A 56304-nucleotide genomic window follows, 5' to 3' on the forward strand; every position below is an offset into this window, starting at 1 on the left:
CTCCCGGCCTCGACCTGGTTCCACAACAACGGAAGCCGGTAGCGCAGTTCGGCGACCCGGCAGATGTAGGCGCCACCACTGTCGGTGGTCATCCCGAGCACGGCGGCGAACTCCATCAGGTCGAACTCGGTGACGAACGGGGAGCCCTCCCCGGAGGTCCGCACCGCCCGGTTACACATGTGGTCCGTTTCGTGGGTCGCGGGATCGACCTCGTTGACCACGATCCACTCCACGACCGCCCGGAGCTTGTTGACCTCGAGGCCTTCGATCTCACCCTTGATCCCGAGCACCCTGTTGAGCGCCACCTCGGAGGCGTCGGGTGACTCGGACCCCGTGGGGCCCGAGTCGAGAGGTTGGTCGGTCATGAATTCATTGAATAGCAACCCACCGACAGTCCTAATGCTCTCGCTCTAGACCAGGTTCAACTCTCGTCGACGGTGCTAGTCAAATGCCACACCTTGGCGACGATGCGGAAACGATCGTCGTCGCGAACCAGACTCAGGTGGTCGAGGAACTCCGAGGCGAAGATCCGGACACGTACGGCCACGGTGGCCGCATGGTCCGACAACCACATCACGTACAGGATCTCGTCGTCGCGCTCCAGTCCTGCGGAAGCGGGGTCCGGTCGGGCGTCAACGTCGTCCCGCCAATCGCTGTAGGGGTCGACGGTGACGGTTCCTTGGTCGACGTCGAACAGCGACGCAGCTGGGTGAAAGACCTCGTCGAGGAGCTGGACATCGGTGCGGTGGAGTGCATCGAGGTAGGCGTGAACCGCCGCACGCAAAAGGTCTTCGTTGCGCGTCGCGGTCGAGGGCTCTGAGGTCATGGGTCAACTGTGACGGTCCGCAAACCGGTTCGGAACCGGCACACTTGCCAGGTATCCGGGAGAATCTGCCACGTGACCGGTTCCCTTTTGTCCCATGTCGTGGCTCTCGTGGCCGCTCCGGTGGCTGCCTTCGAGCTCGGCGTGCTCGCCGAGGTGTTCGGGGTGGAGCGCCCAGGCTCCGACCTGCCGCACCACACCTTCACCGTCGCGGCGCTCCACTCGGGATTGGTGCCCACCACCTCCGGATTCTCGATCGAGGTCGAGCATGGTCTCGAACGACTCGGCTCCGCGGATCTGGTCGCCGTGCCGTCGTGGGATCCGAATCACGTTCCGGAACCTGAGCTCATCGAAGCGCTACGGACCGCATCCGGGCGTGGTACGCAACTGCTGTCGATCTGCTCGGGAGCTTTTCTGCTCGGCGCGGCCGGCCTCCTCGATGGTCGCCGTGCCGCAACGCACTGGAAGTACGCCGCGGAGCTGCAACGGCGGCATCCAGAGACCCGCGTGGACGCGGACGTGTTGTACGTCGCCGACGGATCAGTGACAACCAGTGCTGGAACCGCTGCTGGCATCGACGCTTGCCTGCACGTCATCCGGGAGTTCTACGGAGCCGACACCGCGAACCGCCTCGCCAGGCACATGGTCGTCAGCCCGTTCAGGGAGGGCGGGCAGGCCCAGCTCGCTGAGGCTCCGCTGTCGGTCCAGCCGGACCATCATGGCCTCGGCCAGGTTATGGACCACGTGTTGAGCCGCCTGGATCAGCCCTGGCCCGTGACCCGACTGGCCCAGCAGGCGCTGATGAGCAATCGAACCTTTGCCCGCCGGTTCCAAGCAGCCACGGGTACGACGCCCTCTCGCTGGGTGCTCGACGCGCGACTTCAGGCCGCCGAACGTCTTTTGGAGACCACGGACCTGACCCTGACCGCGGTGGCTTCCCGCACCGGTATCGGCAGTGCAGACACACTGAGCCATCAGTTCCGCGTTCGACGCGGAGTCGGTCCCGGCACCTACCGCCAGACGTTCCGGGGAATCGACTGACCACCCAGGGCTAGAGGTACTGACCCGTGTTCGCCACCGTGTCGATGGAGCGGCCGGGCTCGGTGCCCTGCTTGCCGGTGATGAGGGTGCGGATGAAGACGATCCGCTCCCCCTTCTTGCCGGAGATCCGCGCCCAGTCGTCGGGGTTGGTGGTGTTGGGGAGGTCCTCGTTCTCCTTGAACTCATCCACGCACGCCTGGAGCATGTGGGAGACCCGCAGGCCCCGCTGGTTGTGGTCGAGGAGGTCCTTGATCGCCATCTTCTTGGCACGGTCGACGATGTTCTGGATCATCGCGCCGGAGTTGAAGTCCTTGAAGTAGAGGACCTCCTTGTCGCCGTTGGCGTAGGTCACCTCGAGGAAGCGGTTCTCCTCGGTCTCGGTGTACATCCGCTCGACGGTGGCGCGGATCATCCCGTCGACCGTGGCCTCCGGGGAGCCTCCGAACTCAGCGAGGTCGTCGGCGTGCAGGGGCAGGTTCTTGGTGAGGTACTTGCTGAAGATGTCACGGGCCGACTCCGCATCGGGTCGTTCGATCTTGATCTTCACGTCGAGGCGGCCGGGTCGCAGGATGGCCGGGTCGATCATGTCCTCACGGTTCGAGGCACCGATGACCAGCACGTTCTCCAGGAGCTCCACGCCGTCGATCTCGCTGAGCAGCTGAGGGACGATGGTGTTCTCCACGTCGGAAGAGACGCCCGAGCCTCGGGTGCGGAACAGGGAATCCATCTCGTCGAAGAACACGATGACCGGGGTGCCCATGCTGGCCTTCTCGCGGGCCCGCTGGAAGACCAGGCGGATGTGTCGCTCGGTCTCCCCGACGTACTTGTTCAGCAGTTCGGGGCCCTTGATGTTCAGGAAGTAGGACTTGACCTCCTGGCCGTTCGCGTCGTTGCCGTGACGGGCCGCGACCTTCTTGGCCAGCGAGTTGGCGACCGCCTTGGCGATCAGCGTCTTGCCGCACCCGGGGGGCCCGTAGAGCAGCACACCCTTGGGCGGCTTGAGCTCGTGTTCGATGAACAGCTCGGGGTGGAGGTAGGGCAGCTCCACTGCGTCGCGGATCTGGTCGATCTGGGCGATCAGGCCACCGATGGAGTCGTAGTCGATGTCCGGCACCTCTTCGAGGACCAGTTCCTCGACCTCGGACTTCGGCACCCGCTCGTAGACATAGCCCGCGCGGGAGTCGAGGAGCAGGGAGTCCCCGGCACGCAGGGTGATCTGTCGCAGCGGTTCAGCCAGGCGTACGACGCGCTCCTCGTCGGCGTTCGCGATGACCAGGACCCGGTCACCGTCGGCGAGCAGCTCCTTGAACATCACGACCTCGCCGACCTGCTCGAAGGCCATCGCCTCGACGACGTTCAGTGCCTCGTTGAGCATGACCTCCTGGCCACGGCTCAACGCGTCGAGATCGACGGCGGGGCTCACGTTGACCCGCAGCTTGCGGCCGCCGGTGAACACGTCGACGGAGTCGTCCTCGTGGCGGGCCAAGAAGGTCCCGAAGCCGGCCGGGGGCTGCGCCAGCCGGTCGACCTCCTCCTTCAACTTCATGATCTGGCCGCGGGCCTCGCGCAGGGTATCCGCGAGGCGTTCGTTCTGGGAGGTGACCGCAGCGAGTGACCGCTGGGTGTCCGCCAGGCGAAGCTCCAGCCCGCGCGATTGACCCGGGTTGGAACCCAGGCGACGTCGTAGATCGCCCACCTCGGACTCGAGGAAACGAACCTGCGTCAGCAACTCTTCAGGCGTCCGGCCTGCTTCGTTGGCACCGTGGTCTGTGGAAGACATGAGCTCCACCTCCTGATCAAGATCGACCTTACCTGCGACACATTGCGAACTCGTTGCAGGACTCGCGATCGGAGGGGCTTCGGGTCAGCTCCGCCCGTGGACGTGCGCGAAGTTGCTACAGATTCGCATCGGGTGGGAGACCTCGACCGCGCGGGACAGTGCGCGCAACTCGTCGGCCTCCTCGGGGTCGAAGTAACCGAACGAGGAGTAGACGTCGATGCGCGTCAGGAGTCCGGCCAGGTCCAGCTCCGGGTGGAACTGGGTGGCGTAGACGTTGCGGCCGACCCGGAAGGCCTGGACCGGACAGTTACTCGACGTGGCCAGGTGGACCGCGTGTGAAGGCAGGGCGCTGAGTGATTCCTTGTGGCCGCCGTACGCCGCGAAGTCGGTCGGCAACCCCGCGAACAGCGGATCGCCCAGACCGTCCGGCGTCAGGGTGACCGACAGGGCACCGACCGCCTCGGGGAACTCGCGGCCCACCACTCCCCCTTGGTGGTTGCCGAGCGTGCCGATGCCGTAACAGACACCCAGGAACGGGAAGTCCTCCGCGACCACCAGGTCCAGCAGCGCGCTCAGCTCGGCCTCGGCCCGCACCTGGCCTGACGACTTGGTCTCCGCCGGATCCGAGTAGGTGAACGCCCCGCCGCCCAGCACGATCCCCGACCACTGATCGAGATCCGAGGCCGTCCGCACCGGCACCTCGTCGGCCCCGAGCTGGACCCGCACCACGTCGACGGGGTCGAGCTCCAGAAACCGGACGAACGCGGCGTACTCCTCGTCGGCAGCCGCCTGCTCGGTCCGGATCGACAGCAGCAGGAACGGTCTCACTGCGGTTCGGGCAGCTGCTCGGGGCTCTGCTCCTCAGGAGGCCGGGGCCCGGTGTAGTCGGGACCGTAGGCGCCGGGGGCGGGACGACGACGCTTGCGGGGCGGGGCCTCTCCGTCGGCCATCCGGCGGGCGGTGACCAGGAAGGCGGTGTGCCCGATCATCTTGTGGCCCGGTCGCACGGCCAGGCCCTCGACGTGCCAGTCGCGGGTGAGGGTCTCCCAGGCCTGGGGCTCGGTGAACCCGCCGTGCACGCGCACGGTCTCCATGAAGCGGGACAACTGGGTGGTGGTCGCGACGTACGCGCAGACGATGCCCCCGGGACGCAGCGCGGTGGAGGTCGCCTCGATGCAGTCCCAGGGCGCCAACATGTCGAGGATGACCCGGTCGGCCCGGGCACCCGAGGCGGGGAGCTCCTCGGCCAGGTCGCCGAGGCTCAACGTCCAGGCGGGGTGGGTCTCCCCCTCCGGGACATCGAAGAACTGGTGCACGTTCTTGCGAGCGACGTCCGCGAACTCCTCGCGGCGCTCGTAGGACAGGACCCGTCCGTAGGGGCCGACCGCACGCAGCAGGGAGCAGGTCAGCGCACCCGAACCCACTCCGGCCTCCACGACGTCCGCGCCGGGGAAGATGTCGCACATGGCGACGATCTGGGCGGAGTCCTTGGGGTAGACCACGGCCGCGCCACGGGGCATGGACACCACGAACTCCGAGAGGAGCGGGCGGAACACCAGGTACTCACCACCCGCGGACGAGGTGACCGTGAAGCCCTCGTCGCGACCGATCATCTCGTCGTGTTCGAGGTGTCCGCGGTTGGAGAAGAAGCGCTTGCCGGCTTCGAGACAGAAGTTGTTCTTGCGGCCCTTGGCGTCCACCAGGCGCACCCACTCCCCTGCGCGTAGGGGTCCGCGGTGCACCCCCGACCAGGCGCGGGGGTCGACATCTGGGTCTGGGTTCACTGGGTCGGGATTCACAGGGGACTTCTCGGGCTCAGGCACCCGCGCACCCTACCGGCGGGCCGGGGTGGGTTCAGCGGGTGGCGCGGAACGCGGCGTCGACGTCGGCCGTGGCGAGAACCCCGTAGACCGATCCTTCGGAGGTCACCAGGACGTACTCCGCGGAGGGACGCTGCGTGATCCGCTGGATCAGGGTCTCCCCGTCGATGCCGACCGGCAGCGAGAGACCGTCCTCCAGGGTGCGAGCGACGCTGGAGACCGGGACCCAGGGGCGGCGTTCCTCCGGCGTCGCGAGCACGGCGGCCTCGCTGACCACTCCCACGGGTCTGCCGTCGGTCGTGGTGGTGACGATGCTGCCGGCCTCGGCCTCCTGAGCGCGGCGTACGGCCTCGGCCAGGGGCAGGCTCTCGGGGACCGAGAGGGTCCGACGGGCCAGGTCGCGCGCCACGATCTGCGGCAGACGCGAGCGCACCTTGGCCGAGTTGATCGCGCTCGAGGCGCCGAACCACAAGAACATCCCGATCACGGCGACCAGCACGAAGTCGAAGATCGCGGGTTCGACCCCGAAGATCCGCTCCTGCAGGTAGGGCCACATCAGGACGGCGATCGCGGTGATCCGCCCGCCCCAACCGGCCGCGATCGTGCCGCGGTGCATGTCGCCGCTGGCGCCCCAGACGATCGCCTTGAGCACGCGGCCACCGTCCAGCGGCAGACCCGGGATCAGGTTGAGTACGCCGACCAGCAGGTTGGCGCCCGCAAGCGCCTGCACGGCGAGCAGCCACAAGCCGTCCGGGGTGACGAAGAATGCCCCCAGAGCAACCAGACCCACCGCGATCGAGGTCAGCGGACCGACCACGGCGATCATGAACTCCTGCCGAGGCTTGACCGTCTCGTTCTCGATGGCGGTCATCCCGCCCAAGAAGTGCAGCGTGATGGAGCGGACCCGGTAGCCGTAGTGGCGGGCCATGAAGGCGTGCGACGCCTCGTGCAGCAGCACCGAGGCGTACAGCACGACGGCGAACATCAACCCGACGGCGTACTTCCCCGAACCGAGTCCGGGCTGCACCTCCTCGACGCGAGGAGCCATGATCACCGCGATCAGGGCGGCGATGACGAACCAGGAGGACGACACCAGCACGTCCGCACCCGCGATCGACCCCAGGCGGATGGTCCCCGGGGGCCGGGTAGACCGGTCGGGGGCAGCGGATTGCTCGGTGGTGGGCACACCTTGAATCTATCCGACACCCCAGCGTCCCGACGGACTCCCTCACAGTCCCGGTGTCGGCGCTCGGCCCTAGGCTGAGGAACCACAGGAGGTTCGATGCACACCACGACAGCGCCACCACCCCACCCACCCGAGGGGGGATCCCCCGCAGAGAGGGTCTCGACCGTGGTCGACGGGGTCGATGTGCTCGGTGCCATCTCCCCCAGCCGCGCGGGAGACTTCCTGACCTGCCCGCTGCTCTACCGGTTCCGCACGATCGACCGGTTGCCCGAGCCGCCCTCGCCGGACGCCGTGCGGGGCACCCTGGTGCACAAGGTGCTGGAGGACCTCTTCGACCTCGAGGCGATCGACCGCACCCCCGCCCGGGCCCGGGACATGTTGGCGCCCACGTGGGAGACCCTCCTGGAGACCGCCCCGGAGATGGCCGAGATGTTCACCGGTGACGGCCCCGAGATCGGTGCCTGGCTGACGTCCTGCCGCGTCGTCCTCGACCGCTACTTCACCCTGGAGGATCCTCAGCGACTCGAACCGGCCGAGCGCGAGCTCTACGTCGAGAGCCTGACCGCCTCGAAGCTCCTGCTGCGGGGGTTCGTGGACCGCATCGACGTGGCTCCGGACGGGGCGATCCGGGTCGTGGACTACAAGACCGGACGGGCTCCCGGGGAGGGCTTCGAGGCCAAGGCTCTGTTCCAGATGAAGTTCTACGCCCTGGTCCTGTGGCGCACGCGCGGCGTCCTACCCGCCATGCTGCAACTGATCTACCTCGGCAGCGGCGAGATCCTGCGATACACCCCCGACGAGCACGAGCTGCTGGCCACCGAGCGCAAGGTCGAGGCCGTCTGGCGAGCGATCCAGGAGGCCCAGGCCACCGGCAACTGGCAGCCCCGTCGTAGCGGGCTCTGCTCCTGGTGCGCCCATCAGTCGATCTGTCCGGAGTTCGGTGGCACTCCTCCCCCGCTGCCGTCCTCGGAGGCCGCGCCCTCCTCCGGGTAGAGCACGCAGGCAACCTGCGCGCCGCCCACGCTGCGTAGCGTGGGGTCGGTCGCCGGATGCAGGGTCAGTTCCACCCCGGACCCGTGGTCCTCGATGGCCTGCACACCGGTCCAGAAGGGTTCGTCCGGGTCTTCGGCGCGGATCGCGTCGAGGATCTCCCGGGCCGGAGCCGACCCCGTGGTCCCGATCCGAGCCGCGGCGTCGCGGTCGTCGAGGTGGCCGAGGTCGCCCACGATCCGCCGCTCCCGGTCGTACTCCTCGGTGTCGCTGCGGGTCCAGTGATCCTCCACGAGCGTGCGCAGGTCACGGGCCTCCCACCCGCACTGGGCGACGGCCTCGGGACACCGGGGGTGGAACGAACAGCCCTGAGGCGGGTCGGCGGCGTCGGGGATCTCTCCGCGCGGCAGGTGTCGCTCGACCAATCTCTCCGGGTCCGGGTCGGGGATCGCCGCGAGCAACGCCTTCGTGTACGGGTGTCGTGGGTTGGCGAAGATCTCGGCCGTCGGCCCGATCTCGACGATCCGACCCAGATACATGATGGCGATCCGGTCGCAGAAGAACTTGGCCGACGCCAGGTCGTGGGTGATGTAGACGTAGGTGAGGCCCAGCTCGTTCTTCAGATCCAGCAACAACTGGAGGATCTTGGCCCGCACCGACATGTCCAGCATGGAGACGGGCTCGTCGGCGACCAGCACGTCGGGGTCCAGGATGATCGCCCGGGCGATCACCACCCGCTGCTTCTGCCCACCGGACAGATCGGCCGGGTACTTCGACAGGTAGTTCTCCGCCGGGGTGAGGCCGACCCGCTCCAGGGCGGACACCACTCGGCTGCGTAGGTCCTCCCCGCGGGCGATGTTGTGGATCTGCAAGGGATGTCCGACGGCGTCGGCGATGGTCATCGAGGGGTTCAGGGCCGCGCTGGGGTCCTGGAAGACCATCTGGAGGTCGGTGCGCAGCTTGCGCAGCTCCTTGCCGCGCATGGCCGAGACCGTGCGCTCACCGGCGGTCTGGGAGTGGTAGCTGATCGATCCGGCGGTCGCCGGGGCCAGTCCGAGCAGAGCCCGACCGAGGGTGGTCTTGCCGCTGCCGGATTCCCCGACCACGCCGAGCACCTCCCCCGCCCGGATGTCCACGGTGACCCCGTCGATGGCCCGCACCGATCGTCCGCGCACCCCGAAGAGGCGCGAGAAGGCGCTGCCCTGGAGGTCGTAGTGGACCGACAGGTTCTTGACCTCGAGAATCGGCGCACCTGCTGTCGCGCGGATCTGCTCAGGCTTCGTCGGCAAGATCGATCTCCTCTCGTTCCAGGGGCGCGCGCTCTTCTGGGCTCAGATTCGTTTCGCCCTCCCGCACATCCGCGGCCCAGCAGGCAGCCATCTGTTCGGTAACCGGTTCGGCGCCGGGGGTATGACTGCGCAACTCGGGTTCTCGTTGCGCGCACACGTTCATCGCATCGGGGCACCGTGGGCTGAAACGACAGCCGACGGGTGGGTCCACCAGGTCAGGGGGTGCGCCCTCGATGAAGTTCAGACCGGTGGTCCGCAACGAGATCGTAGAGCGCAGCAGCTCACGGGTGTAGGAGTGCTGGGGTCGTGAGAACACGGACTTGGCGTCCCCGATCTCCACGATCTTCCCGGCGTACATCACCGCCACTCGGTCGCACGCCTCGGCGATGATCCCGAGGTTGTGGGTGATGAGCAGCAACGAGGTGTCGAACTCACTGCGCAGGTCGTGGAGCATCCGGATGATCTGCGCCTCGACCAGCACGTCCAGCGCGGTGGTCGGCTCGTCGGCGACCACGAAGGCTGGCCGCAGGACCAGGGTCAGGGCGATCAACAACCGTTGCCGCATGCCCCCGGAGAACTCGTGGGGGTAGGCCTTGAACCGGGTGGGTGGGATGCCCACGACCCGGAGCACCGCCAAGGACCTCTTCTCGATCTCCTGCTTCGAGATCGACGGTTCGTGGGTGCGCAGGGTCTCGGCGAAGTGCTCCGACATCCGCATCAGGGGGTTGAGACGGGTCAGCGGCTCCTGAAAGATCATCCCCAGATCCACGCCCCGCATGGCGCGTTGTCGTCGCTTGCTCGCGGCAAGCAGATCCTCGCCCCTGAAGCGCAGTTCCCCGTGGCGGGCGGCGCCGGGTGGGAGCAGCCCCAGCAAGCCGCGACCCAGGGTCGACTTGCCGCACCCGGACTCGCCGACCAGGCCCAGGATCTCCCCGGGACGCAGATCGAAGCTGACCCCGTCGACGGCCCGGACGGGACCCTTGGGGCCGCCGTACCAGACCCGCAGGTCACGAGCCTCCAGCACCGGATCGGTCATCGGGTCGCCCCCTTGTCGGTGTCGTCGGAGGTGTGATCGGAGAAGCTGAAGGGGCGCAGGCGTCGACGGCGTAGGGCTGGGTTGACCGTCTCGTTGAGTCCCTCCCCCACCAGGGTCAGCGCCGTCACCAGCAAGATGATGGCCAGACCGGGGAAGAGCGCCGGCCACCAGGTGCCGGCCTGGGCGTCATCGAGCGCACGGCTCAGGTCGTAGCCCCACTCCGAGGCCTCGGTGGGTTGGATCCCCAGTCCCAGGAACCCGAGGGCCGCCAGGGTGGACAGGGCATCGGCGGCGTTCAGGGTGCCGATCACCGGAACCGACTGGACGACGTTGCCGAAGAGGTATTTGCGCATGATCGTGAACGGCTTCGCACCCAGGGCCCGGGCCGCCTCGACATAGGTGGCTTCGCGGGCCGACACGGTGGTGTTACGCACCACGCGGAAGTACTGCGGGATATAGATCACCGTCAGGGACAGCGCCGCCGCGACGATCCCGCCCCCGAGGGGACCTCGGAGCAGGAACGAGAAGACGATCGCGAGCAGCAGCGACGGGAACGAGTAGATCGCGTCCATGATGAAGACCAGGATGCGGTCGAGCCAGCCGCCGATGAATCCGGAGACCAGACCCAGCGGCACGCCCACGACGCCCGAGATGATCACCGACATCACCACGACCTGCAGCGCCGTCCGGGATCCCCACACGACCCGGGAGAAGATGTCGTAGAACTGGTCGTTGGTGCCCATCGGGTAGTCGGCACCCGGCGGAGCCAGTTTGGGCAGCTTCACCCCATCGACCCGCGTCTGGTTGAAGTCGTACGGCGCGATCCACGGCGCGAAGACCGCGAAAACGACGAAGACCGATGTCATGACCAGACCGACCAGCAGGATCCAGCGAGCCATCCCCTGGGTCTGCCAGACCGTGCTGGACAGTCGTCGCACGGTGCGTGTGCCCATCATCAGTACCTCACCCGCGGGTCCACGAACGCGTTCAGGATGTCGACCAGCACGCTGACGAAGACCACGATCACCGCGAAGAACGTGACGAGCCCCTGGACGGCGATGTAGTCGCGGGCGGTGAGGTAGTCGATCAGTTCGGTCCCCAGTCCCGGCCAGGCAAAGGTCTTCTCGGTCAGGACGGCGCCGGACAGAGTCAGGGCGATCTGTAGACCCACCACGGTGATCACCGGCACCAACGCGTTGCGGAAGGCGTGCTTGCGTACGACGCGCGACTCGGCGATGCCGCGCGCCCGGGCCGCCTCCACGTAGTCCCCGCTGAGGGCCTGGATCACGTTGATCCGGACCAGCCGGATGATCACCCCGGACAGCAGCAGTCCGAGGGTGAGGCAGGGCAGCACGTGGTGCTGCAGGACGTCGACGATTGCGGTGCTGTTCCCGGAGAGAATCACGTCGACCAGCAGGATCCGGGTGCGTGGCTCGGTTTCGAAGATCGTGTTGACGCTGGCGATGTCGAAGGTCGGCCACGACGGGAGCACCGTCACGACCACCAGGACGAACATGATGCCGGTCCAGAAGATGGGTGCGGCGTAGCTGACCACGCCGAAGAGACGGATCACGATGTCGGTGGGCGTGTCCCGGTAGCGGCCCGCCAGGCGGCCGAGCGGCAGCCCGATGACCAGGGCGAAGAGGAAGGCGCCCAGGGTGAGCGTCAGAGTCGCGCCACCCTGATCGCGGATGATGTCGACGACGTCCCGGTTGTCGCTGATCGACTGGCCGAGGTCGAAGCGAGCGACGTTCCCGAGGTACTCGAAGTACTGCGTGATCAGCGGACGGTCGAGCCCCGCCGCCGCACGGCGCGTGTCCATGGCCTCATCGCTGAGCTTGCCGCCGACCGCGGCACTGACGGGGTCGCCGGGAGCGACTCGCAGCAGGATGAACACCATGGTGAGCAGGGCCCACATCATGGGCAGGACGAGAAGGAGCCGCACCGCGATGTAGCGGGGCAGCGAGCCTGTAGACGATTTCACCGAGCACCCTTCCGAGGCTCTCGCGGGGACAGAACGAACCCGCCGGTGTCCGACGCGCGAGGGCGTCGGACACCGGACGGGATGGTGATCAGTTCTTGGAGATCATCCAGAAGCGGAAGATGTACGTCGGGTCGAGAGTCTCCTCGACACCGGACATCTGCGAGGTCGCCACCGCAACGTTCTGACCGTTCCAGGACGGGATCAGCGGCACGTCCTGGGCCACGATGTCCTGGAGCTCCCCGATCTGCTCGTCACGAGCCCCTTCGTCGGTTTCGCCGAGTTCCTGGTCCAGCAGGGCGTTGACGTCATCGTTCTGGTAGCCGTTGGCGAAGAACCCACCGTCACGGACGAACGGGCTCAGGTAGTTGTCGGCGTCCAGGAAGTCGGGGTACCAACCGAGGATGAACAGGTCGTAGGCACCCTCCTTGTAGAGGTTCTGGTACTCCTCCCACTCCGCGTCCTGGAGCTTGACGTCGAACAGACCGCTGGTGTTGAGCTGGTCGGCGAACTCGGCGGCCTCGTCCACGGCGTTGGGGCCGTAGTGGGTCGGGGTATAGCCGAGGGTGATCTTCACCGGGGTCTTGACGCCTGCATCAGCGAGGATCTTCTTGGCCGCGTCTGCGTCGGGGCCGCCGTAGGCCTCCTCGAAGGAGTCCTTCTGGCCGGCGAAGCCCGGGGGCACGATCGAGAGTGCCGGGGTCACGGTGCCGTCGTAGGCGTTGTCGGAGATGGCCTGACGGTCGATGATCTGGGCGGCCGCCTGTCGTACGGCCACGTCCTTGGCCACCGGGTTGTTCAGCTGCCAGACCCAGTAACGGAACTCGGACCCCTCACCGCGGATCACCTCGGCCTTGCCGCCCTCCTCGAGGTCGTTGAGGTCGGTCGGGCTCAGGGTGCGCCATGCGATGTCGACCTGTCCGGTCTCGATGGCGGTCTTCAGCGGAGCCGGGTCCGGGAAGTACTTGACGAACACGCGGGGGCTCTGACCCACGCGCTCCCCCTCGTAACTCTCGTTGGCCTCCAGGACCGCCTGCTCGGACGGCTTGTACTGGGCCAGGGTGTAGGGCCCGGAACCGATCACGGCGTCGTCGGCCTGGAGTGCGTCGGCGGGGAAGGTCTCCTCATCGACGATGGAGGCGGTGGCCGTGCTGAGGATCTTCATGAACGTCAGGTCGGGCTGGTTGAGGTTGAACACCACGGTCGAGTCGTCTGGCGTCTCCACTGCGCCGTCGGCCAGGCCGGGGGCCTTGTCATCACCGTTGCTGATCGCACCGAGGAGCACCGAGGACCCGTTGGGGTCGGCGATCTCGATGTTGCGCTTCAGAGAGAACAGCACGTCCGAGGAGGTCAACTCGTTGCCGTTGGAGAAGGTCAGGCCACTCTTCAACGTGCAGGTGATGGTCTGCGGGTCGTCGTAGTCGCAGGACTCGGCAGCGTCACCGACGGGTTCGTCGGCGCCCGCCGGGATGCTGAGGAGCTGCTCGAAGACGTTGTACTGGAGGTTCCAGGAGCCGAAGTCGTAGGAGCCCGCGGGGTCCATGGCGGTGACGGTCTCGGTCGTGCCGAGGATCCAGGGTTCTGAGTCACCCGTGGCGCCTGAGCCGCCTGTGCCGCCTGTGCCTGAATCGCTGCCGCAGGCGGCCAGAGCGGCGATGAGAGCAGCCGTGCCGGCCAGCGCAGTGAGTCTGGGAGAACGCTTCACGTGTCGATCCTTCCGATAGACCTCGCCGAAGTTCGAGGGTCCGATGATGCGAGAACCTACTCGCGTCGATCGTCTCCCGGCTAGGGCCAAACGCCGTCCGGATATCTCAATCGCGCAACATTCTGCGGTGCTCGATCAGAGGATGTACAACATCTCCTGATAGGTCGGCAGCGCCCACAGGTCGTCCGCGACGAGGGTCTCCAATTGATCCGCTGCGGTGCGCACGTCCGCCATCGCGGGCAGCACGGTGTCGCGGCAGTACGCCGCCGCCACGAGCAGGTCCTCGTCATGCGGGTGGTCCAGGGCACGGGTCAGGGCGGCCAGACCGGTCCGCAGGTCGTTCAGCGGCGTCGAGACCCCGATCAGCGTCGTGAGGTCGGCCTCCACCCCGGCGGCCTTGAGTGCCGCGGCGTTCGAGGCCAACTCGGTCTGGTACCGCAACGCGGCCGGCAGGATCGTTGTCGTCCCCATCTCCAGGGTCAGGTTGGCCTCCACACTGATCGAGAGCACGTACTGCTCGCACCCGATCTCGTAGCGGCTGTGCATCTCGCGTTCGTTGAAGACGGCGTACTTGCCGAACAGCTCCACGGCCTCCGGGGAGATCAACTCGGGGAGCGCGTCGACGGTGGTACGGAGGTTCTTCAGGCCACGCTGTTCGGCCTCGATCGGCCACTCCTCGGAGTAGCCGTTGCCGTTGAAGATCACCCGTCCGTGGTCGACGATGATCGAGGTGAGCAGGGTCTGGACGGCCTCGTTGAAGTCGGTTCCGGCCGCGACCGCCGCCTCCAACTCGGTGGCGCAGTGATCCAGGGCCTCGGCCATGATCGTGTTCAGGATGACCATCGGGCCCGCCACGGTCTGGTTCGATCCCGGCGCACGGAACTCGAACCGGTTGCCGGTGAACGCGAAGGGACTGGTCCGGTTCCGGTCACCGGGGTCCTTGGTCAGGTTCGGGAGAGTGTCGACCCCGACCGTCAGGGTGCCCTTCTCCTTCGAGCGGGTGGCTCCGCCCTTGGCGATCTGGTCGAAGACATCGGCCAGTTGGTCGCCGAGGAAGATCGAGATGATGGCCGGTGGGGCCTCGTTGGCGCCCAAGCGGTGGTCGTTGGACGCGGAGGCCACCGAGGCCCGCAACAGGCCGCCGTACAGGTCAACCGCACGGATCACCGCCGCACAGAAGACGAGGAACTGGGCGTTGTCGTGGGGGGTGTCGCCGGGCACCAGCAGGCTGCCGAGGTCAGCGTTACCCAGGGAGAAGTTCACGTGCTTGCCGGACCCGTTGACGCCGTCGAAGGGCTTCTCGTGGAACAGGCACTCCATCCCGTGTCGGCGGGCAACCGACTTGAAAGTGGTCATCAGCAACTGTTGGTGGTCGGAGGCTTCGTTGGCGCGTTCGAACATCGGCGCCACCTCGAACTGACCGGGAGCGACCTCGTTGTGGCGGGTCTTCGCCGGAATCCCGAGCTTGAACAGTTCCCGTTCGGTGTCCATCATGTAGCCGAGCACCCGCTCGGGGATGGCGCCGAAGTAGTGGTCGTCGAACTCCTGACCCTTCGGCGGCTTCGCACCGAAGAGGGTGCGCCCGGCGTTGAGCAGATCCGGACGAGCCAGGTAGAAGTGGCTGTCGACGAGGAAGTACTCCTGCTCCGGTCCGCAATAGGCCACCACCGTGTCCGGGGTCTCGTGGCCGAAGAGAGACAGGACGCGGCGGGCGTGGATCGACATGGCCTGCTGGGATCGCAGCACCGGCGTCTTGTGATCCAGGGCCTCCCCGGTCATGGAGATGAAGATGGTGGGGATGCACAGGGTGTTCCCGTGCGGGTTCTCCAGCACGTACGCCGGGCTCATCACGTCCCAGCCGGTGTAGCCGCGGGCCTCGAAGGTGTTGCGCAGCCCGCCGTTGGGGAAACTCGAGGCGTCCGGCTCCCCCTGCATGAGCGTCTTGCCCGAGAACGAGGCGAGGGCGGTGCCGTCGCCGACCGGGTCCAGGAAGCTGTCGTGCTTCTCGGCCGTCAGTCCGGTCAGGGGGTAGAACACGTGGGCGTAGTGGGTGGCGCCCTTCTCCAGCGCCCAGTCCTTCATCGCCGACGCCACCGCGTCGGCGACCTCCATGTCCAGCGGCATCGACTTCTCGATCGTCGAGACCACTGACTTGTAGATGTTCTTGGGCAGACGCTTCTGCATCGCCATCAGGCTGAACACGTTCGCACCGAAGATCTCACCGGGCTCCTCGCCCGGGTCGAAGCTGTGCGGTGGCGGGACATTCGCCTCGACGGCGGCAATGGCCTGCAAACGGACGTGGTTGGCGCTCATGCGGACTCCTCGCGGTACGGCGCCCGGCTCCCCCAAGCGTCTCACCCGGACGTTAGAGGGACCGTGTGTCGGGGAGGTTTCCCCGACGTGTCAGGCAAACGCGCGTCATCCTGGTGGGGTCAGGGACTCCAGATCGGCGCGGGTCATCTCTGTCAATGACGTGCGCCGGATCCGTCGGGGACCGACCGATACCGGCACGTGGTGCGGCACCACCAGCACCAGACATCCTGCTGCCTCCGCCGACGTTGCGCCGGGACCGGAGTCCTCGATGGCCAGGCACTGCGCGGGGTCGACGCCCAGCTCCGCGGCCGCTTTCAGGTAGGGCTCGGGGTGGGGTTTTCCGTGGGCCACCTGGTCGCCGGTCACCACGACCTGGAAGGTGCCGGCGGGCAACTGCTCGAGGATGGGGTCCACGAATCGCTTCCACGACATCGTCACCAGGGCACAGGGAGTCCGAGCCGCCCCGAGTTCGCTGAGCAGTTCGCGCGCCCCGGGTCGCCACGGGATGTGGCGGCGTACCCGCTCCACGACTCCGTCCAGCAGGAAGTCGACGATCTCCTCGGGCGTTAGATCCAGATCCATCTGCTCCTTGATGAAGCGCCCCGAATCCAGCAGGTCGTTGCCGACGAGCTGCAACGCGAGTTCCTGGCTCCAGGTCGCACCGTGCGCCTCGGCGAGGGCGTACTCGGTCTCGATCCAGTACGGCTCGGTGTCGACCAGCGTGCCGTCCATGTCCCACAGCACCGCCTGGAACGGCAGCGTGTCAGGAGTTGGGGTCTCAGTCATCGGGGTCGTAGCCCAGGTTCGGCGAGAGCCACTTCTCGGCCTCGATCATCGACCAGCCCTTGCGCTCGGCGTAGTCGGCGACCTGGTCGCGGCCGATCCGTCCGACCACGAAGTACTGCGAGTCGGGGTGGGAGAAGTACCACCCGGACACCGAGGCACCGGGCCACATGGCCATCGACTCCGTGAGCGTGATCCCGGCGGATTTCTCGACGTCGAGGAGATCCCACAGGGTGCGCTTCTCGGTGTGGTCCGGGCACGCGGGGTAACCGGGGGCCGGTCGGATCCCGGAGTACTTCTCCTTGATGAGGTCCTCGTTCGAGAGTTGCTCATCGCTGATGTGGCCCCAGAACTCGGTCCGCACGCGCTGGTGCAGCCGTTCGGCGAAGGCTTCGGCCAATCGGTCGGCCAGCGACTCGAGCAGGATGGCGTTGTAGTCGTCGTTGTCGGCCTGGAACGCCTTGATGCGCTCGCCGAGTCCTAGTCCCGCCGTGACCGCGAACCCACCGACGTAGTCGTTCAGACCACTGTCCTGAGGGGCCACGAAGTCGGTCAGCGACCGATGCGGGACACCTTCACGGTGCTCCCCCTGCTGGCGCAGGTGGTGCAGCGTGGTCAGGACCTCGCTGCGGTCCTCGTCGGCGTAGAGGACCGTGTCGTCACCGTGTCCGGCGGCGGGGAAGAAACCGTAGACGCCGGTGGCGGTCAGCCACTTGTCGGCCACGACCGTGTCCAGCATCTCCTGGGCGTCGTCGTAGAGCTTGCGCGCCACCTCGCCGGTCGTGGGGTTGTTGAGGATGTCGGGGAACTTGCCCTTCATCTCCCAGGCGTTGAAGAACGGCTGCCAGTCGATGTATTCGCGCAACTCACCGAGGTCGTAGCCCTCCAGGACGTGGATCCCTGGTTGTTCCGGCACCGACGGGGTGTAGCTCTCCCAGTCGATCGCGGTTGCGTTGGCGCGGGCCGCGTCGTAGGTCAGCAGCTTGCGCTGACCCTTGGCCGCGTGCCGGGTGCGCAGGGAGTCGTAGTCCTCCTTCACATCGGCCAACAACTTCACGCGCCGATCCTCGTGCAGCAAAGCCGCCGCTGTGGGGACCGAACGGGAGGCGTCCTTGACCCACACGACGGGGCCGTCGTACTTCGGGTCGACCTTGACCGCAGTGTGGGCGCGTGAGGTGGTCGCGCCCCCGATCAGCAGCGGGATCGTGAAGCCCTGGCGCTGCATCTCGGTGGCCAGATTGACCATCTCGTCCAGCGACGGGGTGATCAGACCGGAGAGCCCGATGATGTCGGCGTCGATCTCGATGGCCTTGTCGAGGATCTTCTGGGCGGGCACCATCACGCCCATGTCGATGACCTCGTAGTTGTTGCACTGGAGCACCACGCCGACGATGTTCTTGCCGATGTCGTGGACGTCGCCCTTGACGGTGGCCATCACGATGGTCCCGTTGGTCTCCTTGGCGGTGGCGTACTCCGGGTTGTCGAGCTTCTCCTGCTCGATGAAGGGGATCAGGTGGGCGACGGCCTTCTTCATCACCCGAGCCGACTTCACGACCTGCGGCAGGAACATCTTCCCGGCACCGAACAGGTCGCCCACGACGTCCATCCCGGCCATCAGGGGACCTTCGATGACCTCGATGGGACGGCCACCTCGGGCAGCGATCTCGAGGCGCAACTCCTCGGCGTCGGCCTCGGCGTGAGCGTCGATGCCCTTGACGAGGGCGTGGGTGATGCGGTCGGCGACCGGGAGCGAGCGCCACTCCTGCTCGGCGACCTCCTCCTTCTCACCCTTGCGGTTGTGCGTCTCCGCGATCTCCAGCAGCCTTTCGGCGGCGTCGGGTCGCCGGTTGAGGACGACGTCCTCGATCCGTTCGCGCAACTCCGGCTCGACCTCGTCGTAGACGACCAGGGCGCCGGCGTTGACGATGCCCATCGTGAGGCCGGCCTTGATGGCGTGGAAGAGGAACACCGCGTGGATGGCCTCGCGCACCGGGTTGTTGCCGCGGAAGGAGAAGCTCACATTCGAGATGCCGCCCGAGATCTTGGCGCCCGGCAGGTTCTGCTTGATCCAGCGGGTGGCTTCGATGAAGTCCAGGCCGTAGGAGGCGTGCTCCTCGATGCCGGTCGCCACGGCGAACGCGTTCGGGTCGAAGATGATGTCCTCCGCGGGGAAGCCGACCTCGTCGACCAGGATCCGGTAGGCCCGCTCGCAGATCTCCTTGCGTCGCTCCAGGTTGTCGGCCTGGCCGTCCTCGTCGAAGGCCATGACGACCGCGGCGGCGCCGTACTTCTTGACCAGGCGGGCCTGCTTGCGGAAGGTCTCCTCCCCCTCCTTCATGGAGATGGAGTTCACGATGGCCTTGCCCTGGACGTTCTTCAGGCCGGCCTCGATGACCTCCCACTTGGAGGAGTCGATCATGATCGGCACCCGGCTGATGTCGGGTTCGGAGGCGATCAGCTTGGTGAAGCGATCCATCGCCTCGACGCCGTCGATCATCCCCTCGTCCATGTTGACATCGATGACCTGGGCGCCGTTCTCGACCTGCTGCAGGGCGACGCTCAGTGCGGTGTCGTAGTCGCCGGCCTTGATGAGGTTGCGGAACTTGGCCGACCCGGTGATGTTCGTGCGCTCACCGACGTTGACGAAGAGGCTCTCGTCGTTGATCGTGAACGGCTCGAGGCCGGACAGACGCATCGCCGCGGGCAGTTCGACCGGTGCGCGGCCCGGCTTGTCGGCCACCGCGGCGGCGATAGCCGCGATGTGGTCCGGGGTGGTGCCGCAGCAGCCGCCGGCGAAGTTGACGAAGCCCGCCTCGGCGAACTCCCCCACCATCGCGGCGGTCTCGTCGGGCGATTCGTCGTACTCACCGAAGGCGTTGGGCAACCCCGCGTTGGGGTAGACCGAGACGAAGGTCTCCGACAGCCGTGACATCTCGGCGATGTAGGGGCGCATCTCCTTGGCCCCGAGAGCGCAGTTCAGTCCGATGGCCAGGGGGTTGGCGTGGCGGACCGAGTCCCAGAAGGCTTCAGTCACCTGCCCCGAGAGGGTGCGACCCGACGCGTCGGTGATGGTGCCGGAGATGATGACCGGCCAGGTGCGGCCCGTCTCCTCGAACAGCGTCTGCACCGCGAAGATCGCAGCCTTGGCGTTCAGGGTGTCGAAGATGGTCTCGATGAAGAAGAGGTCGGAGCCGCCGTCGACCAGACCCCTGGCGGCCTCCAGGTAGGCCTCGACCAACTGGTCGTAGGACACGTTCCGGGCCGCGGGGTCGTTGACGTCCGGGGAGATGGAGGCGGTACGGGTGGTGGGCCCCAGGGCGCCACCGACGTACCGTTTCCTGCTCGGGTCCTCGGCAGTCACCTCGTCGGCGACCTCACGGGCCAGCGCCGCTGCTGCGTAGTTGAGCTCGTAGGCAAGGTCCTCCATGCCGTAGTCGGACAGCGAGATCCGGTTGGCGTTGAAGGTGTTGGTCTCGATCACGTCGGCCCCGGCGTGGAGGTACTCCCGGTGAATGCCCGCGACGATGTCGGGTTGGGTCAGCGTCAGCAGATCGTTGTTACCGATGACGTCGCTGGGCCAGTCCTTGAAGCGCTCGCCGCGGTAGCCGGCCTCGTCGGGTCGGTCGCGTTGGATGGCGGTGCCCATGGCGCCGTCGAGCACCATGATCCGCTCGCGCAGGACCTGGGACATCTCCTCGGCGACGTCAGGCATCCAGCGAACGGGAAGATCCGTCGTGGGTGCAAGTGACTTCTTCTGCGACGACTCAAGCGACGTGTGAGACAACTGGTCGGACAACTGAACTCCTCGGGACCGCGGTATCGGTTCGTTTTCGTCAACGATCCGACCAGGCGTCCACGTCGTGGACGCTCGTATCGAATGGTGACACCGGGCAGGGAGCCCCACGAAATCCTCACCCTCCTACTAGGGTTCACAGGGTGATCGAGATCGAGGACACCCACGAGCTGATCGACCCGCTGGTGATCGCTGCCTTCGAGGGCTGGAACGACGCCGCCGACGCCGCATCGGGGGTCATCGACCACCTGATGAAGGTCTGGAACGCCCGGGTGGTCGGGGCGATCGACCCCGAGGACTTCTACGACTTCCAGGTGAATCGTCCGATGATCAGCAACGACGAGGACGGTTACCGTCGGCTGACCTGGCCCAGCACCCAGATCGCGATCGCCTCCCCTCCCGACCTCGACCGCGACGTGATCCTGATCCGGGGCATCGAGCCGAACATGCGGTGGCGACAATTCTGCGCCGAGATCCTCGCCGCGTGCGAGGCGCTCGGGGGTCAGTTGGTCGTGACCCTCGGTGCGCTGCTGGCCGACTCACCGCACACGCGCCCCATTCCCGTCACCGGCACCGCCACGGAACCCGAACTGGTCGACCGGTTGAAGTTGGAGCAGTCCTCCTACGAGGGCCCCACCGGCATCGTGGGCGTCTTCCAGGACGCGTGCGTGCGACTGGACGTTCCGGCGGTGTCCTACTGGGCGGCGGTCCCCCACTACGTGGCGCAACCGCCGTGCCCGAAGGCGACCCTGGCCCTGCTGGGTCAGCTCGAGGACCTGCTGGAGGTCTCGATCCCGCTGCTGGACCTCGGCGAGGACGCCAAGGCGTGGGAACGCGGAGTCGACGAACTGGCCGAGGATGACGAGGACGTCGCCGACTACGTGCGCTCCCTGGAGGAGAGCCGGGACACCGCCGACCTCCCCGAAGCCACCGGCGAGGCGATCGCGCGCGAGTTCGAGCGGTACCTCAAACGCCGCAGCGACGAGTGAGCAGGGGTCAGAGAGACAGACCCAGGGCGGCGTCGAGTACGGCGATCATGGCCACCGCGGCCCCGGGATCGCTGGTGTCGGCCAGACCGTCGCGGCCCAGGGTCGCACCGACCCAGGTGTCGACCGCGGCGCAGGCGCGGGGGGCGTCGAGGTCGTCGGCCAACGCGGCCAGGATCTCCTCGACCACCGGTCCGGCGGGAGCGCCGGCACCCAGTGACAACGCACGGCGCCAGTCGGTGAGGGCGTCGACCGCGGCGAACAACTGGTCGTCGGTCCACTCCCAGTCGCTGCGGTAGTGGTGGCGCATCAGGGCCAGGCGGATCGCCATGGGGTCGACGTCGGCGTTGCGCAGAGCCGAGACGAAGACCAGGTTCCCCTTCGACTTCGACATCTTCTCGCCGTCGTAGCCGACCATCCCGGCGTGGACGTAGGTCTGGGCGAAGCGGGTGTCCGGGTGGGCGACCTGGGCGTGACCCGCCCCCATCTCGTGGTGCGGGAAGACCAGGTCACTGCCTCCACCCTGGACGTCGAACGCGCCGCCGAGGTGCTCCAGCGCGATGGCGGTGCACTCGATGTGCCACCCCGGGCGGCCGGGACCGAACGGGCTCTCCCACGAGGGCTCGTCTGGTCGGGCGCCGCGCCATACGACGCAGTCCAACGGGTCGCGCTTGCCCTCACGGTCGGGGTCTCCCCCGCGCTCGCCGAAGAAGCGGAGCATCGTCTCGCGGTCGTAGTTGGAGTGATCCCCGAAGTGCGGGTCCGCGGTGACGGAGAAGTAGAGGTCGGTCTCGACCTGGTAGATCGACCCGGCGTCCTGCAGCACCTCGATGAGCTCGATGACCTGCGGGATGGACTCGACCGCGCCGATGTAGTGGGCCGGCGGGAGGACCCGCAGCGCTTCCATGTCGGTGCGGAAGAGCTCGGTCTCGCGCTCGGCCAACTCGACCCAGTCCACATTCACCTTGGTGGCTCGCTCGAGCAACGGGTCGTCGACGTCGGTGACGTTCTGCACGTAGGTCACGTCGTAGCCCGCGTTGCGCCAGGCCCGGTTCAGCAGATCGAAGCCGACGTACGTCGCCGCGTGGCCGAGGTGCGTGGCGTCGTACGGCGTGATCCCGCAGACGTAGAGACGGGCGTTCCCCTGCGGTGTGGTCGTCACGAGGGCGCCGGTGGCGCTGTCGTGGACCGCGACAGGAGGTCCGCTGACGGACAGGGAGGGTGCCCTAGGGGCGGACCAGGCGCGCATGGGTGAAGGGTAACGACCCTCCGATCAGAACGGCGGCCAGGGGATGGAGGGCCAGTCACCGTGGGAGTCCGGCATCACGGCTTCGCGCAGCAACCGCTGGCACCGGCGCTCCAGAGCGTGCAGTTCCAGATCGGTGATGCGGGTGGCCAGGTCGTCACCCAAGGCAGCCCCGAGACCCTCTACGACCCGGCGTACGCCGTCCAGTTCGTCATCGGTCAGGGGCTGACCTCGCCAGCCCCACAGCACCGTGCGCAACTTGCTCTCGTGGTGCAGCGTCAGCCCGTGGTCGACCCCGTAACGGTGGCCGGAGGCCATCTCGATGACGTGCCCACCTTTGCGGTCGGCGTTGTTCGTGATGACGTCGAAGATCGCCATCCGCCTCAGCGAGGTGGTGTCCTCGTGGATCAGCGTCACCTCACGGTCCCGGTCGTCGAGCCCCTCGAACACGCTGAGCCACGACGGGTGCGAGACGGTGACCTCGGGGGTCCGCACGATGGTCACGGCCTCCTGATCGGGATCGGCGTCCTGCCAGACCTGGACCATCCCCGGACCGTGAGGGCCTTCCCCCATCCACGTCAGCGGCACCGTGTCCCAGCCCAAGGTGACCGACACCGAGTGCGCACCCACCTCGCGGTCGGCCAGGGTGCCGGTCGGGAAGTCCCACAGCGGTCGTTCACCGGCAACCGGCTTGTAGACGACCTTGGTGCCGCCGATCTCGCCGAGGAAGGTGGCGTTCGAGGCCGGCATGATCCTGCCCTGCAGGACGATCTCGCCGTCCAACGCTGCGGTGGTCACGGGTCCCGACGACGGAAACCGTTGGCGCGCACGCACAGGTGCCCCGTCGGATCCATCGGATTGCCGCAGAACGGACACCCGGGGCGGCCGGCCTCGATGACCTGGGAGGTGCGTTGGACGAAGGCCCGCGCATGTCCCGGGTCCAGGCGCACCATGAGCACCTCGTCGGCCTCTGGCTCCTCGAAGTCCTGGTCGACCTGGTCAGGAGCCACCACCGCAGCCTCGCTGTAGGGGAAGACCTCGATCACGATCTTGCCGTCGTTCGGGTCCCACGACAGCGTCATCGTTCCGGCTCGGAACTCTTCCTCGATGGGCTGCTCGAGGGGTTGGGAGTCGACCAGACCCAAGGGGGCGACCGCTGGGATGACCCCGGTGCTGGCGTCGTTGGACATCACCTCGTCGAGCAACTCGTCGATGCGCTCGGCCAACGCGGCCACCTGCTGCTTCTCCAACGAGACGCTGACCAGGCGGCTACCGGAGCGGGCCTGGATGAAGAAGGTCCGCGCACCCGGTTCGCCGACGGTGCCGGTGACGAACCGTTCGGGCGGGTCGAAGCCGTGGACGATCGGAGGCATGTCGTTCACCTTATGACCTCACTCCTATTGGGCTCCTACTAGGCGACGCTCAGGCGGGTCCGGCGCCGCCGCCCACGGGGGCGTCCGGGCTGGCGGCGGCCTTCTTCCGCCCCGACTTCTTGGTGGGCTTGGGCACCATCCACGACAGATCGCCGGCGTGGGTGTTGCTGGAAACGACGTACGGCCGGGCCTCGGTGTAGCGGATGATCGACACCGACGCGGGGTCGACGTTGATCCGTTGGAACAGGTCCAGGTGCATGCCGAGTGCGTCGGCCAGGACGGACTTGATGATGTCGCCGTGGCTGACCGCCACCCACACCGCACCCGCTCCGTGCTCGGCCTCGAAGGCGGCGTCGAGGCGGCGGATGGCGCTCACGCTGCGCGCCTGCATGGTCGCCATCGACTCCCCGCCGGGGAAGGCGGCCGCCGAGGGCTGGGACTGCACCGTCTTCCACAGGGGTTCCTTGGCGAGGTCTTTCAGGGGACGGCCCTGCCAGTCCCCGTAGTCACACTCGCTGATCCCGCGCTCGCTCACGATCCGGGGGTACGCCGCATGGTCGGGTTGGGCGGAGGCGATGGCCTTCGCGGTCTGCTTGCAGCGCTCCAGGGGGCTGCTGACCATCCCGTGCAGCGGCACCACCGCCAGCCGTTCGGCGGTCCGGGCCGCCTGCTGGGCACCGACGTCGTCGAGTTTCACCCCTGGGGTACGGCCAGCGAGGATCCCGCTGGCGTTGGCGCTGGTACGCCCGTGACGGACGAGGATCACTGTGGCCATGCCGCGAGACTAGTCTCCCTGTCGTGATCATCGACAGCGCGCTGTATCGGGCCGGTGGGCGGGTTCCCGTGGACTGCCAGCCCCACGACTACGCCGCCCTCCGCGATGCGGCGGCCGGTGAGGACTCGTTCGTCTGGGTGGGTCTGCATCAGCCCGACGAAGAGGAGTTCGCGGCGGTGGCCGCCGCCTTCGACCTGCACCCCCTCGCTGTCGAGGATGCGGTCAAGGCCCACCAGCGCCCCAAGCTCGAGCGCTACGGCAACTCACACTTCCTGATCCTCAAGACCCTTTGGTACGTCGAGGAACACGACGCCGTCGAGACCGGGGAGATCAGCCTGTTCATCGGCAGCAACTTCGTGGTCACCGTGCGTCACGGTGAGGGTGCCGAACTCCACACCGCGCGGCTCCGCCTGGAGTCGCAGAGCGCGGTGCTGACCCACGGGCCCTCTGCGGTGGTGTACGCCGTCTGCGACACCGTGGTCGACGCCTACGTCGCGGTGGTCGAGGACCTCCAGAACGACGTCGACGAGGTCGAGGAGTCGGTGTTCTCGCCCAAACGCACCGACGACTCGGTGCGCATCTATCGCCTCAAACGGGAGATCGCGGAGGTACGCCGCGCGGTCCTGCCGCTGCGTGAGCCGATGCGGCTGTATGCCGCCGGCTCCGTGACCGAGATGGACCCCGAGTCGGCCCCGTTCTTCCGCGATGTCGCCGATCACCTGGCCCGCGTGGCCGAGCTGGTGGACAACCTCGACGTACTGCTGTCCAGTGCCTTCGAGGCGCACCTGGCGCGGATGTCGGTCCAGCAGAACGACGACATGCGCAAGATCTCCGCCGGTGCGGCCCTGGTCGTGGTGCCGACCCTGATCGCCGGCATCTACGGGATGAACTTCGACTCCATGCCGGAGCTGCACTGGGCCCTGGGCTACCCGATGGCCCTGTTGGTGATGGTCGCCGCCTCGACGGTCCTGTGGGTGATGTTCCGGCGGTCCGGCTGGTGGTGACCGACCGCTCCTGAACCCGGGTCAGGCGACCAGGACGCCGCTGGCGACCAGGATCAGCACGGTCGCGCCGAGGACGACCCTGTAGAGCACGAACGGGGTGTAGGAGTTGTTCGAGACGTAGCGCAGCAGCCAGGCGATGGCGGCGTACCCCACGGCGAAGGAGACGATGGTGGCCACGATGGTCGGGCCCCAGCCGTAGGTGTTCTCCCCGTTGGGGATCTCCTTGAGCTCGAAGAGGCCGGCGCCGATCACGGCGGGGATGGCCAGCAGGAACGCGTACCGCGTCGCGGCCTCACGTTCGAAGCCGAGGAAACGTCCCATCGAGAGCGTCGCCCCTGAGCGGGAAACCCCGGGGATGAGAGCCAGGGCCTGTGCCCCGCCCATCAGCAGGGCGTCCTTGAGTTCGATCTGCTTGATGGTCCGGTCGGTCTTCCCGGTGCGGTCGGCGATCCCGAGGATGATTCCGAACACGATCAGCGTGGTCCCGATGATCCACAGCGATCGGAAGTCCTGCTCGATGACGTCCTTCAGCGCGATGCCGAGGATCACGATCGGCAGGGAGCCCAGGATGATGAACCAGCCCATCCGGGCGTCGATGTGGCCGCGGAACTCCGGCTTGACCAGCGACTTCATCCACATCGAGGCGATCCGCCAGATGTCCTTGCGGAAGAAGATCAGGACGGCCAGTTCGGTGCCGATCTGGATGACCGCGGTGAACGCGGCGCCGGGGTCACCCCATCCGAACAACTCCGGGAAGATCCGGAGGTGCGCGCTGCTGGAGATGGGGAGGAACTCGGTGAGCCCCTGGATCGTGCCGAGCACCACGGCCTGCAGAAAGTCCCACACGGCGAGGAATCCTAGGGGCAAGGAGGTCGAACATGATGATCGGCACGCCCGTTTCGGCGCGCCCCTCCCTGTGAGGTGCGGGGGGCTTCGCTAACTTGTCGACATGCAGCGACGCTCCCTGGGCCACACCGGTCTGAAGGTCTCCCGGCTCGGACTCGGCACGATGACCTGGGGTCGGGACACCGACGAACACGAGGCCCGCGACCAACTCGTCGCGTTCACCGAGGCCGGCGGCACCCTGATCGACACCGCCGCCGGGTACGCCGACGGCGACTCCGAGAGCCTGCTGGGCTCCCTGATCGGGGACGTCGTCGCCCGGGACGACATCGTCCTGGCGACCAAGGCCGGCATCTCACGACGATCCGGTGAGCGCGTGATCAACACGGCCAGGGGGTCGCTCCTGACCACCCTGGACGCCTCCCTGAAGCGCCTGGGCGTGGACCACGTCGACCTGTGGCAGGTGCACGTGTGGAGCGACGAGACCCCGATCGAGGAGACGCTCCACGCCCTCGATCTGGCCGTCAGTAGCGGGCGGGCGTCGTACGTCGGGGTGTCGAACTACACCGGCTGGCAGACGGCCCAGGCCGCGACCTGGCAGCGCGCGGCGCCGGGACGGATTCCGCTCGCGTCCACCCAGGTCGAGTACTCCCTGCTCAACCGGCACATCGAGCACGAGGTGATCGACGCCAGCGCGGCGCTGGGTCTGGGTGTGCTGCCCTGGTCGCCGCTGGGTCGCGGGGTGCTCACCGGGAAGTACCGCACCGGGACGCCCTCGGACTCCCGGGGAGCGTCCCCGGTCTACTCAGGGTTCGTCGGGGGCTACCTGAACGATTCCTCGCGTCGGATCGTCGAATCCGTGGCACGGGCCGCCGACGGTCTGGGGTGGTCCCTGCTGGAGGTGGCCCTGGTGTGGGTTCGGGACCGTCCCGGCGTCACCGCCCCCATCGTGGGTGCCCGCACCGCCGCGCATCTCCGTGGCGCCCTCGGGATCGAGGACAAGACTCTGCCGAGCGAGATCATCAGCGCCCTCGACGACGTCTCGGAGACGGCTCGGTGACGCGCTCACCCAGCCACCCGAAGGGCCGTCCGCTCGGTCCGGGCGTCGAGTGGGAGTTCGACAAGATGACCTTCGACCGCAGTTTCTCGCGCAACATGGTGCGCAAGATGTTGGTCGAACGCGCCGAACACGGCGGCTGGGAACTCGCTCAGGTGGCGCTGAGCCCCGACGGGACCCGCCGCGTCACGCTGCGCCGCAGGATCATCCGACAGCGCGCGACGCTGTGGGCCTCCTGACCCTCGCCTCAGCTGCGCCTCAGACGTCGTCGAGGAACCGGTCGAAGACGCGCGCTCCGAACTCGAGTGCGTCGACGGGCACCCGCTCGTCGACCCCGTGGAACAGCGCGGTGAAGTCCAGGTCGGCCGGCAACCGCAGGGGCGCGAAGCCGTAGGAGCGCATCCCGAGCTTCCGGAAGTGCTTGGCGTCGGTTCCGCCGCTCATGAGGTACGGCGCCACCTTGGCCCCGGGGTCCTCGGCGAGGAGCGACCTGGTCATCGCGTCGACCAGGGCACCGTCGTACGGCGTCTCCCAGGAGGGCTGCTTGGAGACGTAGTCGATCTGGATGGTCTCGCCGCACAGCTCGGCGAGCGTGTCGAAGAACTCGTCCTCGAAGCCCGGCAAGAAGCGGCCATCCACGTGGGCGGACGCCTCGGTGGGGATGACATTCACCTTGTAGCCGGCGTTGAGCATCGTGGGGTTCGTGGTGTTGCGGATGACCGCCCCCAGCATCCGTGCCGCGCCCCCGAACTCCTGGACCAGGTCCTCCGCGTTCTCGGGGGTGGCCTCGGTCCCTGCCATCTCGGCGACACTCGCCAGGAGGGTCTTCATCGCAGGGGTCAAACGGACGGGCCATTCGTAGGCGCCGATCCGGGCGACGGCAGCGGCTAGTTCGGTGACGGCGTTGTCGCGGTTGATCATCGACCCGTGGCCGGCACGGCCGCGAGCGGTCAGGCGCATCCACGCCATCCCCTTCTCGGCGGCCTCGATGAGGTAGAGCCGTTGCCCGCGGATCGTCGTACTGAATCCCCCGACCTCGCCCACGGCCTCGGTGACCCCGTCGAACTCCTCGGTGTGGTCCTCGACGAGTACCTGGGCACCCTTGTGCCCACCGGCCTCCTCGTCGGCGGTGAAGGCCAACACGATGGGTCGCTCGGGAACACGCCCGGTGCGCTGGCGGTCACGGACCACGGAGAGCAACATCGCGTCGAAGTCCTTCATGTCCACCGCACCACGGCCCCAGACGTAACCGTCCTGGACCTCTCCGGCGAACGGGTCGACCTTCCAGTCCTCCTTCGCGGCGGGTACGACGTCGAGGTGGCCGTGCAACAGCAGGGCATCCTGGCGGCCGGACGAGTTGGACGAGCCGGACGAGGCCCCCCCGCCCCAATGGGCCACGACCGAGGTGCGGCCCTTCTCGGCCTCGTAGAGGCGCGCCTCGATGCCCACCTCCTCGAGCTTCTCCGCGACGTACTCCGCCGCGAGTCGCTCCCCCGGGCCCTCCTGGTCCCCGTAGTTGCTGGTGTCGATCCGGATGAGTTCCCGGCACAGATCGACGACCTCGGAGGCGGGGTCGGACGGCGTTCGGTGGGCGTCGTGGTCCATGTCGCCCATCGTGCCACCGATCCACGAAACGGCCACCGGACTCCCCGATGCAACCCTTCGGTCGGTGCTTTGCTAATCTCAGCCCGCACTCGTCCGGGTGGCGGAATTGGTAGACGCGCTAGCTTGAGGTGCTAGTGCCCCATTAGCGGGCGTGGGGGTTCAAGTCCCCCCTCGGACACGATAGGGCCCCGCTCACGCGGGGCCCTTCGTTCATTTGCGACGCAGTGGTCGCAAGCGACTGTCGGTGCGCCGAGGCACGCTGACTCTCATGAACCAAAACCACTCCGCCGACCAGCCCACCACCTGCGCCACGCAGTGGATGGGACCGCTCCCCGCATCCTCCGGGTGCGACTGTCACATCTGCCGTCCAGGAGACGGCTACGACGACTTCGATCGCGCCACCATCGACACCGTGTTGCGCCACGGTTGGCAGGTCGTGACGGTCTCGGAGGATGTTGCTTGTTGCGTCCAGGGCGAGGAAGGCCACATCGGACATGAGGAACTCGACCCGGGTCCGGCCTTCGCCTACACCGTCGGCCTGGGGCATCGTGCCGGACACCCAGACCTCTTGATGACCGGACTCGACCTCGGCGTGATGCACCAGGCTCTCAACGTTGTCTCCGAGCGCATCCTGGCCGGACTTCGGATAGTTCCTGGTCAGGTGTTGGAGGACGTGCTTGCCGGTGTCCCGGTCGTCGTCGAGCAGGTCACTCCGGCCGGCGCGTCCGAGGCCGTGGCCTGGTCCGGGTGGTTCCACCGACGGCCACCCGAAGGACTGATGCTGGTGTGGCCGACCAGATCAGGCGTCTTCGACTGGCAACCCGGAGCACCGAACACGCTGCGAGAGGCTCAACCAGCGCTCTGGCGCGAGCCCATCGTGCACACGGGTGGCGTGGCCAGCGACCCACCATGGTCCTTCCCGCTTCCAGCGGACCAGTTGGTCACATCCTGCACCCATGTCGTTGATCGTGGGGACTGCATCCTGTGGGCCGCCCGTGAACGCGACGAGGCTGGCGGCCGATGGACGGTTCTGTGCGAGGACGCAGGGCACGAGTCGACGGACCTGCGCCTTACCCATCTTGCTCACCTGGTGCGGTCCGCCCCTAGTTTGCGCGAGCTCGACTCGTTGCCCGAGGACTACCAGGCTTCGCGAGCCGACATTGATTCGGCCTGGGATATCAGCCCGTGGCCTGAATAGTTCGATCGGTCGGCCTCGGCCAGGTGCGACCGTCAGGTCGTCGGGTCGAACTCCTGGACGTCACCGGCGAGCACCTGCTGGGCGACCTCGGCCAGTCGGATCCCGTTGGCGCGAGCACGCGCTCGGAGCAGTTCGAAGGCCTCGTCCACAGTGATCTTCATCAGCTGCGCAACGGTCCCCTTGGCCTGCTCGATCAGGATGCGGCTGTTCAGGGCGCCCTGCAGTTGCTCGGTCAGAGCCTCGGCACGAGACACACTGCGCTCTTGGAGAATGGCGATGGTGGCCACGTCGGCGAGCGCCTGCACGAGCCGAAGGTCTCCTTCGTCGAACTCCTCCAGTTGCTCACCGAAGAGGTTCAACGCTCCGATGGTCTGGTTGCGCAGCCGCATGGGGAACGCGTGAACCGACCGAAACCCGGCCGCGAGGGCGTGGGGGGTGAACACCGGCCACAGGGCCTCGGCTGCCTCCAGATCGGCGTTGACCACCCGCACCCCGGTTCTGAAACAGTCGAGGCAGGGGCCGTCGTTGACCCGGATCTGGTGGAGCTCGACCACTCGCGCCATCTCCGTGGTGGCCGCCATGAGTTGCAGATTGCCGCGTTGATCCGCCAACAGCAGCCCCACGGCCGCAGCGCCACTGATCTCGGCGACGTACTCGGACAGCGTGTGCAGGAAGTCCACGATGTCGAATGCGTCCACGAGTGTGTCGGCGACGTCGACGAACAGGTCGGAGAGCCGGTCGCTGGAGATCATTCTTTTCCTCGTTTCAAAGTGCTGATAGTCATCATCCTCCGTCGGTCAAGCCAGCACCGGGCAGGCGCACCCTGCCGGCAACGATGTCGTCCGCGAGATCGGACAGTTCTCGGCCGCTACCGAAGGCATGGGCGCGGATTCGCAGCAGCGCCTCGGCTAGGGACACTTCGTGATCGACCATGACACGCCCCTGCGCTTGGTAGACCGAAGCCGGTAGGTCCCCCGCGACCAGTGTCGCCAGACCCTCGGAGCCCTGGTCGTCGGCAGCGCCGCCGCCCCCCTGACCCATCGACACCGTGTCGAGGAGGATCTCGATAGCGAGGTCGACGAGCACGAGCGCGCTGCCGATCTGCCGGGGGGCGTACGTCGTCGGCCGGTTGTTGTAGAACGACAGGACACCGAGGCGGATCGCTCCGAGACCGAGCGGGTAGGAGTGGACCGATACCACTCCCCTCTCCCGGGTGGTCGTTGTGTACCCCGGCCAGCGGCCGAAGCACGTGGCGAGGTCCGAGACCAGGACCGGTCGGCCCAGTCGGTGGGCCTCTCGTGCCGGGCCTTCCCCATGGGCGAAGTGCAGAGCCTCGACGGATTTTGCGGACTCGTGGGAGGCCGCAGCCACCGCCATAGGCACCGAACCGTCGGGTCCCTCGGTCATCAGGCTCACCGCCGCACCCCAGATCGCCAACTCTTCAACGGCGACGAGACAGAGCCGATCGAGGAGGGCGTGGACCCCCATGGGAGTCGAGGACCCGCGGACCAAGGGACGCAGACGCTCATGCGCGTCCCTGCCGCCCCAACTGGTCCCGTTCGACGTGATGGAGAACCCCTCGCTCGACCTCTGGAACGCGACGGACACTCCATAGCGGGCCGCCCTAAGTCCAATCGCTGGGGCAGCAACATGCACGCTACTCCTCAGACAGCGCGCCTGAGGTCGTACTGGTCAGAAGCTGCCTGCCGCGGCTAAAGTGTGACGCGCATCCCTGGCACTGCCCCGGACCCCGGCGGAGCCGACTCATCTCGGAATTGTGTGCACCTGACGATAGGGGTCCCCCATGCACAGCACTGCTCCGCTTCGCGTCTACCTGTTGGACCCGTTTGCCACCTCGAGAAGGGCTTGGCGACGCAGGTTCGCGGCCGCCGGCGACATCGAAGTGGTCGGAGAATCCGACTCGGCGGTCAAGGCCCTGGAGCCCGTGAGAACCCTGCGTCCCGACGTCGCGATCTTGAGTTCTGATCTTCCCGACGGCTCTGGGTTCTCGGCTTGTCGCATCATGCTCGCCGACACTCCCGGTCTAGCCACCCTCCTCATCGCCAGCGACGAGAACGGCCGCACCAGGGCCGATGCCTATCGCGCGGGTGCTAGCGGGTGCGTCCTGGTCAGCGCGGGAGATGACTACCTGCTGTACGCCGTCCGACGGGCCGCCGCCGGCCACTCGCTCTACGGGGATCAGGAACCCAGCCGCCCACAGGATGCGGCACCGGTCGTTGCGGTGCAGAGGTCGAGTTCCAGCATCGCTCGGCGGCCCTGGCCCCGATAACCCAGGCGCTTGTCTTGACTCATTCCAGAAACGTGTCAGAGTTGGGGTGATGCCGCCCGACAATGCGTTCGAAGATCTGCTCCGCGGAGCGGAGCTTCGCGTCACGCGCCCGCGCGTCGCCGTTCTCGAGGCCGTCTACGAGCGTCCGCACGCGGACACCGAAGCGATCATCACCTCCGTCCGGACGAACATCGGCGAGGTCTCTCACCAAGCGGTGTACGACGTCCTGCGTGCCCTCACTGCGGCCGGCCTCGTCCGGCGCATCCAGCCCTCGGGCTCCACGGCTCGCTACGAGGCGCGCGTCGGCGACAACCACCACCACGTCGTATGCCGTGACTGCGGTGCCATCGCCGACGTGGACTGCGCCGTCGCCCACACCCCGTGTCTGACCGCCTCCGACGACAACGGCTACACCATCGACGAGGCCGAGGTCATCTACTGGGGACACTGCCCCACCTGCACCACCGCGACGACCTGACCGACACGACTTGAGAGCTTTTCGTCACCCACCCACCGCACCATCCCCGAAAGGATCCACGTGACTGAGAACCACGAGACCCGCGAGAAGCGCATGAACGAGGGCAGCGACGAGTCGCAGTGCCCCGTCTCGCCTAACTACAAGCACCCCACCGGTGGTGGCGGCAACCGCGACTGGTGGCAGAACCGGCTGAATCTGAAGATCCTTCAGCACAACTCACCCCAGGCCGACCCGATGGGCGACGACTTCGACTACGCCGAGGAGTTCAAGTCCCTCGACCTGGCCGCGGTGAAGGCCGACCTCACCGCCTTGATGACCGACTCCCAGGACTGGTGGCCGGCCGACTTCGGTCACTACGGCGGCTTCTTCATCCGGATGGCCTGGCACAGCGCGGGCACCTACCGGATCCAGGACGGTCGTGGCGGTGCGGGCGCCGGCATGCAGCGCTTCGCCCCCCTCAACTCCTGGCCCGACAACGGCAACCTGGACAAGGCCCGCCGCCTGCTGTGGCCGATCAAGCAGAAGTACGGCCGCACGATCTCGTGGGCCGATCTGATCGTTCTGACCGGCAATGTGGCGCTGGAGTCGATGGGCTTCGACACCTTCGGCTTCGCCGGTGGGCGGGCCGACGTGTGGGAGGCCGACGAGGACGTCTACTGGGGTCCCGAGACCACGTGGCTCGGTGATGAGCGGTACTCCGGTGACCGCGACCTCGAGAACCCGCTGGCCGCAGTCCAGATGGGTCTGATCTACGTCAACCCCGAGGGCCCCAACGGGGAGCCCGACCCCCTCGCCGCGGCTCGCGACATCCGCGAGACGTTCAAGCGGATGGCCATGAACGACGAGGAGACCGTGGCGCTCATCGCTGGCGGACACACCTTCGGCAAGACCCACGGTGCCGCGGACCCCGAGCCGTACGTCGGCGCCGAGCCCGAGGGCGCCCCGTTGGAAGAGATGGGCCTGGGCTGGAAGCAGGGCTATCAGTCCGGCAAGGGTGAGCACGCGATCACCAGCGGCCTGGAGGTCACGTGGACCCAGGAGCCGACGAAGTGGACCAACCTCTACTTCGAGAACCTCTTCGGTTTCGAGTGGGAGCTGACCAAGAGCCCCGCCGGTGCCCACCAGTGGCAGCCCAAGGACGGTGCCGGTGCCGACCAGGTCCCCGGCCCCGCCCCGGACTCCGCCCGCCGTGTCCCCACGATGCTGACCACGGACTTGTCCCTGCGGTTCGATCCCGTTTATGAGGAGATCTCCCGGCGATTCTTGGAGAACCCCGACCAGTTCGCGGACGCCTTCGCCCGCGCCTGGTTCAAGCTGACCCACCGTGACATGGGGCCCATCGAGCTCTACCTCGGGCCCGAGGTGCCGCAGGAGACGCTGGTGTGGCAGGACCCCGTCCCCGCGGTGGACCACCCGCTGGTCGGCGAGGCGGAGATCGCCTCGATCAAGGAGCAGCTGGCCCAGTCCGGGCTGTCGGTCTCCCAGTTGGTCACCACCGCCTGGGCCTCGGCTGCCTCCTTCCGAGGCAGCGACAAGCGCGGCGGCGCCAACGGGGCCCGCCTGCGTCTCGAGCCGATGAGTGGCTGGCAGGTCAACAACCCCGACGAGCTCGCGACGGTGTTGCGCACCCTCGAGGAGGTCCGGTCCGCCGCGGCGGCCCCGATCTCCATGGCCGACCTGATCGTGCTCGGTGGCTGTGCCGGCGTCGAAATGGCCGCCAAGGCGGCCGGTCACGACGTACAGGTGCCGTTCACCCCCGGCCGCACCGACGCCACCCAGGAGCAGACCGACATCGAGTCGTTCGCCGCGCTGGAGCCTTCGGCCGAGGGCTTCCGCAACTACCTCGGTAAGGGACAGCGGCTTCCGGCCGAGTACTCCCTGGTCGACCGGGCGAACCTGCTGACCCTGACGGCTCCCGAGATGACCGTTCTGGTCGGAGGCCTGCGGGTGCTCGGCGCCAACGCCGACAATTCCGACCTGGGCGTCCTCACCTCGGCGCCCGAGACCCTGACCAACGACTTCTTCGTGAACCTGCTCGACATGGGGATCACCTGGAAGCCCACCGATGAGACCCAGGAGACGTTCGAGGCCCGCGACGACTCCGGTGCGGTGAAGTGGACCGGTTCGCGGGTGGACCTCGTGTTCGGATCCAACTCCGAACTGCGTGCCCTGGCCGAGGTCTACGCCTCGGACGACGCCCAGGCGAAGTTCGTCACCGACTTCGTGGCGGCCTGGGACAAGGTCATGATGTTGGACCGGTTCGACCTGAACTGATCCACCTGACGCAACAAACGCCCCGAAGGTGTCCGACCGACACCTTCGGGGCGTTGTGCGTTCAGAGCAGCGTGCTCCAGTAGTCCCAGAACTGCACGAGAATCGCCACCACGAAGGCGAGGTACCAGAACAGCAGCACCAGGAACCGGACCGACCACACCGCCTGCGCCACTCGGCGTACCGCGGGCACCTGTCGGGCGTACAGCAGCAGGCTCCACAGGAAGATCGGCAGCGTCACGGTCCACACGACCATGCACCAGGGACACAGCGCCCCGATCCGGTACAGGCTCTGGAAGGCGAGCCAGTGCACGAACACGACACCCAACGCCGACCCGACCGCCAGGCCACCCAGAACCCACCGCGGCATCGGCACGCGGGCAGTGATCAGCACGCCCAGGGCGATGACCACCGAGAACGCCATCACCCCCAGAAGTGGATTGGGGAACCCGAAGGCCGAGGCCTGGTCCTCGACCATCACTGATCCGCACGACAACACCGGGTTGAAGTTGCACGACGGCTGAAACGAGGGGTCCTCCAGGATGCGGTACTTGTCGACCGCCAGCGTGAAGGACGCCGCCAGCCCCGGGAGGCCCAGGACGACCAGGAACGCCCCGAACGCGCGACCCACGACGGGACTGGGGTCGTTCACGAGGCCAGGGCCTCCTCGACGGTGGCCACGAGGTCCTGCGCCTCGATCTTCTCGCCGTTCACGTAGACAGTCGGAGTGCCGGAGAAGTCTTCGTTCAGAACCTTCTGGGTCGTGGCCTGCACCCAGTCGCCATAGGTGTCGTCCTCGATACAGGTGAACATCTCGGCCTCGTCAGCCCCGGCCTCGCCTGCGATGGCCGCCAACTCGGCGTCGGTCAGGCCGGCACCACCCTCCGCAGGTTGACCGTCGAACATCAACCCGTGCCAGGTGAGCCAGGTTTCAGTGCCCTGATCCATCATGCAGGCCGAGGCGTTCAGCGCTCGGCTGGAGTAGTCGGTGGAGGACGCGTTGTCCAAGAAGGCGATCGACCGGTACTCCAACCGCACCTCGTCCCCCGCGGCGTACTCATCGAGTTGGTCGCCCACGATGGACTCGAACTGTTGACAGGCTGGGCACTGAAAGTCCTCGACGATGGTCACCGTGAGGTCCGCATCGGGGTTGCCGACCACGAACGAGCCGTCCGCTGTGGCCTGCTCGGGACCGTCGGCCGCCGAGGGGTCCGCGTCACCTCCGCGGTTGAGGAGAACCACGATCGTCACCACGATGACGACGAAGACCACCGCTACGCCGATGCCGCCCTGGATCATCGCCTTGCGCGCCTGCTTCTTCTTCTTCATCTTCAGCGCGACGGCAGCGGCCTCTTGCCGGGCGGCGGACCGCTCCGACCCGGAGCCGGGCCCGGGCGTGGACGGGGTGTGCTGCACGGGACGCTTCTTGTTGCTCTTGGCCATGGGGTGATGAACCTCGACGATCGGGGACGAGCGGGCGCTCGGAGCCTAGCGCCGAGTGCTGAATGGATGCTGAGGCCTCGTGTCAGACTGCGGAGCATGCCTGCAGCCACCGAGCCCCGAGCCCTCATCGAGGGACGCCCTGCCCTGGTCGTCATCGACATCCAGAAGTCGACGTTCGTCCAGCAGGACCATCGCGCCATCGATCACATGCCCGACTACGCCGAGCGGATGGCGGACTCCAAGCAGGCCATCGATCAGGCGCGCGCATCGGGCATCCCGGTCATCTTCGTCCAGGAGGTCCACCGTCCGGATCTCATCGACTTCGGCCGGGAACTGGACGGAAGCGAGGACGTGCACTGCCTCGAGGACAACCCGAACACCGAGGTCGCGGTCGAGCAACTCGGTTTCCGTCCCGATGACATCCTGATCCGCAAGCGCCGCTACTCGGCGTTCTTCGGCACCGACTTCGAGATCATGCTCCGGGGCCTGAAGGTCGACACGCTCCTGTTGTGCGGCGGCCTGACCGATGTCTGCGTGCACTACACGTTCGCTGACGGCCATCAGAACGACTACTTCTGCCGGGTCATCGAGGACTGCGTCGCGGGCTCCGACCTGCAGGCCCATGAAGCCTCACTACGGGCCATGGAGTACCTGCAGACCGGTGCCCGACGATCGCTGCCCGAGGTCTTGTCCGCGATGAAGGAGTACGGCGCCAGTTAGGCGTTGCTCGCGGTGGCGTCGCTCTCTGCTGGTGCCTGATCGGAGCCGCCACCGTGACCGCCACGGCCTCCCCGGCGGGGGAACTCGCCGTTCTCGGCGCGCTCGAGGATGTCGTCGGCCTCAGCCTGGGTGAGGCGACCGTCCTCGACCGCCTGGGCGAGGCGGTCGGGCAACTCAGCGAGGCGAGCGGCCTGCTGTTCGTTGCGCATGTCCTCCTGCACCTGCTCCAGGGCGGCGGCGACCTCGTCGGTGTCCAGGCCGAGTTCCTCGGCCAGCTTCTCGGCCAGCTTCTCGGCGAAAGCGGTACCCCGGTCCGTGTCCCGCTCGGGCGACTCCGTCCCGTCGTCCTCGGCCGCGAGGAGTGTGGTGGATGACCGGTTGCTGGAGTTGCTCTCCTCGGCGCCAGCCATGGACGGCACGCCGAGGGTCAGGCCGAGTCCGACGCCGGCGATTCCTGCGGCGGCGGTGGCGAGTAGCGGCTTGTTCTTCCTCATGGTGACTCCTAAGTCGGGATTCGTGGGGATCACATCGGTCTTCGATGTCCTGCGTCTTCGACAATGACCGGTGAAACTGGCCACAACCTCGCCCTAGCCTGTGAATGCCCTGTCGATCCGGTTGCGTGCTCGGGGGGTAGGTTTCCTCAAGTGACCTTTCGCGTCGGCTTCGTCACCGGGGCCACTCCCGACAAATGGGCGCGCACCTGGCGTGATCGCCTGCCCCGCGCCCGACTCGAGCTCGTCCCGGTCACCGAGGACGAGCAGGAGGCGATGGTGCGTTCGGGAGAGTTGTCGATGGCCCTGGCCAGGCTCCCCGTGGATCGCACCGACCTGCACTGCATCACGTTGTACGACGAGGTGCCGGTCGTCGTGGCCGGTCACGAACACCTCATCACGGCAGTCGACGAAGTCTCCCTGGAGGACTTGGACGATGAACAACTCGTCCGACCGCATCGTTCGGGATGGACCCCGTCGGCACCGCAGCTCGACTGGCTCCCGATGTCCGAGGCGGACGCCATCGAGACCGTCTCGGCCGGCACCGGGGTCGTTCTGGTGCCGATGTCGATCGCTCGACTGCATCAACGTCGCGATGTCGCCTCCCGCCCGGTGGTGGACCTGCCGAGCACGAGCGTGGGTCTGATCTGGTTGATCGACAACGACGATCCGTTGGTCCAGACCTTCATCGGGATCGTGCGCGGTCGCTCCGAACGCAGCTCCCGCTAGGGCTCACCAGGAGGTGGCGAGCGGCCGCCCCTCGGTGAAGCCGGCGGTGGATTGGACTCCGATGACCGCGCGCTCGTGGAACTGAGCCAGGGATGTGGCCCCGGCGTACGTACAGGAAGAGCGGACCCCGGAGCAGATCTGGTCGATGAGGTCTTCCACACCTGGTCGAGCCGGATCCAGATACATCTTCGAGGAGGAGATGCCCTCCTCGTAGAGACCCTTGCGGGCCCGGTCGAAGGCCGATTCCGACGACGTCCGGTTCGCCACCGCCCGGGCCGAAGCCATTCCGAAGGAAACCTTGAACGGTCGACCGTCGGCGTCGTGCAGCAGGTCCCCCGGCGACTCGTGGGTGCCCGCGAACCAGGATCCGACCATCACCGAGGCCGCGCCGGCCGCGAGGGCCAAGGCAACATCGCGCGGGTGACGCACTCCCCCGTCGGCCCACACATTCGCCCCCATCTCCCGAGCCGCGGCGGCGCATTCGGCGACCGCAGAGAACTGGGGACGTCCCACGCCGGTCATCATGCGAGTCGTGCACATCGCTCCTGGACCCACCCCGACCTTCACGATGTCGGCCCCGGCCTCCACCAGTGCGCGGGTGCCCTCGACAGACACGACGTTGCCCGCCACCACCGGCACACCCGGATCCAAGGCACGTACGGCGCGCAGGGCTTCGAGCATCCGGTCCTGGTGACCGTGGGCGGTGTCGATGACCAGGGCGTCCACTCCGATCTCGAGCAGCGCTGCGGCCTTGCTCGCCACATCCCCGTTGACCCCGACCGCCGCGGCGATCCGCAGTCCGCCGCTGGCGTCGACGGCAGGACGGTAGACACTCGATCGCAGGGCACCGGTGGGCGTCATCACGCCGACCATCTGCCCGGACGCGTCGACGGCGATGCCGAGGTGCGCCCTGGCCTGGGTCAAGGACTCGTAGGCGTCGCGAGGATCGATGCCCGGGTCCATCGTCGGTCCCAGGGGGCTCATGACGTCGCCGACCTGGGCGAACCGATCCACCTCGTGACAGTCGGCCTCGGTGACGATGCCGAGCGGCCGACCCTCCTGAACCACCACCGCCGCCCGATGCGCCCGCTTGGGAATCAGGGACAGCGCCTCGGCGACCGTCTGGTGCGGGGAGAGCTCGATCGGGGTGTCGAACACCAGATCCCGTGACTTCACGTGACCCACGACATCACCGACCACATCAACGGGGATGTCCTGCGGAATCACCACCAGCCCGCCCCGCCTGGCGACCGTCTCGGCCATGCGCTTGCCGGCGATGGCCGTCATGTTGGCCACCACGATGGGCAGGGTGCATCCGGTCCCGTCGTCGGTGGTGAGGTCGACGTCGTACCGGCTGGCGACCGCCGAGTGCCGAGGCACCATGAAGACGTCGTCGTAGGTCAGGTCGTGGGCAGGCGTGTGGCCGTCTAGAAAGTGCACGTGGGGACGCTATCCCGAGCCGCCTGGCGTCCCGGGGTGAGGCCTGCGCCGGCTACTTCAGCTGCGCGCTGGAGAGACCCAGGATCCGTCGGGCGATGATCAGCTGCTGGATCTGCTGGGTGCCCTCGAAGATGTCGAGGATCTTGGAGTCGCGGGCCCACTTCTCCAGCAGTTCGGTTTCGCTGTAGCCCACCGAGCCGGCCAGCTCGACACAGCTCAGGGTGATATCCGAGCCCACGCGTCCGGCCTTCGCCTTCGCCATGGAGGCCTCGAGGGAGTTGGGCACCCGGTTGTCGGCCATCCACGCCGCCTGCAGAGTCAGCAGGTGCGCGCCCTCGAAGTCGGACTCCATCTGGAGGAACTTCGCCGCCGCTGCACTCTGGGTCAGCGCCGGACGGTCGTAGTCCACGACGATGCCGCGGTCCGCCAGAAGCTCCCGCGTCAGGTCCAAAGCGGCACGGGCACATCCCAGGGCCATCGCTGCGACCAGGGGTCGGGTGTTGTCGAAGGTCGCCATCGCGCCGGCGAACCCCTGCTTGGGATCGACGTCGGCCGAACCCAGCATGTTCTCCGCCGACACGCGGCAGTTCGAGAACGTGATGGTGGCGGTGTCGGAAGCACGGATCCCGAGTTTGTGCTCCAAGCGGTCGACGGTCATCCCGGGAGTACCCTTGGCCACCACGAACGACTTGATGGCCGCGCGACCGAGGTCCTTGTCCAGGGTGGCCCACACGACGATGTGGTCCGCCCGGTCACCCGAGGTGACGTAGATCTTCTCGCCGTTGATGACGTAGTGATCACCGTCGAGCGTGGCTGTGGTCGAGATGTTCCCCGAGTCCGAGCCGACACCTGGTTCGGTGATGGCCATCCCGGCCCAGACACCCGCGAACCGCTCGAGCTGCTCGGCGTCCGCGACGGACGCGATGGCCGAGTTGCCCAAGCCCTGGCGGGGCATCGACAGCAGCAGACCCACGTCGCCCCAGGACATCTCGGTGATCGACATGACCGAGGCGAGGTTCGAACCGTTCTTGGTCCGGCCGTCGTCCTTCTCCGACCTCTTGGAGTCGTCGCCACCGACCCCGGACGCTCCCGCGCCCTGGGCCGCTCCGGACTCCGAGAGTCCGTCGATCATCGAGGCGAGCATGTCGAGTTCCTTGGGGTACTCGTGCTCCGCGAGGTCGTACTTGCGAGAGATCGGCCGCAGCATGTTCATCGCGACCTGGTGGGCCTGGCCCGCCAGGGATTGGAACTTCTTGGGATCGTCGAGGTTGATCATCAGACAAGCACGCTTCCTTCCAGGACGCCGACCGCGCGCAGATCGCGGTACCAACGTTCAACGGGGTGTTCCTTGACATAGCCGTGACCGCCGAGCAACTGAACACCGTCCAGGCCGATCCGCATGCCCTTGGCCGAGCACGCGTTCCGGGCCAGTGCGAGTTCGCGGGAGAAGTCCTTGCCTGCGGCGGCACGGGCTGCGGCCTTGTAGGTGAGCAGACGCATGGCCTGCAGCTCGATGGCTATGTCGGCGACCATGAAGGCCACCGACTGGCGGTTCGCGATCGGCTCGCCGAAGGCCTGACGCTCCTTGACGTAGGGGATGACGTAGTCGAGAACGGCCTGGCCGGTGCCGACCGCGAGGGCGCACCAGGCAAGGCGCGAGAGCCGCACGCACTCGGCGTACGTCGATCCGTCGGCCTCCCCGAGCAGGGCGACGTCCTCGACCCGGACGTCCTTGAGGGTCAGCTTCGTCATCGAGGCCGCCCGCACGCCCATCGCGGGGTCGCCCTCGATCGACAGTCCATCGGCCGAGGACTCGACCAGGAAGAGCGCCGGGGCACCATCGAGCATCGCTCCCACGACGAAGAGCTCGGCCTCGGCACCCCGGGCGACCAGGGTCTTGACCCCGTCGAGGACGAAGCCTCCGCTCTGGCGGACGGCGGTGGTCGACGGGGTGAGCACGTCGAAGAGCGTCTGCGCCTCGGTCAGGGCCAGAGCAGCCGCGGGTACGTCCTGGCCGGTGAAGGCGGGGAGGTAGGTCTGCTGCTGCTGATCGGTACCCCACAAACCGATGGCAGTAGCGACCGAACCCGGCGCCAGGCTGGCCACCGCCAGGCCCATGTCCCCACGGGCCAGCGCCTCAGCGACCAACACTCCGGCCATGGCCGAGCGTTCTTCACTGATACCACCCAACGCCTCGGGCACACCGAGGATCGGCAACCCGATCTCCAGGCCCGCCTTCAGCAACTCATCAGGAGCCGCGCACTTCTCATCGGCGTCCGCCGCTGCGGGTCGGACGACCTCGGCGGCGAACTCGGTGACGACGTCGACGAGCATCTGCTCGTCCTCGGTCGGAGTGAGGTCGAAAACGCCACGCGGTGCCACGGCGGGTACCCGAACGCCGGGCTTGCCGCGGCTGCCGGCCTTGGCGAAGGCACGCCCCGCGCTCGTGGCGGTCTTGAAGCCGCTGCGGGTGACGGTGAAGACCACCTGCTCGGAGGGGCGGCGAAGTCCGACGCGGTCGATGAGGTCACTTTGGGCGAGTCGGTTGAGACCCGCGACGAGGTATCCGATCGGGTCGCGGCTCTCGGTCGTGGGGATGCCGTTCTGGCCACCGGGACGGAGGGAGTTGATCAAGGACATGCCGATAATGTAACCCGGAGTTACAGGTAGCGCCAGGGGCTTTGAAGTGGCCCCGCTCACACGGCCTCGAGCCTGGTGACCACCGTCGTGGGGTCCTCCTAGACTCCACCCCATGGCGCAGGCACCCGAACCCGACGATCTACCGACGCTTCAGCCCTACGGCCCACTCCCGGCGGGCGGTGCAGTACGTCCGATCACCCGCTGGGGCACCCCCGTGATGCATCGGGCCCAGCAGCCGGCAACCGAGTTCGATGACGATCTGCGCGCCCTGGTGGCCGACATGGTCGCCACGATGTACGCCGCGGACGGAGTCGGACTGGCCGCCTGTCAGATCGGCGTCGATCGGGCGGTGTTCGTCTTCGACTGCCCCGATGAGTCCGGACAACGCACCGTCGGGGTGGTGTGCAACCCGGTGCTGCGACTGCCCGACGTCGGCGATCGACACCTCGAAGAGGAGGATGAGGGATGCCTCTCACTGCCGGGGGCGTTCGTTGTCTGCGCGCGGCCCGACTATGCCTGGGTCACCGGGCAGGGCCTCGCCGGGGAGTCCGTCGAGTTCGAGGGCGACGGATTGCTCGCCCGCTGCCTGCAGCACGAGACCGACCACACCGTCGGGACCGTGTTCGGTGACCGCTTGCCCACGAAACTGCGTAAGAAGCTGCAGAAGGGCCACGACAGGGTCGCCGACGAGTTCCCCGCCGACTGGCCCGACGTGGCATCCGAAGCGAACTGACCCGCTTTCAGACCGCTACGTCAACCGATGCGCGAAGTGCGCGGGCGACCCGAAGGCCTCGTTCCCGGAGGAGGGACGGGTCGACCTCGGGCAGCATCTCGCTCAGCAGGGCCAACCGGCCCTCGCCGACGTGTTGAGGACGAGCCATCACCATGATCTTGAAGTGCGCCGCATGCGGCCCGGAGTCCATGACCTCGACGTCGCAGATGTCCGCGTCCTGCTTCAACACCCGGGCCATGGTCGCCAGAATCGGCTCGAGGCTGGTCAACATGCCGTTCTCGATCTCCGAGCGCGACAGGTGGCGCACCGTCGAAAGGGAAGCGGCGAAGGGCAGACCGGTCGCCTGACCCAGGTGCAACTGCCAGCCCTGCCCGTGCCACACCGCGGACGGGGAGGCCGAGCAGGAGGCGCAGGGTCGCTTCGCGGACGGTGTCGGAGCGGAGGCCGAGGCAACGTCGGTGGGGAGCGCCAGCGGCTTGGCCGCGCTCTGGAATCGGGTGGTGGCAAAGGGGGACGCCACAAGTGTGCGGGGGGTCACCCTGACAAACTACGCCCGAGCGGGGGTCTTGCGCCAGAATCTCGACCCGAACCGCGTGGCCGGAAACTTTCTCGACGAGCCCATGGGGCGTAGGGAATAAGTGGTCTAGACCACCGCATATTCCCCTGGGGAGTCGCGGCTATCGTCCGCTGGCCACGTAACACGCCACAGCGCTCGCCGCTGCGACGTTGAGGGAGTCGACCCCCGCCGACATAGGGATCAGCGCGCGGCGATCCACGCCTGCCTGCCAGTGGTCCGACAGTCCGTGACCTTCCGAGCCCAGGACCAGGGCCAGTCGGTCGATGCCGGCCACCGCCTCCTCGATGGGCAGGGAGTCACCGGCCAGGGTCAGGGCGACGGTGGTGAAGCCAGCCTCCCGCAACCGGGGCATCGCAGCGTGCCAGTCCGGCAGTCGCGTCCAGGGCAGGGTGAACACCGCACCCATCGCGACCTTGATGGACCGTCGATACAGCGGGTCGGCGCACCGGGGCGCGAGCAGGACGGCGTCGAACCCGAGTGCGGCGGCGTTGCGGAAGACCGCACCGACGTTGGTGTGGTCCACCAGGTCCTCCAGGACCAGGACCGACCGCGCGCCCTCGAGGACGTCGCTCATGCTCGGAAGCGACGGCCGGTGCAGGGAAGCCAGCGCACCACGGTGGACATGGAATCCCGTGACCGCTTCGGCCTGGGCCTCAGGCAGGACGTAACAGGGAGCCGAACTGCGCGCCAAGACGTCGGACAAGCCCTCCACCCACCGAGGCGCCATCAGGAACGATCGCGCCTCGAAACCCCCGTCGATGGCCCGGCGTACGACCTTCTCCCCCTCGGCGAGGAAGAGCCCGTGCTGCGCCTCCAGGTTCTGACGCAGTTGCACGTCTCGAAGGTCGCGATAGTCGCGCAGACGGGGGTCCTCGGGCCCGACCTCGATGATCTCAACCATCAGATGCCGGATCGACCCAGTCAGGGAAGCTGTCGGGATGGGCCACCGCCACCACGCCACCGATCACCACGATCGCCGGAGGTCGCACGGCCTCGCGCTCCAGGTCGACGGCCAGGTCGCCCAAGGAGCTCAACACGATGCGCTGGCTCGCCATGGAGGCGTCGCAGACCACGGCCACCGGGGTCCGGGCGGGGCGGCCTGCCTGGGTCAGGACTCGGGCGATCTCGCCGGCGTTCTGCACGGCCATCATCAGGATCAGGGTCCCGCTGAGGCCGGCCACCGCCGTCCAGTCGGTGAGGGATTCGGGGTGCCCTGGTGGTAGGTGCCCGGAGATCACGGTGAAGTCGTGGGCCACACCGCGGTGGGTCACAGGGATCCCTGCCAGCGACGGACCCGCCAGCGGGCTGCTGATCCCCGGGATCACCGTCACCGGCACTCCGGCGGCTCGGCAGGCCAGCACCTCCTCGTAGCCACGACCGAAGACGAAGCTGTCACCGCCCTTGAAGCGGACCACCCGGTGACCCGCACGGGCGCGATCGACGATGACGTCGTTGATGTCGTCCTGCAGAGCGGCTGCGCCCCGGGGAAGTTTGGCCACGTCGATGAGTTCCACCTCGGGACGCAACTCGCCCAGCAGTTCGCGGGGGGCAAGTCGGTCGGCCACGACGACGTCGGCCTCCATCAGCGCCTTACGACCAGCGACCGAGATGAGTTCCGGATCTCCGGGGCCCCCACCGATCAGGACCACTCCGGCCGTGTGACCGCGGTGGTGTCGCGCCACGATCGTGCCCTCCCGCAGCCCGGCGAGGATCTCGTCGCGCACGCCGGCCGAACGGCGGGGGTCGCGCTCCCCCAGCACGGCGACAGTGACTCCCGCTGCGCGCCCGACGGCGGGGGTCCAGGCGGTTGCGGCGCTGGCGTCGTCGGCTCGGACGCAGAAGATACGACGCTCCAGGCACAACTGCGACACCCACTGGTTGACCGACTCATCGTCGGTGGCAGCCACGACGTACCACGTGTCGTCGAGATCGGTCGCGACGAAGTCGCGGGCATCCCAGGTCACCTCCCCCGCACCGACGAGGCCCTCGAGGGACGGGCTGAGCCGCGGCGAGACGATGGCGACGTTGGCTCCGGCGGCGATCAGGCCGGGTACGCGTCGCTGCGCGACGTGACCCCCACCGACCACCACGACCCGAAGGCCGGAGAGCCTCAGCCCTACTGGATAGGTGTGCGCGTCCATGACCCCATCATGGCGAACCGGCGCCGATCCTGTCTCGGCGCACCCCGAACGGCCAAGGGCCGTGAGACTCTGGATCTGTTCAACTCAGCTGAGCGGGGGCTTAGATGCATGAAATTGGGCTGTTGACCGCGAGTGTTGCGGTCTATGCCGCCATCCCCTTGATCATCGTCTTCACCCGGCTGACCATCAGATTCATTCTTCTCTACGCCTACATCGCCGCGGTCCTGGTCCTCGGCGGTCTCCTCGGTTCGGTGTACGCGTTCCCCATCACCGATGACGTCGCGCTCCTCGCCGGCCAGGTCTCCTACGGCGCACTGATGTTCACGACCCTGGTGACCGTCGTGGAGAGTCGCGACCTCCAGGCGGTCCGGACCATCGTGACCCTCGTGGTCACCGTCAACGTGATGGTCTTCGCTCTTTTCCAGATCAGCGGGTTCGCCCTGACTCACGGTGCGGTGATCAATCCGCTCCAGATCGATCCCGCGCTCTTCTCCGGCTCCATCCGGATCCTGCTGAGCGGCGGGGCCCTGATCGTGGGTGAGCTGATGTTGTTGCTGGGAATCCTCGAGAAGGCCAAGCGAAGTATCGGCCCCCGGGGCATGTTCGGGGTTTACCCCCTCGCCTTCGTCGGAATCCTGGCTTTGGACGGAGTCCTGTTCCCGGTGCTGGCCTTCTTCCCCTTCGAGGGCTTGGGATCGGTGATCGCGTCCGGGGTGCAGGCGAAACTGACCCTGGCCGGGGTCTACGCCCTCCCCCTGATGCTGTTCTTGATTCTGCGTCGCTCGGCGTTGTCGGAGTACCACGCGACACCGATCCACCTGCGTCATCTGCTCTCGGGTGATACGAACTCGGCGCTGGCCCAGATCGAACGACAGGAGCAACTGATCGTCGAACAACGCCAACGATTGCGGGCCACCACCGCCCGGCCGGACGCTGCCTCGGCGACGGTCGCCGAGATCCTCGATGCGGCGACGAACACGGTGGCCATCGCGCTGGACCTGGAGTTCCGGATCACCCACTTCAACGTGGGCGCCGAACGAGTGTTGGGGTGGCCGAGTTCGGAGGTCATCGGTCGCACCCCGGAGTTTCTGCACGAGCCGGACTACTGGGATCTCCGGGGACGTGAGCTGACGGTCGAGCCCGCGCCAGGTCACGTCATCGATACCCACTCCAACCTCGCCAGCCCTCGGGCCGTGGTCTTCCTGACCCGATCCGGCGAAACGGTGGACCTCTCCTTCAGCACCACGAAGGTCTTCGACGCCGAGGGGCGTCTGTTGGGCTACGTCGGGATGGGCGAGGACATCACGGAGCGACAGCATGCCCACGAGGCGACCGTGCAGGCCCTGCGCCGTGAGCAGAACGCGCTCATCCGCCTGCAGGAGGTCGACCGGTTGAAGGCGGATCTGATCAGCACGGTCAGCCACGAACTGCGCACTCCCCTGGCCAGCATCATCGGGTACGTCGAGCTGCTCGAGTGGGGAGACTTCCAGCCGCTGACTCCCGATCAGGCCTCCGCGATGGGCACCGTGCGGCGCAACGCCCACCGTTTGGAGAAGATGGTCGAGTCGCTGCTGACCCTGAGCCGGATCGAGGGCACCCAGGACCTGGACAGCCATCGGCTGCTGGACCTCAGTGAGGTCGTCGACAGCGTGCGGGAGCTGTTCGAGGATCCTGCGTCAGACGGACACGAGATGTCAGACCTGGTGATGGACTTCGACACCAGTACGGGACCAGCCCTGGTCCAGGGCGACTGGGACGCTCTGCAACGGCTGGTCACGAATCTGGTCGACAACGCGATCAAGTTCACCGAGCGGGGGACGGTGAGGGTGAGGGTGGACGCCGACTCGGAGGCGGTTCGACTCATCGTTACGGACACGGGGATCGGTATCGCCCCCGAGGATCACCCGCACCTGTTCACCAGCTTCTTCCGGTCCAAGAACGCCGTGCAGCGCGCCATCCCGGGGAGCGGCCTGGGACTCAGCATCGTCTTCTCGATCGCCCAGCACCACAGCGCCATCATCGACGTCAGCTCCGACCTGGGGTCAGGAACCGCGTTCACCGTCCGATTCCCCGTCCCGGTCACCAACGGGGTCACGCCGTGACTCGGACTCGGACTCGGACTCAGACTCCCGAAGAACCGAAGGCTGCACCGTCGAAGCGCTCGCGGGTCGCGAACTCCTCCACTGGTTGGCGCCGCAACCGGGTCAGCTGCTTGACCGGCTGACCCAGGGGCACCACCGCGGCCAGGGCGTAGGTCGAGGGAGCTCCCAGGAGGCGGCGTACCCGCTCCTCCTGTGCCACGGCCATGGTGGTGATCGTTCCGCCGAACCCCTCCGCCCGAGCGGCCAGCAGGATGTTCCACACCAAGGGGTACACCGATGCACCGGACACGACCCCGATCCGGTCGAGGTCCTGATCCATGGCCGCCACCACCTCCAGGTCGACCCACACCACCAGAGCCACCGAACAGGTCAGCAGCGGCTCCACGAAGGAGTCCGGGACAGCAGTGGCGGCGATCTCGTCGGGTGTCGGCCCCACCGGATGCACGGGGTTCCAGGGCTTCTCCCCCGCTGCCACCTGGGCCATGTAGCGGCGAACCCCGGGCTCGTTGAGGCGCGCCAGCTCGGCCCGGGTGTCCGGGTCGCGGACCACGACGACGTGGGCACCCTGGCGGTTGCCTCCGCTCGGAGCGAACCTCGCCTGGTCGAGAATGCGGAACAGCACCTCGTCGGAGAGGGGTTCTTCGGTGAACTCGCGCACGGCGGCGGTCGACCGCATGACGTCGTAGAGGTCCATGGCCCCAGTGTCCATCAGACCTGTAAGACTCCCGCCATGGCAGAGGAGGAAGAGGTGCGCGCCGAAAGCACGGCGGGTCGGTTGGAGACCGACATCCTCGGCGAACCCTGGGTCGCCGAGACGATCGCTCTTCCGGACGACGACGAGGGCGAGGTCGTCGCGACCCTGGTCACTCATCGCTGTGCCCAGCCCACGGGTCGTGCCGTGCTGCTCGTCCACGGCTTCGCGGACTACTTCTTCCACACCGAGTTCGCGACGTGGTGGGTCGATCGCGGCTATGACTTCTACGCAGTCGACCTGCGGAAGTACGGCCGCTCCATCCGGCCCCACCAGACCCCGACGTACGTCTCGGACCTGCGTGAGTACTTCCCCGACCTGGACGCGGCCTGGGAGCGCATCGTGGAGCGCGACGGCCACGACCACGTCGTTCTCGCCGGCCACTCGACCGGGGGGCTCACCGCCCCGCTGTGGGCCAACGAACGTCAACCGGTGGAACTGAGCGGGGTCGTGCTCAACTCCCCGTGGTTCGACCTCCCCGGCAGCCAGTGGATGCGATCGGCCCCGGCGGGCGCGGTGCTCAACCGGATGGGCCAGCGGCAGCCGATGCGGGAGATTCCCCGGGACGTCAACGGCTTCTACGGCCGCAGCCTGCATCGCGACCACGAGGGCGAGTGGGACTTCGACCTGCAGTGGAAGCCGCTGGACTCCTATCCCGTCCGGGTCGGGTGGCTCCGCGCCATCCGGCAGGGTCACGCGGAACTGCATCGAGGTCTGGAGGTGTCCGCTCCTGTCCTCGTGCTCTCCTCGGGCGCGACCGTGCGTCCATCGGAGATGTCCGAGGACGTCTTCTCCCACGACATCGTGCTGGACGTCGCGCACATCCGGACCTGGGCGACCGCGGTGGGACCCCACGTCACCTATGTCGCGATTCCCGGGGCCCTCCACGACGTCGTGCTGTCCCGACCCGAACCACGACGACATGCCTACGCCGAGATCGAGCGCTGGCACTCGGCCTACGTCGACTAGGGTCAGCGCCATGAATCCCGTGACCGGACTGTCCCTCGGCCGCATTGCGGTCGGCGCCCTCTCCTTGGCCAAGCCCGACCTGGTTGCCACCTCGATGGGAGCCCCCGCCTCCCCCATGCTGACCCAGTGGTTCGGCAACCGCGAGATCGCGTTGGGTGTCCTCACCCTCGCGGCGACCGGTCCGGCTCGACGTAATCTCGTGCTGGTCGGCGTGGCCGTCGACGCCGCCGACGCCGCCACCTCCTACGCCGGCATCCAGTCGGGTCGGATCCCCAAGCAACTCGGCGGAGCCCTCGTCGGGATCGCCGCGGGAGCAGCATTCTCGGGTCTGTTGGGACTGCGTGTGAAGAAGAAGTCGGTCCTCACCGCCCACTGATCGACCCGAGTCATCGGTCTAGACCAGTACCACGATCACTGGCATAACGCCTACGGATCGGCCAGCCTGAAGATATGGCCGAATACACCCCACCGCCGATGCCGGAACAACCCCAACCTGCCCAGCAGGGGGCCCGGCCCGGCGAACTGATGGACCGGTTCCTCGCCAGGCTGATCGATGGCGCGATCATCTTCATTCCCTACGCAATCGTCGCCTTCATCATCACCATTGCCTTCGCGGTGGTCTCGGACGGCTTCTTCTTCGGCTACATCTCGGGCATCGTGACGGGTGTGCTGGGTGCCGTTGTTTTCGTCGGCTACAACGTCTTCTTCGAGACCAGCCGAGGCGCCACCATCGGCAAGAGCGCGATGAAGCTGAAGGTCGTCGGCGCCGACGGGACGAGCCTGCCGACCACCACGGAGTCCATCAAGCGCAACATCTGGGGCGCCTCAGGCGTCGGCAACATCATCCCCTTCTTCGGTGGGTTCCTCTTGGGCCTCGCCGCCCTGGTCGGGGTGATCATGATCGCCGTGGGGATCAGCGGTGACCCGGTGAAGCGTCAGGGGTGGCACGACAAGTTCGCCGGTCAGACCCGGGTCCTCAAGGTCGGTTGACCACTCCGCGAGCAGGTTGATCTCCTCGACTGAGGATCAACACTGCACGGTCGTCGTCGCCGACGGCGATCTGCTTGACGATGCTGCGGGCAGCCCCGTCGAAGCCCGTTCCGACTGCGGTACGAGCGGTGTCCCGCAACCAGGCGATGCCCTCGTCCAGATCGGTGTCGCGGGACTCGATGACTCCGTCGGTGTAGAACATCAGGGCCTCGCCGGGAGCGAGTGAGCCGGCGCTGGCCTCGAGGTGAGGGTCTCCCATGATTCCCAGGGCCATCCCCCGAGCATTGTCGAGGACCCACTCCTCCTGCTCGCCCGACCAGCGCATCGCCGGTGGGTGTCCGGCGCTGGTGATGGCGAAGTCTCCGCTGATCAGGTTCAACTTCACGTGCACGGCCGTGGCGAACGCCTCGTCGCTCTCTTGCCGGAGAAGGAACCGGTTGGCCGCAGCGAAGAGCTGAGGCTGCTCGATGGATCCGATCAGCCCACCGAGCGCTCCGGCGAACTGCAGGGCCGCGGCGCCTGCTGTCACTCCTTTGCCGCAGACGTCGACCAGCACCATCTCGAGGGTGGTCTCGTTCTCGTCGAGAGCGGCCACCACGAAATCACCCGCATAGCGCACGCCGTGAGCGGAGAGCATCGCCGAGGTGGAGGACCATTCCCCTGGCAGGTCCGGCACAGAACCCTGCGCCTGGAGCCGGTCACGTAGGTCGGCCAACAGCGCCTCGCTCAGTGGACCTGGCAGTCCACTGCGTTGCCGACTGGACTGGAAGAGGATCAGTCCGACCACGATCGCCATGGTGATCAGCGCGGCCACCCGACCGTGACCGATCGGGTCGACGTCGACCACCATCGCCACGACCGCGGCTGTGGCGGCGCATCCGGACAGGAACACCAACGGGATGAAGCGCAGCAGCATCATGCCCAACAGGAGCCAGACGAAGTACGCCGTCAGCGGCATGTAGTAGTACTCCCACAGCGAGACACCGAAGGAGACGCCCACCCCGCCCAGGAGCAGCGACAGGACGTAGATCTGGCTCCCGGTGGACGCCGTTCGCCACCCGAGATATCGATCGCGGACATAACTCTCACAACGTCGTCCGAGTCCATCGACGGCAGCCACCCGAAGAGGATAAGTCAGGTCGCGCTCAACTGGATACGAACAGACCCACGGCCAGCAAACCCACCACCACGATCACCGCACGCAGCGCAACCGGAGGCAGCCGACGGCCCACCGAAGCGCCGAGCAGGCCGCCGACGAAGGATCCGACCGCGATCAGACCGACCACCGCCCAGTCGACGTCGGCCACCAGGATGAACACCACGCTGGCTACGCCGTTGACCCCTGCGGCGAGCACGTTCTTCGCGGCGTTGAGTCGCTGCAGGTCGTCGTCCACCCCGATGCCCAGCACGCCCATCAGCAGCACGCCCTGTGCTGCGCCGAAGTAGCCGCCGTACACCCCGGTGAGAGCAACCGCAGGCCGAACCCACGGGGCGCCGTCGCGTTCGTTGGTGCTGTTCTCGTGGCTCGCCGCCCTGCGGGCCACCCGGGCCGACAACCGAGGTTGCACCAGGACCAGGACGACCCCCAGCAGGATCAACACCGGGACGATGGTCTCGAAGGCGCCTTCCGGCAGGCGCAGGAGCAGGACCGAGCCCACGAGACCACCGAGCACCGATGCGGGAAGCAGACGCGCGATCCGCTTCCCCTGCCCGGCCAATTCCCGCCGGTACCCCACGGCCCCCGCCACCGATCCGGGGACCAGACCGATGTTGTTCGAGACGTTCGCGGTGACCGGCGGGACGCCCAGGGCGAGCAGGGTCGGGAAGGTGATCAGGGTCCCGGACCCCACGACCGTGTTGATCGTCCCTGCCGCGACCCCGGCCAGCAGGATGGCGAGGACGTCGAACGGCGTCACCGCGCCGCTGCGCTACTCAGAACGCTTCGGGTTGGCGGCACGGGCCGCCTCCTCGATGGCCTCCTGGACCGCGCGGCTGGCCTGGCTGCCACCCTCGCTGTCCGTTCCGGGGATCTGGGGTTCGGTGGGGCCCATGTCGACGCGCGTCGCAGGGCCGTCGACCTCGGTGGGGATCCCCTTGAGGTCGTTCATCGTCGACCCCAGCCCCTCCAGCGCCTTGCCGATCTCGCTGGGCACGATCCACACCTTGTTGGCGTCACCCTCGGCGATCTTCGGCATCATCTGGAGGTACTGGTAGGCCAGTAGCGACTGGTCGGGGCGTCCGTCGTGGATGGCCTGGAAGACCGTCTGGATGGCCTGGCCCTCACCCTGTGCCCGGAGGATGGCTCCCTCGCGTTCGGCCTGAGCGCGAAGAATCGTGGATTCCCGGTCACCTTCAGCCGAGAGGATCGCCGACTGCTTCTGCCCCTCGGCGGTGAGGATCGCGGACTGTCGTTGACCCTCGGCGGTGAGGATCACCGCGCGCTTGTCACGATCGGCTCGCATCTGCTTCTCCATGCTGTCCTTGATGGACGGCGGCGGATCGATGCCCTTGAGCTCGACCCGGCCCACGCGAAGGCCCCACCGTCCGGTGGCCTCGTCGAGCACCCCGCGCAGCCGGGTGTTGATCTCGTCGCGGCTGGTGAGGGTCTCCTCCAGGTCCATGCCGCCGACGACGTTGCGCAAAGTGGTGACGGTCAACTGCTCCACGGCCTGGATGTAGTCGGCGATCTCGTAGGTCGCCGCCACCGGGTCGGTGACCTGGAAGTAGATGACGGTGTCGATCGAGACGACCAGGTTGTCCTCGGTGATCACCGGTTGGGGCGGGAAGCTCACGACCTGCTCGCGCAGATCGATCATGTAGCGGACCTTGTCGACGAACGGCACCACGATGTTCAACCCCGCCGACAGCGTCGCGCGGTACTTCCCGAAGCGTTCGACCACCCCGGCCCGAGCCTGCGGCACGATGCGGACGGTCTTGGCGAGAAGGACGATGACGAACAGCAGCAGGATCGCGGCGAGGATGAGGAAAACCATGCAGGGCTCCTAAATTTCGAGCGTGGGGACAGGATGAACGTACGCCGTGGCGCCCTTGATGAGCAGCACCTCCACGGTCTCGCCGGGAACGATGGTCGTGGTTTCGTCATAGGGCAGGGCCGACCAGACCTCACCGGACAACTTCACCCGGCCGGTCTCCATGCCGGTGATCTCCTGCAGGACGACGCCCTGGGTGCCGACCAGCTTGTTGTGACCCAGTCGCAGATCGGGACCGCCGTGGAACTTCTTGGCCATTCGCGGACGGACCAGCGCCAGCATGGCCGCCGAGGAGCCCGCGGCCACGACCACCTGCACGGCAACGGGCGCGCCGATCAACGCCGTCACCATCCCGGCGAAGGCTCCTACCGCCAGCATGATCATCACCAGATCCAGGCTGAACATCTCGGCCACGCCCAGGAGCAGTCCGATGGCCAGCCAAATCTCGACCAGGTGATCGCCTATCTCCTTGGGCCACTCCATAGAACGAGTCTAGTGGTTGGGCAAGCGGTAGGTCGTGAGGTCAGCGGTGGCGCACGCGGCGTCGGGCCGACCACCGGCCATCGTCTCGCCGAACCGTCAACGGAACGCCGAAGGTCGCCGAGAGGTTGACGTCGTTGAGCACGTCGTCGAGGAGGCCCTGCTCCATGACTGCACCATCGCGCAACAGCAGGCAGTGGCTGAACCCGGGCGGGATCTCTTCGGCGTGGTGCGAGACCAGCACGGTCGCGGGAGAGTCCGGATCCAGGGCCAGCCCGGTCAACGTGGAGACGAGGTCCTCACGTCCGCCCAAGTCCAGCCCGGCCGCGGGCTCGTCGAGCAACAACAACTCGGGATCGGCCATCAGGGCCCGGGCGATCTGCACCCGCTTGCGTTCGCCCTCGCTGAGGGTGCCGAAGGTGCGATCCGCCAGGTGACCGACCCCGAGTTCCCGTAACAGCGAGAACGCCCGGTCGTGGTCGAGGTCGTCGTACACCTCACGCCAGCGGCCCAGGACGCCGTAGGAGGCGGAGACGACCAGGTCCCGCACCCCCTCACTGCGAGGCAGCCGGTCGGCGATGGCCGCACTCGCGACCCCGATCCGGGAGCGCAACTCGAAGACGTCGACGGAGCCGAGGACCTCCTCCAGGATGGTCACTCGCCCGGAGCTGGGGTGCAGCTGGGCGGCGGCGACCTGCATCAGTGTGGTCTTGCCGGCGCCGTTGGGACCCAGCACGACCCAGCGTTCGTCCTCCTCGACCGTCCAACTGACCTGGTCCAAGAGGACCGCTTCGCCCCGTCGGACGGTGACGTCGACGAATTCGAGTACGGCGGCCATGCGGGCCACCCTAGACGAGACCTGAGGATGGCCGGGAACCTCCCGTCAGGTGCCCCGCCGTAGGCTCCGGGGTCGTGACCAGCCCGCTGCCCATCTCCGCCCAGCTGGCCTGGTGGGGCACCTCCTGGTTGCGGGGGCTGGTGGCTCCCGACGACCTCGTCGAGGCCCTCCAGGTGGACCGGTGGCCTCACCTGGTGGCGGGGCTGGAAGCCGACGGTGGCACCACGAGCCTTCTCTTCGGGCTTGCTGCCCTGCGGCGTCGGGGGGCTACCGGCCTGGGTGCGGCCTTCCCCGCCGAGGGCGATCCGGTCGGGCTCGGCGGTCCATCCGACTTCAACCACCGTGCGCTCGAGGTGGGTGAAGCGGTCCTCGCGCCCGAGGTCGGCTTGGGACTCACCCCGACCGACGTCGGCGAAGGCTGGGTCTGGCGCACCGGTCCCGCCGCGCGACGACAACTCGTGGATGTGGGAGAAGCCGATCGTGGGTTGCGCGCCGCGCTGATCGAGGCGGCCGGGTCGCTGGCCGACCTCGACGTCGCTCGCTGGCGCCCCGAGGTCGCGGACAGCCTGATGAATCTGCGCCACGGACCCGTCCTGGTGGCACC

General features: G+C 67.4%; 54 protein-coding genes, 1 tRNA gene and 1 pseudogene (1 of these 56 running past the window's edge). 19 read left to right on the forward strand and 37 right to left on the reverse strand.

The genetic code is table 11. The features are described from left to right. Both ACYVLV_RS03625 and ACYVLV_RS03630 read right to left on the reverse strand, forming a co-directional pair. Positions 1-365 (reverse strand): annotated as a pseudogene (locus ACYVLV_RS03625) (hypothetical protein); the annotation flags it as partial. A 56-nt stretch (positions 366-421) separates the two neighbouring features. Then, on the reverse strand, positions 422-826 hold the full coding sequence (locus tag ACYVLV_RS03630) for a nuclear transport factor 2 family protein (protein WP_460807768.1): 405 nt from the start codon (positions 824-826) through the stop codon (positions 422-424). A gap of 72 nt (positions 827-898) precedes the next feature. Here ACYVLV_RS03630 and ACYVLV_RS03635 point away from each other — a divergent pair, with 72 nt between their 5' ends. Then, positions 899-1864 carry a helix-turn-helix domain-containing protein gene (locus ACYVLV_RS03635; RefSeq protein ID WP_460807769.1) on the forward strand — a complete coding sequence of 322 codons (966 nt, stop codon included), beginning with the start codon at positions 899-901 and terminating at the stop codon, positions 1862-1864. Positions 1865-1874: 10 nt separating this feature from the next. On the opposite strand, the gene arc is transcribed toward ACYVLV_RS03635, so the two are convergent. The 4 genes from arc to ACYVLV_RS03655 all read right to left on the reverse strand — a co-directional run bounded on the left by arc (position 1875) and on the right by ACYVLV_RS03655 (position 6650). After that, entirely contained in the window at positions 1875-3644 is a 1770-nt protein-coding gene (arc, locus tag ACYVLV_RS03640; RefSeq protein WP_460807770.1) for a proteasome ATPase, read from the reverse strand. A gap of 84 nt (positions 3645-3728) precedes the next feature. After that, positions 3729-4472: a glutamine amidotransferase gene (locus tag ACYVLV_RS03645; RefSeq protein WP_460807771.1), complete on the reverse strand. Its 744-nt coding sequence runs from the start codon at positions 4470-4472 to the stop codon at positions 3729-3731. Further along, complete coding sequence (locus ACYVLV_RS03650; RefSeq protein WP_460807772.1) at positions 4469-5443, reverse strand: tRNA (adenine-N1)-methyltransferase; 975 nt, start codon at positions 5441-5443, stop codon at positions 4469-4471. Before ACYVLV_RS03650 ends, ACYVLV_RS03645 begins: the two co-directional genes overlap by 4 nt. A 55-nt stretch (positions 5444-5498) precedes the next feature. Beyond that, on the reverse strand, positions 5499-6650 hold the full coding sequence (locus ACYVLV_RS03655; protein ID WP_460807773.1) for a site-2 protease family protein: 1152 nt from the start codon (positions 6648-6650) through the stop codon (positions 5499-5501). Positions 6651-6746: 96 nt separating this feature from the next. On the opposite strand from ACYVLV_RS03655, the gene ACYVLV_RS03660 reads away from it, so the two are divergent. Then, a complete protein-coding gene (locus tag ACYVLV_RS03660; RefSeq protein WP_460807775.1) occupies positions 6747-7643 on the forward strand; it encodes a RecB family exonuclease in 897 nt (298 codons plus the stop codon). Here the strand turns inward: ACYVLV_RS03660 and ACYVLV_RS03665 are convergent. The 8 genes from ACYVLV_RS03665 to metH all read right to left on the reverse strand — a co-directional run bounded on the left by ACYVLV_RS03665 (position 7568) and on the right by metH (position 20459). After that, complete coding sequence (locus ACYVLV_RS03665) at positions 7568-8929, reverse strand: ABC transporter ATP-binding protein (protein WP_460807776.1); 1362 nt, start codon at positions 8927-8929, stop codon at positions 7568-7570. The genes ACYVLV_RS03660 and ACYVLV_RS03665 overlap by 76 nt on opposite strands. Next, positions 8913-9965, reverse strand: coding sequence for an ABC transporter ATP-binding protein (locus ACYVLV_RS03670; RefSeq protein WP_460807777.1), 1053 nt, complete (start codon positions 9963-9965; stop codon positions 8913-8915). The genes ACYVLV_RS03665 and ACYVLV_RS03670 overlap by 17 nt, the downstream gene beginning before the upstream one ends. Then, positions 9962-10918, reverse strand: a complete 957-nt coding sequence (locus ACYVLV_RS03675) for an ABC transporter permease (protein WP_460807779.1) — start codon at positions 10916-10918, stop codon at positions 9962-9964. Before ACYVLV_RS03675 ends, ACYVLV_RS03670 begins: the two co-directional genes overlap by 4 nt. Positions 10919-10920: 2 nt before the next feature. Further along, positions 10921-11949: an ABC transporter permease gene (locus ACYVLV_RS03680; RefSeq protein WP_460807780.1), complete on the reverse strand. Its 1029-nt coding sequence runs from the start codon at positions 11947-11949 to the stop codon at positions 10921-10923. Positions 11950-12037: 88 nt separating this feature from the next. Then, a complete protein-coding gene (locus tag ACYVLV_RS03685) occupies positions 12038-13651 on the reverse strand; it encodes an ABC transporter substrate-binding protein (RefSeq protein WP_460807781.1) in 1614 nt (537 codons plus the stop codon). A 135-nt stretch (positions 13652-13786) separates the two neighbouring features. Beyond that, the gene (locus ACYVLV_RS03690; RefSeq protein WP_460807783.1) at positions 13787-15964 is read right to left on the reverse strand and encodes a glutamine synthetase III family protein; all 2178 of its coding nucleotides are present in this window, start codon (positions 15962-15964) and stop codon (positions 13787-13789) included. Between the two features lie 105 nt (positions 15965-16069). Next, the gene (locus ACYVLV_RS03695; RefSeq protein ID WP_460807785.1) at positions 16070-16750 is read right to left on the reverse strand and encodes an HAD family hydrolase; all 681 of its coding nucleotides are present in this window, start codon (positions 16748-16750) and stop codon (positions 16070-16072) included. Further along, a complete protein-coding gene (metH, locus tag ACYVLV_RS03700; RefSeq protein ID WP_460807787.1) occupies positions 16743-20459 on the reverse strand; it encodes a methionine synthase in 3717 nt (1238 codons plus the stop codon). The genes ACYVLV_RS03695 and metH overlap by 8 nt, the downstream gene beginning before the upstream one ends. A 224-nt stretch (positions 20460-20683) precedes the next feature. Here metH and ACYVLV_RS03705 point away from each other — a divergent pair, with 224 nt between their 5' ends. After that, on the forward strand, positions 20684-21529 hold the full coding sequence (locus tag ACYVLV_RS03705) for a PAC2 family protein (RefSeq protein WP_460807788.1): 846 nt from the start codon (positions 20684-20686) through the stop codon (positions 21527-21529). Positions 21530-21536: 7 nt separating this feature from the next. On the opposite strand, the gene mshC is transcribed toward ACYVLV_RS03705, so the two are convergent. Genes mshC through ACYVLV_RS03725 form a run of 4 tightly spaced genes read right to left on the reverse strand, consistent with a single transcriptional unit; the run spans position 21537 to position 24920 of the window. Further along, a complete protein-coding gene (gene mshC, locus ACYVLV_RS03710) occupies positions 21537-22775 on the reverse strand; it encodes a cysteine--1-D-myo-inosityl 2-amino-2-deoxy-alpha-D-glucopyranoside ligase (protein ID WP_460807790.1) in 1239 nt (412 codons plus the stop codon). 24 nt (positions 22776-22799) lie between these two features. Beyond that, entirely contained in the window at positions 22800-23570 is a 771-nt protein-coding gene (locus tag ACYVLV_RS03715) for an SCO1664 family protein (RefSeq protein WP_460807792.1), read from the reverse strand. Next, positions 23567-24145, reverse strand: a complete 579-nt coding sequence (locus ACYVLV_RS03720) for a DUF3090 domain-containing protein (protein WP_460807793.1) — start codon at positions 24143-24145, stop codon at positions 23567-23569. Before ACYVLV_RS03720 ends, ACYVLV_RS03715 begins: the two co-directional genes overlap by 4 nt. Before the next feature lie 49 nt (positions 24146-24194). Beyond that, complete coding sequence (locus ACYVLV_RS03725; protein WP_460807794.1) at positions 24195-24920, reverse strand: histidine phosphatase family protein; 726 nt, start codon at positions 24918-24920, stop codon at positions 24195-24197. A gap of 23 nt (positions 24921-24943) precedes the next feature. On the opposite strand from ACYVLV_RS03725, the gene corA reads away from it, so the two are divergent. Beyond that, on the forward strand, positions 24944-25924 hold the full coding sequence (corA, locus tag ACYVLV_RS03730; protein ID WP_460807796.1) for a magnesium/cobalt transporter CorA: 981 nt from the start codon (positions 24944-24946) through the stop codon (positions 25922-25924). A 21-nt stretch (positions 25925-25945) separates the two neighbouring features. Here corA and ACYVLV_RS03735 read toward each other — a convergent pair whose 3' ends face one another. Next, positions 25946-26770 (reverse strand): undecaprenyl-diphosphate phosphatase, encoded by an 825-nt coding sequence (locus tag ACYVLV_RS03735; protein WP_460807798.1) that lies wholly within the window; start codon positions 26768-26770, stop codon positions 25946-25948. Between the two features lie 103 nt (positions 26771-26873). On the opposite strand from ACYVLV_RS03735, the gene ACYVLV_RS03740 reads away from it, so the two are divergent. Together ACYVLV_RS03740 and ACYVLV_RS03745 are read left to right on the forward strand one after the other, a co-directional pair. Continuing rightward, positions 26874-27827, forward strand: coding sequence for an aldo/keto reductase (locus ACYVLV_RS03740; RefSeq protein WP_460807800.1), 954 nt, complete (start codon positions 26874-26876; stop codon positions 27825-27827). After that, positions 27824-28063, forward strand: a complete 240-nt coding sequence (locus ACYVLV_RS03745; protein WP_460807802.1) for a DUF5703 family protein — start codon at positions 27824-27826, stop codon at positions 28061-28063. Before ACYVLV_RS03740 ends, ACYVLV_RS03745 begins: the two co-directional genes overlap by 4 nt. 19 nt (positions 28064-28082) lie before the next feature. On the opposite strand, the gene ACYVLV_RS03750 is transcribed toward ACYVLV_RS03745, so the two are convergent. Continuing rightward, on the reverse strand, positions 28083-29429 hold the full coding sequence (locus ACYVLV_RS03750; protein ID WP_460807931.1) for a M20/M25/M40 family metallo-hydrolase: 1347 nt from the start codon (positions 29427-29429) through the stop codon (positions 28083-28085). 91 nt (positions 29430-29520) lie between these two features. Here ACYVLV_RS03750 and ACYVLV_RS03755 point away from each other — a divergent pair. Continuing rightward, positions 29521-29607 (forward strand) — tRNA-Leu (locus ACYVLV_RS03755). 90 nt (positions 29608-29697) lie between these two features. After that, a complete protein-coding gene (locus ACYVLV_RS03760; RefSeq protein ID WP_460807803.1) occupies positions 29698-30627 on the forward strand; it encodes a DUF4262 domain-containing protein in 930 nt (309 codons plus the stop codon). A 32-nt stretch (positions 30628-30659) separates the two neighbouring features. On the opposite strand, the gene ACYVLV_RS03765 is transcribed toward ACYVLV_RS03760, so the two are convergent. Continuing rightward, positions 30660-31379, reverse strand: coding sequence for a GAF domain-containing protein (locus ACYVLV_RS03765; RefSeq protein ID WP_460807804.1), 720 nt, complete (start codon positions 31377-31379; stop codon positions 30660-30662). Positions 31380-31410: 31 nt separating this feature from the next. Further along, positions 31411-32115 (reverse strand): GAF and ANTAR domain-containing protein, encoded by a 705-nt coding sequence (locus tag ACYVLV_RS03770; protein ID WP_460807805.1) that lies wholly within the window; start codon positions 32113-32115, stop codon positions 31411-31413. 316 nt (positions 32116-32431) lie between these two features. Between ACYVLV_RS03770 and ACYVLV_RS03775 the strand changes: the two genes are divergently transcribed. From ACYVLV_RS03775 to katG, 3 genes are all read left to right on the forward strand, one after another. Then, on the forward strand, positions 32432-32917 hold the full coding sequence (locus ACYVLV_RS03775) for a response regulator (protein WP_460807806.1): 486 nt from the start codon (positions 32432-32434) through the stop codon (positions 32915-32917). A gap of 49 nt (positions 32918-32966) precedes the next feature. After that, positions 32967-33395 carry a Fur family transcriptional regulator gene (locus tag ACYVLV_RS03780; RefSeq protein WP_460807807.1) on the forward strand — a complete coding sequence of 143 codons (429 nt, stop codon included), beginning with the start codon at positions 32967-32969 and terminating at the stop codon, positions 33393-33395. 93 nt (positions 33396-33488) lie between these two features. Beyond that, positions 33489-35669, forward strand: coding sequence for a catalase/peroxidase HPI (gene katG, locus ACYVLV_RS03785; RefSeq protein WP_460807932.1), 2181 nt, complete (start codon positions 33489-33491; stop codon positions 35667-35669). Between the two features lie 61 nt (positions 35670-35730). Here the strand turns inward: katG and ACYVLV_RS03790 are convergent, their stop codons facing one another. Next, a complete protein-coding gene (locus ACYVLV_RS03790) occupies positions 35731-36318 on the reverse strand; it encodes a vitamin K epoxide reductase family protein (protein WP_460807810.1) in 588 nt (195 codons plus the stop codon). Next, positions 36315-37109, reverse strand: coding sequence for a DsbA family protein (locus ACYVLV_RS03795; protein WP_460807811.1), 795 nt, complete (start codon positions 37107-37109; stop codon positions 36315-36317). Before ACYVLV_RS03795 ends, ACYVLV_RS03790 begins: the two co-directional genes overlap by 4 nt. Before the next feature lie 96 nt (positions 37110-37205). On the opposite strand from ACYVLV_RS03795, the gene ACYVLV_RS03800 reads away from it, so the two are divergent. Further along, positions 37206-37829 carry a cysteine hydrolase family protein gene (locus ACYVLV_RS03800; RefSeq protein WP_460807813.1) on the forward strand — a complete coding sequence of 208 codons (624 nt, stop codon included), beginning with the start codon at positions 37206-37208 and terminating at the stop codon, positions 37827-37829. Here the strand turns inward: ACYVLV_RS03800 and ACYVLV_RS03805 are convergent. Beyond that, on the reverse strand, positions 37826-38323 hold the full coding sequence (locus ACYVLV_RS03805) for a hypothetical protein (protein WP_460807815.1): 498 nt from the start codon (positions 38321-38323) through the stop codon (positions 37826-37828). The two genes, ACYVLV_RS03800 and ACYVLV_RS03805, sit on opposite strands and share 4 nt — an antisense overlap. A 150-nt stretch (positions 38324-38473) precedes the next feature. Here ACYVLV_RS03805 and ACYVLV_RS03810 point away from each other — a divergent pair, with 150 nt between their 5' ends. Beyond that, positions 38474-39049 carry a LysR family substrate-binding domain-containing protein gene (locus ACYVLV_RS03810; RefSeq protein WP_460807816.1) on the forward strand — a complete coding sequence of 192 codons (576 nt, stop codon included), beginning with the start codon at positions 38474-38476 and terminating at the stop codon, positions 39047-39049. Positions 39050-39052: 3 nt separating this feature from the next. Here the strand turns inward: ACYVLV_RS03810 and ACYVLV_RS03815 are convergent, their stop codons facing one another. From ACYVLV_RS03815 to ACYVLV_RS03825, 3 genes are read right to left on the reverse strand one after another with little or no spacing between them, the layout of a single operon-like run. After that, on the reverse strand, positions 39053-40489 hold the full coding sequence (locus ACYVLV_RS03815) for a GuaB1 family IMP dehydrogenase-related protein (RefSeq protein ID WP_460807817.1): 1437 nt from the start codon (positions 40487-40489) through the stop codon (positions 39053-39055). Between the two features lie 52 nt (positions 40490-40541). Further along, a complete protein-coding gene (locus tag ACYVLV_RS03820) occupies positions 40542-41765 on the reverse strand; it encodes an acyl-CoA dehydrogenase family protein (RefSeq protein WP_460807818.1) in 1224 nt (407 codons plus the stop codon). Continuing rightward, positions 41765-43129, reverse strand: a complete 1365-nt coding sequence (locus ACYVLV_RS03825; RefSeq protein WP_460807820.1) for an acyl-CoA dehydrogenase family protein — start codon at positions 43127-43129, stop codon at positions 41765-41767. Before ACYVLV_RS03825 ends, ACYVLV_RS03820 begins: the two co-directional genes overlap by 1 nt. A 112-nt stretch (positions 43130-43241) precedes the next feature. On the opposite strand from ACYVLV_RS03825, the gene def reads away from it, so the two are divergent. Next, on the forward strand, positions 43242-43862 hold the full coding sequence (gene def, locus ACYVLV_RS03830) for a peptide deformylase (RefSeq protein WP_460807822.1): 621 nt from the start codon (positions 43242-43244) through the stop codon (positions 43860-43862). A 7-nt stretch (positions 43863-43869) separates the two neighbouring features. Here def and ACYVLV_RS03835 read toward each other — a convergent pair whose 3' ends face one another. The 3 genes from ACYVLV_RS03835 to cobA all read right to left on the reverse strand — a co-directional run bounded on the left by ACYVLV_RS03835 (position 43870) and on the right by cobA (position 46580). Further along, a complete protein-coding gene (locus ACYVLV_RS03835) occupies positions 43870-44400 on the reverse strand; it encodes a hypothetical protein (protein WP_460807824.1) in 531 nt (176 codons plus the stop codon). Between the two features lie 139 nt (positions 44401-44539). Further along, positions 44540-45340: a TrmH family RNA methyltransferase gene (locus ACYVLV_RS03840; RefSeq protein ID WP_460807826.1), complete on the reverse strand. Its 801-nt coding sequence runs from the start codon at positions 45338-45340 to the stop codon at positions 44540-44542. After that, complete coding sequence (gene cobA / locus ACYVLV_RS03845; protein WP_460807827.1) at positions 45333-46580, reverse strand: uroporphyrinogen-III C-methyltransferase; 1248 nt, start codon at positions 46578-46580, stop codon at positions 45333-45335. The genes ACYVLV_RS03840 and cobA overlap by 8 nt, the downstream gene beginning before the upstream one ends. A 104-nt stretch (positions 46581-46684) precedes the next feature. Between cobA and ACYVLV_RS03850 the strand changes: the two genes are divergently transcribed. Continuing rightward, the gene (locus tag ACYVLV_RS03850; protein WP_460807828.1) at positions 46685-48682 is read left to right on the forward strand and encodes an ATP-binding protein; all 1998 of its coding nucleotides are present in this window, start codon (positions 46685-46687) and stop codon (positions 48680-48682) included. A 19-nt stretch (positions 48683-48701) separates the two neighbouring features. Here ACYVLV_RS03850 and ACYVLV_RS03855 read toward each other — a convergent pair whose 3' ends face one another. Continuing rightward, entirely contained in the window at positions 48702-49376 is a 675-nt protein-coding gene (locus tag ACYVLV_RS03855) for a nitroreductase family protein (RefSeq protein WP_460807829.1), read from the reverse strand. A 36-nt stretch (positions 49377-49412) separates the two neighbouring features. On the opposite strand from ACYVLV_RS03855, the gene ACYVLV_RS03860 reads away from it, so the two are divergent. From ACYVLV_RS03860 to ACYVLV_RS03870, 3 genes are all read left to right on the forward strand, one after another. Further along, positions 49413-50402, forward strand: a complete 990-nt coding sequence (locus ACYVLV_RS03860) for an alpha/beta hydrolase (RefSeq protein ID WP_460807830.1) — start codon at positions 49413-49415, stop codon at positions 50400-50402. Positions 50403-50412: 10 nt separating this feature from the next. Then, positions 50413-50778: a hypothetical protein gene (locus ACYVLV_RS03865; protein WP_460807832.1), complete on the forward strand. Its 366-nt coding sequence runs from the start codon at positions 50413-50415 to the stop codon at positions 50776-50778. A gap of 74 nt (positions 50779-50852) precedes the next feature. Continuing rightward, positions 50853-51392, forward strand: a complete 540-nt coding sequence (locus ACYVLV_RS03870; RefSeq protein ID WP_460807834.1) for an RDD family protein — start codon at positions 50853-50855, stop codon at positions 51390-51392. On the opposite strand, the gene ACYVLV_RS03875 is transcribed toward ACYVLV_RS03870, so the two are convergent. The 5 genes from ACYVLV_RS03875 to ACYVLV_RS03895 are packed head-to-tail and all read right to left on the reverse strand — an operon-like array spanning position 51379 to position 55700. Continuing rightward, a complete protein-coding gene (locus ACYVLV_RS03875; RefSeq protein WP_460807836.1) occupies positions 51379-52512 on the reverse strand; it encodes a PP2C family protein-serine/threonine phosphatase in 1134 nt (377 codons plus the stop codon). The genes ACYVLV_RS03870 and ACYVLV_RS03875 overlap by 14 nt on opposite strands. A gap of 25 nt (positions 52513-52537) precedes the next feature. Continuing rightward, positions 52538-53308 carry a sulfite exporter TauE/SafE family protein gene (locus ACYVLV_RS03880; protein WP_460807838.1) on the reverse strand — a complete coding sequence of 257 codons (771 nt, stop codon included), beginning with the start codon at positions 53306-53308 and terminating at the stop codon, positions 52538-52540. 12 nt (positions 53309-53320) lie between these two features. Next, positions 53321-54385 carry an SPFH domain-containing protein gene (locus ACYVLV_RS03885; RefSeq protein ID WP_460807840.1) on the reverse strand — a complete coding sequence of 355 codons (1065 nt, stop codon included), beginning with the start codon at positions 54383-54385 and terminating at the stop codon, positions 53321-53323. Positions 54386-54394: 9 nt separating this feature from the next. Next, positions 54395-54865: an NfeD family protein gene (locus ACYVLV_RS03890; RefSeq protein WP_460807841.1), complete on the reverse strand. Its 471-nt coding sequence runs from the start codon at positions 54863-54865 to the stop codon at positions 54395-54397. 40 nt (positions 54866-54905) lie between these two features. Next, positions 54906-55700: an ABC transporter ATP-binding protein gene (locus ACYVLV_RS03895; RefSeq protein ID WP_460807842.1), complete on the reverse strand. Its 795-nt coding sequence runs from the start codon at positions 55698-55700 to the stop codon at positions 54906-54908. A 74-nt stretch (positions 55701-55774) separates the two neighbouring features. Between ACYVLV_RS03895 and ACYVLV_RS03900 the strand changes: the two genes are divergently transcribed. Next, positions 55775-56304, forward strand: partial view of a hypothetical protein gene (locus ACYVLV_RS03900; RefSeq protein ID WP_460807844.1) — the 5' portion only. 205 nt of this gene lie beyond the right edge of the window; the window shows 530 of its 735 coding nt (coding positions 1-530); it begins with the start codon at positions 55775-55777; its stop codon lies off the right edge, out of view.

Source organism: Nocardioides salsibiostraticola, from assembly GCF_054783655.1.

Excerpts from the sequence above, each read along its gene's own strand:
- ACYVLV_RS03840 (WP_460807826.1), bottom strand. The coding sequence starts at position 45,340 with ATGGTTGAGATCATCGAGGTCGGGCCCGAGGACCCCCGTCTGCGCGAC.
- ACYVLV_RS03795 (WP_460807811.1), bottom strand. The coding sequence starts at position 37,109 with ATGGCCAAGAGCAACAAGAAGCGTCCCGTGCAGCACACCCCGTCCACG.
- ACYVLV_RS03725 (WP_460807794.1), bottom strand. The coding sequence starts at position 24,920 with ATGGCCACAGTGATCCTCGTCCGTCACGGGCGTACCAGCGCCAACGCC.
- ACYVLV_RS03855 (WP_460807829.1), bottom strand. The coding sequence starts at position 49,376 with ATGGACCTCTACGACGTCATGCGGTCGACCGCCGCCGTGCGCGAGTTC.
- ACYVLV_RS03885 (WP_460807840.1), bottom strand. The coding sequence starts at position 54,385 with ATGGTTTTCCTCATCCTCGCCGCGATCCTGCTGCTGTTCGTCATCGTC.
- ACYVLV_RS03890 (WP_460807841.1), bottom strand. The coding sequence starts at position 54,865 with ATGGAGTGGCCCAAGGAGATAGGCGATCACCTGGTCGAGATTTGGCTG.
- ACYVLV_RS03760 (WP_460807803.1), top strand. The coding sequence starts at position 29,698 with ATGAACCAAAACCACTCCGCCGACCAGCCCACCACCTGCGCCACGCAG.
- ACYVLV_RS03750 (WP_460807931.1), bottom strand. The coding sequence starts at position 29,429 with ATGGACCACGACGCCCACCGAACGCCGTCCGACCCCGCCTCCGAGGTC.
- ACYVLV_RS03805 (WP_460807815.1), bottom strand. The coding sequence starts at position 38,323 with ATGAGGAAGAACAAGCCGCTACTCGCCACCGCCGCCGCAGGAATCGCC.
- ACYVLV_RS03690 (WP_460807783.1), bottom strand. The coding sequence starts at position 15,964 with ATGAGCGCCAACCACGTCCGTTTGCAGGCCATTGCCGCCGTCGAGGCG.
- ACYVLV_RS03670 (WP_460807777.1), bottom strand. The coding sequence starts at position 9,965 with ATGACCGATCCGGTGCTGGAGGCTCGTGACCTGCGGGTCTGGTACGGC.
- ACYVLV_RS03765 (WP_460807804.1), bottom strand. The coding sequence starts at position 31,379 with ATGATCTCCAGCGACCGGCTCTCCGACCTGTTCGTCGACGTCGCCGAC.
- metH (WP_460807787.1), bottom strand. The coding sequence starts at position 20,459 with ATGCCTGACGTCGCCGAGGAGATGTCCCAGGTCCTGCGCGAGCGGATC.
- ACYVLV_RS03820 (WP_460807818.1), bottom strand. The coding sequence starts at position 41,765 with ATGATCAACCTCGACGATCCCAAGAAGTTCCAATCCCTGGCGGGCCAG.
- ACYVLV_RS03850 (WP_460807828.1), top strand. The coding sequence starts at position 46,685 with ATGCATGAAATTGGGCTGTTGACCGCGAGTGTTGCGGTCTATGCCGCC.
- def (WP_460807822.1), top strand. The coding sequence starts at position 43,242 with ATGGCGCAGGCACCCGAACCCGACGATCTACCGACGCTTCAGCCCTAC.
- ACYVLV_RS03865 (WP_460807832.1), top strand. The coding sequence starts at position 50,413 with ATGAATCCCGTGACCGGACTGTCCCTCGGCCGCATTGCGGTCGGCGCC.
- ACYVLV_RS03695 (WP_460807785.1), bottom strand. The coding sequence starts at position 16,750 with ATGACTGAGACCCCAACTCCTGACACGCTGCCGTTCCAGGCGGTGCTG.
- ACYVLV_RS03780 (WP_460807807.1), top strand. The coding sequence starts at position 32,967 with ATGCCGCCCGACAATGCGTTCGAAGATCTGCTCCGCGGAGCGGAGCTT.
- ACYVLV_RS03660 (WP_460807775.1), top strand. The coding sequence starts at position 6,747 with ATGCACACCACGACAGCGCCACCACCCCACCCACCCGAGGGGGGATCC.
- ACYVLV_RS03895 (WP_460807842.1), bottom strand. The coding sequence starts at position 55,700 with ATGGCCGCCGTACTCGAATTCGTCGACGTCACCGTCCGACGGGGCGAA.
- ACYVLV_RS03770 (WP_460807805.1), bottom strand. The coding sequence starts at position 32,115 with ATGGGGGTCCACGCCCTCCTCGATCGGCTCTGTCTCGTCGCCGTTGAA.
- ACYVLV_RS03630 (WP_460807768.1), bottom strand. The coding sequence starts at position 826 with ATGACCTCAGAGCCCTCGACCGCGACGCGCAACGAAGACCTTTTGCGT.
- ACYVLV_RS03870 (WP_460807834.1), top strand. The coding sequence starts at position 50,853 with ATGGCCGAATACACCCCACCGCCGATGCCGGAACAACCCCAACCTGCC.
- mshC (WP_460807790.1), bottom strand. The coding sequence starts at position 22,775 with ATGCGCGCCTGGTCCGCCCCTAGGGCACCCTCCCTGTCCGTCAGCGGA.
- ACYVLV_RS03825 (WP_460807820.1), bottom strand. The coding sequence starts at position 43,129 with ATGTCCTTGATCAACTCCCTCCGTCCCGGTGGCCAGAACGGCATCCCC.
- ACYVLV_RS03740 (WP_460807800.1), top strand. The coding sequence starts at position 26,874 with ATGCAGCGACGCTCCCTGGGCCACACCGGTCTGAAGGTCTCCCGGCTC.
- cobA (WP_460807827.1), bottom strand. The coding sequence starts at position 46,580 with ATGGACGCGCACACCTATCCAGTAGGGCTGAGGCTCTCCGGCCTTCGG.
- ACYVLV_RS03675 (WP_460807779.1), bottom strand. The coding sequence starts at position 10,918 with ATGGGCACACGCACCGTGCGACGACTGTCCAGCACGGTCTGGCAGACC.
- ACYVLV_RS03720 (WP_460807793.1), bottom strand. The coding sequence starts at position 24,145 with ATGCCTCCGATCGTCCACGGCTTCGACCCGCCCGAACGGTTCGTCACC.
- ACYVLV_RS03860 (WP_460807830.1), top strand. The coding sequence starts at position 49,413 with ATGGCAGAGGAGGAAGAGGTGCGCGCCGAAAGCACGGCGGGTCGGTTG.
- ACYVLV_RS03800 (WP_460807813.1), top strand. The coding sequence starts at position 37,206 with ATGCCTGCAGCCACCGAGCCCCGAGCCCTCATCGAGGGACGCCCTGCC.
- ACYVLV_RS03775 (WP_460807806.1), top strand. The coding sequence starts at position 32,432 with ATGCACAGCACTGCTCCGCTTCGCGTCTACCTGTTGGACCCGTTTGCC.
- katG (WP_460807932.1), top strand. The coding sequence starts at position 33,489 with ATGAACGAGGGCAGCGACGAGTCGCAGTGCCCCGTCTCGCCTAACTAC.
- arc (WP_460807770.1), bottom strand. The coding sequence starts at position 3,644 with ATGTCTTCCACAGACCACGGTGCCAACGAAGCAGGCCGGACGCCTGAA.